A 56024-nucleotide genomic window follows, 5' to 3' on the forward strand; every position below is an offset into this window, starting at 1 on the left:
CCTATTCATTGCATTGCCACAGTGATCTCCCTCAGTCGCTATGATAGATTTAGAAAGAAAAATTAATACTCACTCAAAATCAAAATATTTTATTAGCTCACTATAGTAGAAGTCCTGTTGAATCAATCATAAAAAATGCTCAAAAAAGTAACGATACTTCCTGTGATGAACGATGATCCCCATGAGCCACTGGAGATACCAGAAACAAACGCAGATCAGGCATTGTGCTTTTGTTCGTCATCGCCATCTTCAGTATCTTTGCTGAGCTTACTAATCATTGAAAACATCCCCCAATCGGGTAAAATTTTGTATCCCCATCTCGCAAAGATTAATGACATTTACTACCAAGTTCACACCTGTTTATATTCTCACTTAACCCCTGGTGTGGTTGCTCAGGCCAAACCTCATCTGCTTGTTCTCATTGCTCAAGGGGATCACGTTCTTAAAAAAGTACAAACACTCCAGCAACGTTATCCACAATTGCCCCTAGTTGTGATTAATCTTGGCGATCGCCCCGATTTGGCCACGCAGATTCTCCACAGTGGTGCTCAGGACTATTTAACTATTGGGGAACTGACCCCCAATTTACTGGCGCGCAGTTTTCGCCATGCCATCGATCGCCACCAAGTGGAACAACAACTGCTGCGCCAAGCCCAATACGATCGCCTGCTTGTGCAGATTACCCAGCACATTCACCAATCCCTTGATCTGAGCACAATTCTCGAAACTGCCGTCAAGGATGTGCGCCAACTCCTAGGGTGCGATCGCGTCCTCATCTATCGCTTCCTTGATGACTGGCGGGGCATTATGGATGTCGAAGCTGTGGTTCCTCCTTGGTTGTCGGCTTTGGGGGATGTGGTGGGGGACTCCTGCTTTACAGAACAGTATCTTGAAGCCTATAGGCGGGGTCGTATCCACGTAGTGAATAACTTAGACACAGCGGCTGTTGTTCCCTGCTATCGTGACCTGCTAGTGCACTATCAAGTCAAGGCCAATTTAGTTGTCCCCATTGTAGTGGAAGAGCGGCTTTGGGGATTGCTGCTCTGTCACCAATGTGATCATCCTCGCGACTGGCAAGACAGCGAAATTGAATTGATTAAGCAAATTTCAACCCAGTTGGCGATCGCCATTTTGCAAGCAGAACTCTATCAAAAAGCGCAAACGGAAATTCAAGAACGCAAAGCAATCGAAGCCCAACTCCTCTACCAAACACGCCATGACTACCTCACCCATTTACCCAATCGTTGGTTTTTTGAGGAACACTTGCGCACAACCCTCAACTATGCTGCAGAGCACCCCAACTACCACTACGCTGTTCTTTGTTTAGATTTGGATCGCTTCAAGACCTTCAACGACAGTCTGGGACACACCATTGGCGATTTGTTCCTGCAAGCATTTGCCAAGCGGCTCAGTGGTTGTGTCAGTCCTCAAGATGTGGTAGCCCGTTTAGGGGGTGATGAATTTGCCGTGTTGCTCAACGACATTCAGGGCGTAGAACAGGCTCAAGTCATTGCCGAAAACCTGCGGGAGCGCCTCAGTCACCCCTTTGAAATTGATCACTACACCCTCTACAGCACTGTGAGTATTGGCCTAGTGATGGGAGAGGCCCATTACACCAGCAGTGAAGAACTCCTACGCGATGCCAACATGGCCATGTACCATGCCAAAACAAAGGGGCACAATTGCATCGGTACTTTTAACCCAGCCCTGCTACAACAGGTGCGCGATCGCCTGTATTTAGAAGTGGAACTGCGGCAAGCCATTGAACGGGGTGACCTGACCTTACACTATCAGCCCATTGTCAATCTCCGTAGCCAATCTCCAAGAAGCTTTGAAGCCCTAATCCGCTGGCAAAAGGGGGATACCCTCATTTCCCCTAAAGTCTTTATTCCTCTTGCCGAAGAAACGGGACTAATTTTTGAACTCTCCCGCTGGGTTTTGCACAATGCCTGTGAGCAGTTGCAGCAGTGGCAGCAAAAGTACCCCAAACTCCAGTCTATGGGCTTTACAATGAGTGTTAATCTTTCTGCCAATCAATTTTCTTTGCCTACCCTTGTGGCTGAAATTCAACAAACTCTTGAGCATCGTCACTTGAGCGGGCAGTTTCTCAAGATCGAAATCACTGAAAGTGTGCTGATGCAGCACCTGGACTCTGCTTGCGAAATTCTCACTAAGCTAAAGGAGATGGGCGTACGCATTAACATTGATGACTTTGGCATCGGGTATTCCTCCCTGAGCTATTTGCGCAATCTTCCTCTAGATGGCATTAAAATTGACCGCTCCTTCATTTCCCAAATGGATCGCAGTCAAGAAGACCTAGAGGTGGTACACACAATTTTGGTTCTGGCGCACAACCTGCACCTTGATTGCATTGCTGAGGGCATTGAAAACACGACTCAACTACAACTGTTGCGATCTCTGCGTTGTCCCTATGGCCAAGGCTATCTTTTTGCTCCGCCGCTGCCCCCCGACAAGGCCGAGCTTTACCTTCAAGAACACATCCTCTAAAGTGCTTCAAATCTAGAAGTGTTGGATTCTGTAACAAAACTTAACACTCTAAGCCTGCGTCGAGTGGATGCGAGAGGCCACAAGTCGCTCTGGCTGCCAATCAAAGTTCCAATGCCCTGAACATCGCCGACTGAGTTCTAATTGCAAATATCTCAACTTATCTAACAGTTTCCTCGCAAAGTATTCTGGTATGTCCACTAGCTCCAAAATTAAATACGCAATCAAGACCATGTATATTTGGTTGACGACCTCATTCAAATTCTTCGTCATCAACCGCTCTAACAATCTGTGATCCTAAACCCATTCAGAGTTTTACCGCAGGATATCCCTCTTGCCACAGCAGCTTACTGGTTAACGTTATCACTGTAGAATCTATGGGAAAAGTCACTCTCCCTGAGCTGCCATGCTTTCGTCTATTGTTCAACACTTCTGGCTCTCTAGCTCACTCCACTGAGAGTGATACCAAGTGAACGGAGAGGGGGGGATTCGAACCCCCGTTAGGTGTTACCCTAAACTTGATTTCGAGTCAAGCGCATTCAACCACTCTGCCACCTCTCCAAGGATCTTTGGATCTTTAATCATAGCAAAAGCGAATGCTAAAGGCACGCTTTGGAATCGCCCCCTCAAGGAAATTCTGGCGGCAAACCCCTTTACCATAAAAGTATTCAGTCAACTCCCAATAACGACGGCATGGATATCAAACAGGGTTTTGTGGGCACCATCGGTCAGACGCCGCTGATTCGCCTGAACTACTTTAGTGACCTCACAGGCTGTGAAATTCTCGGTAAGGCAGAGTTCCTCAACCCCGGTGGCTCTGTCAAGGATCGGGCAGCCCTTTACATCATTGAAGATGCTGAAAAAAAAGGCCTCCTCAAACCCGGCGGTACTGTGGTCGAAGGTACAGCGGGCAATACGGGCATTGGCCTAGCCCACATCTGCAATGCTAAGGGCTACAAGTGCCTAATTGTTATTCCTGAGACTCAATCCCAAGAGAAAATTGACTTACTGCGTACTCTGGGTGCCGAGGTGCGCCCGGTTCCTGCCGTACCCTATAAAGATCCCAATAACTATGTGAAGCTCTCCGGGCGTATTGCTGCTGAAATGGAGAATGCCATCTGGGCAAACCAATTCGATAACCTTGCCAATCGCCAAGCCCATTATGAAACCACAGGACCTGAAATTTGGCAGCAAACCGATGGCCGAATTGATGTCTGGGTAGCGGCAACCGGCACTGGGGGAACCTATGCAGGTGTAGCCATGTACCTGAAGGAAAAAAATCCGGCCATTCGCACCGTGATTGCCGATCCAATGGGCAGTGCCATCTATAGCTATGTAAAAACAGGTACCCTCAGCAGTAGTGGTAGTTCCATTACTGAAGGCATTGGCAATAGCCGCATTACGGCAAACTTAGCAGGCGCTCCCATTGATGATGCGATTCAAATTGAGGATCAAGAGTGCCTTGAAATCATTTATCAACTGCTGCACTACGATGGCCTTTTCCTGGGTGGCTCCGTGGGTATTAATGTGGGGGCAGCGGTGCGCCTTGCTAAGGAACTTGGTCCTGGCCACACGATTGTCACTGTGCTGTGCGATGGGGGTTCCCGCTATCAATCGCGGCTTTTTAACCCAGAGTGGCTGGCTAGCAAGGGGCTACGGGTGCCAGAGATTAAAAAAAACTGAAGCCCTAGGAACAGTGTCTAATATTAATTTTATGATTTGCATTTTTGTAACTGAGTCGCTTTTATTCCCTCGGAGTCAATAGAGTGAATTTTCTGGCTAGGCGATCGCCTTGCGGTGGAAAAGATCACCTATTGTTAGCGATCGCCCCACTGCTGTTGCAAACAATCTCCCCATCCAGACCCTATCCCCCGTCACAGCGCCAAAAAAGATGCTCTTTGGTACGGGGATAACCGCAACCACAGCAATGACTCCCACATTTGGGGATTTGTCACCCTTGAGAATGTTGTTGGTTGAGCGATCGCCCGTCCTTGGCCTCTGAGCCATGCAGGTGAAATTTTGTTGCCAACCGCTTATAGCGCTTAATAGGTAACCAACCGCATCATTGTTGGCTGAGCATTGTCCATCAATCCTCATTCCTTAGGTAACGGCACCACTTGTTCCACAGGGTTTGTTGAAGTTGGTTGGACGCAATCGGTCTGTAAGCTGTAGTTCCCATTTCGTAGGTTCGAAGGTTGGGCGGGTCGGCTGACTTGGCAGGTTTTAATGACCGTTGCCCCCACCTGTAGCGTGCTATGGGTTTGGCTATGAGCCAAAGGTGTCCAAGAAAACACCGCTAACAAACCCAAGGCGATCGTCGCCACAAGACTGAACATCATTCCCCCGCCTTCTCTTTATCGAGAAGTCATTGACGCATCACTTGTAACAATTCTTGGAATTCCTTCCCCCGCCTTTAAGTTAAGGTTTGAGTTCATACTTTAGGCTTGTGCCTCTGCGGTGTAGGGGTGTTGGTGACAACTCCTTGGAGTAGTTGTGTCATTGTGGCGGCCTATCGCGATATTATTGGCCTAATTCCCTCCATCAGAGACACCAATTAGTTCAAATTGGCTTTCTAGTTTTAGTGTAATGACGCTGCCTACCCTTGCAGAGATTAACCTCGACCCCTTTTGGATGCCCTTTACGGCCAATCGGCAGTTTAAGCAAAGCCCTCGCCTTCTGGTGTCAGCGGCGGGGATGTACTACACAAGTATTGATGGCCGATCTATTCTCGATGCCACAGCGGGGTTGTGGTGTGTCAATGCTGGACACTGCCGCCCTGAAATCTTGAGCGCGATCGCCCGACAGGCAGCTACCTTGGATTTTGCCCCCACCTTTCAGATGGGGCATCCGGGGCCGTTTCAAGTTGCCGATCGCCTGCGTGCCATTACCCCTGAGCCTCTCAACCATATCTTTTTTGCCAATTCTGGCTCTGAGGCGGTGGACACAGCCTTGAAAATTGCCCTAGCTTACCATCGCTTGCGGGGAGAAGGCAGTCGCCAACGGCTCATTGGGCGTGAGCGGGGCTATCACGGAGTCGGCTTTGGTGGAATTTCCGTAGGAGGCATTGCTCCCAATCGCAAGTTCTTTGGTTCTCTTTTGGCAGGGGTAGATCATCTGCCCCACACCCACAATCTTGAACAAAATGCCTTCAGCAAAGGTCAGCCAGCTTGGGGAGCGCATTTAGCCGATGAGCTAGAGCGGTTGGTGGCTCTGCATGATGCCTCAACAATTGCCGCTGTCATTGTCGAACCCTTGGCGGGTTCTACGGGTGTTTTGATTCCGCCCCAGGGGTACTTAGAACGCCTGCGTGCCATTTGCGATCGCTATGGCATCCTGCTGATTTTTGATGAGGTAATTACTGGCTTTGGCCGTCTTGGTGCTCCCTTTGCCAGCCAATACTTTGGCGTTACTCCAGATCTAATCACTGTGGCCAAGGGGTTGACCAATGCTGCTGTGCCCATGGGGGCAGTCATTGTCCGCGATGAAATCTATGAAACCTTTATGCAAGGGCCATTGGGGCAAATAGAGTTTTTCCATGGCTATACCTATTCGGGACATCCCCTTGCCTGTGCAGCTGCCTTAGCCACCCTAGAAATCTACGAAAAGGAGGCTCTATTTGAGCGGGCGGCTGCCCTTGCCCCCTATTGGCAGGAGGCTGTCCACAGCTTGCGGGGGCTGCCCCATGTGATTGACATTCGCAATTTGGGCTTGGTGGCCGGCATTGAATTAGCACCGCGGGAAGGTCAAGGGGGTGCCCGTGGCTATGATGCCCTCTGTCGCGCCTTTGAGGCGGGGCTGCTGATTCGAGTCACAGGGGATATTATTGCCCTCTCGCCTCCATTGATTGTGGAGCGATCGCACATTGATCAAATGGTGGAGATTTTAAGTCGCGTTCTGCGGGAACTTCCTTAGCTAGCTGAGCGTCACCAAAGGCACTCTCTCACTGGAGGCTTGTATGTTACGCTTCCTCTCGCTGGCCATCGGTAGTCTCATGACGCTGCTGGCGATCGCCCCCCCAATGCGTGCCGCCTATCCCCTCTTTCCCAATCAGCCGGGGGTAGATGTCTTTTTCCCCGGCCTAGAGTCTTTTGGGCGGCCACAGACCCCGCAATATACTCCCTACAATCCCATCTTTTACCGTCCGCCGGGGCAATCCCAGACTTACATTATTGTACCGGTGCCCTATCCACCTCGCCCGGTGATTTACTACTCGCCTTATGGAGTACCTTACTATCCCTATCCTTGCTCTCCATTTCGGTGTAAGTAAAGTGGGCGCTGAAGAAAAGAGAGCCTGCTAAAATAGTTGATAATTTCGCTGTTTTTTAAGAGGGTCCATGGCGCAGTTAGCGATCGCTCCTGTGTTGTTCCACTTGGCATTTCCTGTCAACAATCTGGCGGACACTAAAGCCTACTATATTGACGGGTTGGGCTGTGAACCAGGGCGGGAAAACCCCCACTGTCTAATCCTCAAGCTGTATGGCCATCAACTGGTAGCCCATGTCACCGATGAACCCCTAACCCCCCCTAAAAACATCTATCCGCGCCACTTTGGCCTGATTTTTTTGGCTCAGGCCGACTGGCAAAACCTGCGCGATCGCGTGGTCAAAAAAGGGCTTGAATTTTATCAGCCGCCGCGCACCCGCTTTCCCAACACTCCCCTAGAGCATCAAACCTTCTTCTTGGCAGACCCCTTCCACAATCTCATTGAAATCAAGCACTACCGCCATGTAGAAGCCATTTTTGGCCTACGGAATCACACTTTCATTGGCGATACCCCCTCTATATCTGTCTCCCAACCGTGAGTCATCTCATTCTCTATAGCAAGCCTGGCTGCCACTTGTGTGAAGGGCTACAAGAAAAGCTGGCCACTCTCAAGGAATTTACCCTTGAAGTACGCGACATTACGAGTCGCCCAGACTGGTGGCAAGCCTATCAGTACGAAATTCCGGTTGTCTATTTGGTAACGGCCAAACAGGTCATTCCTGTACCGCGCTTTTCTCCCCGTGCAGCCGTTGAACACATTCAGCAGCGTCTCCAGCAACTGGCCAATTCAGCAACTCCCTGACCTCCCCTTAACAGCGCGGAGCCGTTTTCCAAGAAGAAAACAGGTTCAAGAGAGCTGCTCTAGATTGCATCCCCTTGAGGTATCCCATATTTTAGAGAAAAGTCGTTAAAGCGGCACAGCAACGCCAACAGGAAACTCACGAATGGTGGATTTTGGAGCGATGTTCTTTCGCGGGCGCGGGGTCAAAATCTCGCAGCAGTTTGCCGTGATTGGTCTGGGGCGCTTTGGCCGAGGGGTGTGCGAAACCTTACACGGCATGGGTTACGAGGTACTAGGGAGTGACAATCAAGAGCGGTTGGTCAATCAAGTCCTACAGGATCACATTGTGGATCATGCAATTCAATTGGACTCCACAGATCCCCAAGCTCTGAAGGAGGCAGGTTTTCTTGAATTTGAAACAGTGATTGTAGCCATTGGCAATCATGTGGATGCCAGTATTATTACCACGCTAAACCTGAAGGAGGGAGGCGTGCCCAATGTCGTTGCCAAGGCTTCCTCAGAGATTCACAAAAAACTGCTAGAGCGTGTGGGGGCAGATCGCGTTGTCTTTCCAGAATATGAGGCGGGCTGTGACTTGGCGCGATCGCTCACCCGACCCGCAATTCTCGATTGGTTTGACCTCGACCCCGAAAAAAGTATTGTAGAGGTCAAAGTGCCTGAAGCCTTTCACAATCGTACGGTTGCGGAGGTGGAACTCCGCAGTCGCTATGGCCTCAATCTAATTGCCCTGCGCTTTGATGATAAGTTTGAGATCAATCCCAGTCCCAGCCAAAAGCTAAATAAGGGGGACATTATGGTGGTGATTGGTGCCAATGATGACATTGACCGCTTTTTGCGCAGTCAGCACCTTCATTAGGAGGAGCTGAGTAATCCCCCAAAGGCTAACGGCGGGGCAGTGTTATTGGTATGATGCCCTTGGCAAGGTCTAACTCCTTTTTGGGGGTTAGCAGACAGGAGAGTGGTACACTCATATTAACATTTGTAAACAATTGCCCCCTATCCTTTGAGATTGCCCCTATGAAGAACGCACTTTACACTGCCGAGCAGGTGTGCCTGATTGGTCACATCTTGGCAATGGCTTTTGGCTTGGCGGGGTTGCTCCTCGTTGTGCCCCATCCTGAGTTTATTCTGGCCTTGCCCACTTGGGGTCAGCAGCTTTTTCAGTGGAGCATGGGAAATGGAGGGGTGGTTTATATTCTCCTCGGTGCACTGGCGATCGCCCTTTATGTCTATCGCAACTTTGGCTTAGAAAAGCTGTTGGGATTTTTACTGCCAGCGGTGGGAATTTCCCTCACCAGTGAACTGTTGGGTACCAGTACCGGCTTTCCCTTTGGCCATTACGGTTACCTCAGTGGTTTGGGGTATAAAATTGCTGGCCTTGTTCCTTTTACTATTCCCCTCTCTTGGTTTTATATGGGGCTGGTCACGTTTCTATTGGCCTATAGCGGTTTCATTAGTCGTCCTCTGCAGGAGGGCAAACCAGTGGGTTTTGGGGCAGTCCTGATCACCGTTGGCCTAGGAGCAATCTTTTTAACGGCTTGGGATTTTGTTTTGGATCCAGCCATGAGTCAAACCACCATTCCCTTCTGGCAATTTCAGGATGTTGGTGAGTTCTTTGGCATGCCCTACCGCAACATTTTGGGGTGGACAGGTACAGGAGCAGTGTTTATGGGGCTGGCCATGATCACCTGGTGGCCAAAGCCGGTGGTGGTCAACCGCGGGCAACTGATTACCCCCTTGCTGGTCTATCTGGTCAATTTTGCCTTTGGCGCTGTGATTACGCTCACTTCTTTGGATCAGCGTTTTTGGATTCCAGCAACCCTAGGCTTTGTTTTAGGCGTAGTACCCGTCACCCTGCTGTGGTGGTTTGCTCAAGCTTCTCTGCGGAAGACTGCAGCGGATCTTCGGTAGAGATGATTCCTAAGGGAAGGAGGGACAATTTCCTCAATGAAGGGCGTAGTTCCGTCTCGTCATCGAATGCCTGTCTCCCCACTCCAAACTTGACAACGTAGTAGTTGTGGAGCCGTGTGCTCACCAATGATCTCAATACCAATGGCCTCGCCCGTTGTTTTTAGCTTAATCTCACAGTCCTCCAACACTGAGTTGCCAGAATCAAAGCGCACAGCCGTCGGCAAACCCTAGTAATCAAAGGTGAAGTTTGCAATCTTTACTCCGGCAGCTCTCTCCTTCACTGAGAGCAGTTGCTACTGGGGTTCAGTCTCCCATTTAGAGTGCACTTCTGGCTGTTCTAAAGCCTGTGGCTTAAGGTTTTCTGCTGCTTCCCTTACTTTTTCCCTGTGCTCGCTAAAAATCCTGAAGACTTCATAAACCATCATTCCTCCTCCAGCAGCCAGCAGCACTGGTGAGAGGACACTTAAAGCTGACGCAACGGGCGGGAAAACAGCAGCAAGGGCAGCTACAGTAAAGGCACTGGCACCCCCAATGCCACCTCCAAGGGCTGTTTCTTGGGTAGTTTTGACAACAGCTTCAGCTACGTTCATCTCGCTTCTTGCCAAGGCCAAACCATTTCTGAGCACAGAGAGAAAAAGAGTAGCCCCTGCTCCAATCATTGCACCTTTGGGGGCTGCTTCTAGTCCCGCATTGAGAGCACCCTTGAGATTCTCAACCCTAGCTTGGCTTGTTAGCTGCATCTGTTCTTGCTGACTCATTGCTTGCGCCCCACGGGCACGATTGAGTGCGCTGCTTTCCCACTCTAAGTTGTTGGAAGGTGCCGACCCCTTTTTGCTGTAGGGCACAATGTGGTTGGCCTTTTTTCCTTCTAAATAGGCACGGGGGGCATTAGCCGCTGCCGCCTCAAGAGTAGCCCCCGCACGCTGCGAGGGTGGAATTTTCTCCAGCATTTGTTGGGCTTCAAAAACTGTGCCACTGGAACTACTGCCGATTCTCCCTCTGTAGAGCTGCCCAACTTTATTTGGAGCATACTGCGTAATATCGCCCAGTTTTGCAGGGTGGATCTCAACTTCGGCAGCAGCTTTGAGTGCTGAGCCACTCACCGTTTCCCCAATTTTTTGGTTTTTGTTAGACTTTGACTTGGCCATAGGGATTTGCAACAGGGTAAGAGTTTTTCCTTGCTTTACTGCTCTCTTATATTCTATTATAGTTATATAATCAAATAGTTTGCCATGGACTAAAAGCTTGTCAGGCAATCTCAAAGGAAATTGAGGGGGTCAACATCAATACTGAGGCGCGTGGAGCGCGGACACTGGTCTTTGAGATCACACAGAGCTTTGCTCAGCTGATAGAAGTTTTTTGGGGAGCCTTTGAGTAGAATTTGCCAGCGGTAGCGGTCAGCAATTTTGGCAATGGCGGCGGGTGCTGGACCGAGAACTTCCCATGTCCCCTCTGCAATTGGTGGGAGTGTCTGCAACTGTTGGGCGATCGCCAGTGCTGTTGTTGACACTTGCTCTGGATCGGGACTATTGAGGCGCAGCAGGATGAGTTGGGCGTGGGGGGGATAGCCCAAGGGTTGGCGATCGCTCAGCTCTTGGGTTGCAAATGTTTTCCAGTCATACTCTTTGACTGCCTGAATGACTCTATGCTCAGGGACATAGGTTTGAAGGATAACTCGCCCTGGACTGCTGCCACGTCCTGAGCGTCCCGCCACTTGGGTAAGCACCTGAAACGCTCGTTCACCGGCTTGATAATCTGGTAAATGAAGTAGGCTATCGGCGGCCAAAATCCCCACCAGTGCCACTTGGGGTAAATCAATTCCCTTAGTCAGCATCTGTGTTCCCACCATAACATCTGCTTCGCCGGCGGCAAAGCGGCTCAAGAGTTGGCGATGGGAACCTTGACGTTGGGTTGTATCACTGTCAAACCGCAATACCCGCAACTGGGGAAATCGCTGATTGAGTTCCGTAACCACCCGCTGCGTGCCGCCACCAAAGGGCTTGAGATAGGGGGAATCACAGTTGGGACACCGCTGCGGAAATGCCTGCTGGTAGCCGCAGTAGTGACAGCGCAGAACCGTTATGTTGTCGCCAAAAAGGTGCGCGGTGAGGGAGACACTGCAGTGGGGACAGTATAGAGCTGTACCACAACTGCGGCAGGAAACAAACGTGCTATATCCGCGACGGGGAACAAAGAGAATGGCCTGCTGGCCATTCAAACGATCTAAGGCTTCTTGGAGGAGCAAGCTGAGCATAGAGTAGTTCTTGCGAAATAGTTCTTGGCGCATGTCCACTACGGTAATTGGTGGGAGGGAGCGACTGTGAATGCGTTCCGGTAGAGAGAGGTAGTGAATCTGTCCAAGTTGTGCCGCTTGCCATGTGCTGAGGGCAGGGGTCGCTGTTCCCAAAATAAGGGGAATAGACTGTTGGCGCGATCGCCACTCGGCCACCGTGCGGGCGTGGTAACAGGGTTGGGGGTGATCCTGTTTATAACTACCATCGTGCTCTTCATCGAGAATAATGAGCCCCAGTCCCACCAAGGGCAGGAGTACTGCCGATCGCGTCCCGATGACCACGCGCGGCTCCTGCAGTAGTGTCAAGCGCCAAGTGTCATAGCGCTCTCCCTCACTCAAGCCACTGTGATAGACCAAAAGCCGTTGACCAAACCGCGCCCGCACTCGATCTGTTAACTGCGGTGTTAAACCAATCTCCGGCACTAGCAGTAAGGCAGTTTTTCCCCGCTGCAGGCAGGCGGCAATTGCCTGCAGATAGACCTCTGTTTTGCCAGAGCCGGTGACCCCGTGCAGCAAAAAGGTTTTCCCGTCTTCTAAATGTTGCAGAATTTGCTCCAATGCAGTGGCTTGGGCAGGTGTTAACACCTTAGGCGCATCTGGTGCTACTGCTACTCCCTGTTCGAGGCGGCAACACTGCTGCTCCACAATGGCAATGTACCCCTTGTCCGCAAGGCGCCGTAGTGTTGCTGGGGTGGTGCCCATTGCCTTAAGGACCTCCTGCAGCGGACAGTCGCGACCCTGTTGCTGAAGGTAATGGAGAATACGCCGCTGCCGCTGCGTTAGCTCTTCCCCCGCCTTTCCCCTGAGGAGCACCACAACCTGTTGTCGTTTTGGCTGTTGAGTGCTGGGTGCTGCCAGATAGGTCTCCACTAAGCCCAAACGTTCAAGTTCACTAAGGGGTCGCTGGACTTTGGAAAATTGTTGTTGTAGGTAGCGCACACTGTAGTCACCACCGCTTTTGCTCTGGAGGAAACGCAGCAGATGTTGCCCTTGCTCAGACAGAGGAGGAATGCCCTGTTGGGGGCGCAAGCGCACTCGCCGTTGCGATCGCCCCAAAACCCCCGGCGGTAAAGCAGTGCGCACCACTTGGATTAAGGGCGTGCAGTAGTACTGGGCAATTTGTTCCAACACTGCCCAATAGTCTTTGGGGAAAAGGCGCTGATCAACAATTGCTAGGAGTGCTTTTACCCGCTGCGAATCCACCGCTGGTGGTAATGTTGTCAATACCTCTAGGACAATCCCCCGCACCACTTGGGCGCCAAAGGGCACCTCTACCACATCGCCCCCCTGCACCCTCCAACCCCTAGGAATTTGGTACGTGTAGGCCTCACTGACCCCCGGACAGTCCACTAGTACACTGGCGTAGGCAGGACATTCATCGGAACTGGCAATTAAGTAGACAGGGGTCATATCGAGGGGAAAGCCATGAATCACAAAACTGGGGGGACTTTACTTCTACTATCCATCCTTGCCCAAAATCCCGATTTACCCAACTCAACAACAATGACGATATATCGGCCGCAGCAGTCATTGTAAGCCAATCACCTACTGATTCTTTGTAGCAATGATTGTCCCTTCAACACCATGGGAAAGCAGGAGTTGTGCATTCGGCCTTTGGCTACAACGGCCAGAAGGGCTCCGCCTGTTGGCAGGTAATTGTCCTTGAGTCCATCTATCAACCCTTTGTGTAGCGGTTAGTGGCGGCTACCCCGTCTCTCAATATTGGGTCAGCCCATTTGCCCAGTACTCGAGTTGGACCAGTGATCACGGCAACCACCCGCAATCACATTCAGGAATATATTGCCAAGGGACAACAGGAGGCAAAACTGGCCCTGAGTGTGCCAGTAGCGGAAGTGGGATATTTTGTCTTCCCCACAATCTTTACCTGGAAGCCCCAGTGCTACGATCGCTGAAAAGGAAATTTTTGACCCTGTGCTGGCGGTACTGCGGGCAAAAACTTTTGTCCAAGCCCTTGAACTTGCCAATGTCACCGCCTATGCTCTGACAGAAGGGTATAGTCCCGCAGGCAAAAGCCCAGTTTGCCGTGGACAACCTTTACATCAATCGCGGCATTACCGGAGCGATCGTTGCTCGGCAACCCTTTGGTAGTTTTAAGCTTTCGGGGATTGGCTCCAAGGCCGGTGGACGCGATGACCTGCTGCAATTTCTTGAACCGCACGTCATTATCGAGAATGTGCAGCGCCAAGGCTTTGCCCCCATTGCAGGAGTGGATGATTGATGCCAAAAAACAATCAGGTATTGGCTGATCTTCAGGAGCGCATCAGGGCAACAGGCGCCATTTCTTTCTGTGAGTTTATGAGTTTGGCGCTGTACGCACCACAGGGGGGCTACTATAACCGGCCTCAAATGCAAATTGGCCGACGGGGTGACTTTATCACATCCAGTAGTCTGACTAGAGATTTTGCCGAACTCCTCAGCGAAGCCTTTGTTCAGATGTGGCACGCTTTGGATTGTCCCCAACGGTTTACGCTGCTGGAAATAGGCGCTGGCGAAGGGGAGTTTGCTGATGTTGTCTTAGGTTATAGTCAGGCGACCTATCCCGATTTCTTTGCCGCCCTAGAGTATCGGATTCAAGAACAATCCCCCAGCTTACGGGAGCGCCAACAGCAACGCTTGGCACGTTGGGGCGATCGCCTGTACTGGCAAGGTTCTGAGACCCCTGCTAAATCGCTCATTGGCTGCATCTTTAGCAATGAACTGATAGATGCTTTTCCAGTGCATCGGCTGCAATGGCAGGGGGGCAACTGGCAGGAAATTTATGTAACCCTTGATAACCAAGGAGCCTTGCAAGAGGTGTTGCGCCCCCTAAGGGATGATCGCATCCATGAGTACTTTGCCACCATTGGCATTGATCCACAGCAGCAGGGCTATGCTGATGGCTACCGTACTGAAGTCAATCTCAACCTTATCCCGTGGTTAAAAGACCTGAGCCAGCGCCTTGAGCAGGGCTTTGTTCTTACCATTGACTATGGGTATCCCGCACATCAGTACTACCATCCTGCCCGCTGTGAGGGCACCCTCCAGTGCTACTACCGCCATCGCCGCCACAACAATCCCTATAGTTTTGTTGGCGAGCAGGACATCACAGCTCATATGGATGTGACTGCCTTGACTCGCTATGGAGAGAAGTTTGGCCTTGAAACCCTGTATATCACCCGTCAGAGTTTATTTCTCATGGCCTTAGGCTTGGGCGATCGCCTCCTTGCCCAACAACAGAGTAATGGCCATCTCCTCCAAGCCTTGAACCGCCATCAATCGCTACACCAACTCATTGACCCCCTAGGCCTTGGTGGCTTCTACGTCGTTCTTCAAGGTAAGCAAGCCACCCTAAAACTGCCGCACTTACAGGAAGCAGATCAGGCATTTGGATGAACTTAGATGGGGAACTCCGCAAGGTTCGTTAACGACTGAGAGCCACATCCCGTTGTGGCGCTGGCAAAACAGACCGATAGTACTGCTCTAATTGCTGGGTGGCGGCAGCCCAACTCCAGCGTTCTGCTTCTTGGCGGGCATTTTGGCGTAGGGTCTCGCGCTCACCCGGCGAGTCAAAAAGACGCCGACAAGCCGTAATCGCTCCCGTAGGATCCGCCGGATCAAACAAAAAGCCATTCACTCCATCAGTGACAATATCGGGAATCCCCCCGCTATTGGCGGCCACCACCGGACAGCCTGCCGCCATCGCCTCTAGAAGAACCAAACCAAGGGTTTCCGTGCGCGAGGGAAAGACAAAGACATCAGCGGAGGCAAAGGCTGCTGCCAAGCGTTCACCCCGCAGATAGCCAACAAAATGGGTGGGTGTGCCGGCAAAGTGTTTTTCCAGGGCATCTCGATGGGGACCATTGCCCACAAGTGCCAGTCGTGCTTGAGGAATCTGCTCTAGGATGGGTTTAATTTGCTCAATTTCCTTTTCCGCCGAAAGGCGACCCACATAGAGCAGTAGGGGAGCATCTGGATGCCCTTGACTGAGAAAATGTCGCATTTCTTGACTTTGGCGTTGGGGATGGAACAACTCCACATCAACACCCCGCTGCCACAGCTCAAGATGGTGAATCCCGTGGGCCTTCAGTTCTGCCACCATTGCTGTCGAGGTACACAAATTCAGTTGAGCGCGGTTATGCCCCCACCGCAGCAGTGACCAGAGGACTTCCTCAAGAAACCCTAGGCCATAGTACTTCAGATATTGGGGCAAGTGGGTGTGGTAGGAGGCCACTAGGGGTAATTGCAATTTCTCCGCGTAGTACAAACCCGCCAACCCTAAAACAGCCGGATTGGCCACATGGATCAGATCGGGTTCAAAGGTGGCTAGGGCTTTACCAATGGCAGGTCGCGGGAGGGCTAATTTGAGTTCAGGATACAATGGGAGGGGAAAACCGGAGACACCATAGATCTGTGCGCCTTCATAATGATCCAACCCACCCTCGGGAGCCACCACCAATACCTGATGCCCATTGCGTTGCAGATGGCGTACGGTTTGACACAAACGGGTAACAATGCCATCAATTTTGGGCAAAAATGTCTCGGTAAATAGCGCGATCCGCATTTCGGTAACCTGAATGGGAGAGGATTTTTCCCATTCTCGAATCAGGGGGGTTTTGGCGCAACCCGTCGGCGCGAAAAAGTTTCTTTCATAAGGAGGGGTAAACTGTGGCAAAAACAGAATTGTTAATGGCGATCGCTGGTCTGAATCGAGGTATTTTAGCTACCCCTCGCGATCGCAAACAGGTGGCTGCCCTTGCCACCTCCCTTGAAGCCATCAATCCCACTCCAGAGCCCCTGAATGTCCCTGAAAAACTGGCCGGGGATTGGCGACTGATCTACACCAGCAGTCAGGCTCTTCTAGCGTTGGATCGCTCTCCTCTGGTGAAACTGGGGCAAATCTATCAGTGCATTCGTCCGCAACAGCAGCGCATCTACAATATTGCTGAATTGTATGGTTTGCCCTTCCTTGAGGGCATCATCAGTGTGTTGGCACGGTTTGAACCCTTGACATCACAACGGGTGCAGGTGTACTTTGAGCGCTCCATTGTTGGCCTGCGTCAGTGGCTGAATTACTACTCGCCTTCCCAATTCATTCCCCAACTGCACAGCCGTCAGCCGCTGCTGGCGCTAGATGTGCCTCTTAATAGCAATGATCAACAGGGTTGGTTGGACATTACCTACCTCGATGAGGATTTGCGAATTGCCCGAGGCAATGAAGGTAGCCTCTTTATCTTGACCCGAGTATAGCGGCAATTCCCTGTGCCGTTAAACTAAGGAAGAGTGGCACAATCCTCACCTCCCCTGCAATGGAAACACAGCCCCCCAAGCAACTTAGTTTTCCATGGAATCCGATTATCTCTGAGCCTCTGATGGAAAGCTCGCTGGTAACTAATTCAGAGGATGAGAATAGTCAACGGCGGATTCAGCACTTAGAGCAAGCCATTGATCAGTGCCAAGACTATATCAATGAACTAAAGCAACAACTGCGCAATCAGGCATTTCTTGAGGATTTACTGGCTCGCACTGAGGAAATGGCTCAGATTCAACAACAGGCCATCGTTGCCCTTCAAGAACAATTGCGCTCCCAAGCCACCTGTGCCCACGAGTTGGCCGAAATGAGCCACCATCGTCAATCCTTGGAAACTGTTCTTCAGCAATCACAAACGGAGATTGAGCATTTACATCGCGAGGTGGAGCGGCTCCTAAAGGCTCAAGATGGCCTCGAAGCCAAATTGGTGAATAGTCACCGCCTTCTACGACAGCGGGAACAGGAATGCCAACTCCTTGAATCCCAACTGCGCCAAGTCCAAGAAGAAAAAAGTCTGCTGCAAACCCGCCTTGAGCAGGCACGTTTAGAGTTAAGCGATCGCCAAACCCAAATTGATGATCTAAACCGTCGCCTTACCCAAGCCAACCATTTGATTGAAACCCAAGAACGGGTCATCAGCGCCCTGCAACAGGCTCAAGGATCACAGGAGAATAAAAACAACATCATTCAGGGACTCAGTAAAACTCTGCTAAAAACTCAAACTAAGTTACAGGAACTGGAGCGGGAGTATCAGCAACAGCGCCTGCAATATATGACTGCCCAACACTACAACCAAGAACTGGAGGCGCGCACCAGTCAGCAACAGGAACGCCTGCAACACCTAGAAGCGCAAATTGCTGAACTTCAAGAGCAAATTCTCCATCAGGCGCAGCAGGCACGAGAGCAGGAAACTGCGATCCAACACTGGAAAGATCGCTACACCGAGGCCGAGCGATCGCTGGCGCAGTTGCAGCGAGTCATTGCTCAAATAGCCACTGGCGGCTGCATTTCCCTTAGTGAGGTGCCTTCTTAGGGCAGATGTTTGCACAAAGTCTAAATTTTGTATAATAATCCATAGTCATTACGAGTTTGTTTATGCTTAAATTCATTGGTTGGGCAGGAAGTCTGCGGGATGGCTCCTACTCCCAAAGCGCTCTAGATGCTGCCATTGCCAAAGCAGCCGTCCAAGGAGTCACCGTGGAGCGCTTGGATTTACGCCAAATGAGTCTCCCGTTTTGCAGCGGTGCCGAGAGCTATCCTGATTACCCAGATGTGGACACCTTTCGCGCCAAGGTCAAGGAAGCAGATGGGATTTTGTTAGTAACACCGGAGTACCACGGCAGTGTCAGCGGTGTCCTGAAAAACTCCCTAGATCTCCTCAGTTTTGAACATCTCAGCGGCAAAGTGGTCGCAATGATCAGTGTCCTCGGCGGCCAAACCAATAGCAATGCCCTCAACGATCTGCGGGTAATTCTGCGCTGGGTGCATGCTTGGGTAATTCCCGAACAAGTGGCCATTGGTCAAGCATGGCAAGCCTTTACAGCAGAGGGGCAATTGAGGGATGTCAAGCTCGATGAGCGACTAGACAAAATGATTGCCAGTTGGATTCAAACCACTCGCAAGCTGCGAGAAGCAAATAGCTAATCCACCCCTGCTTGCAGCCACTGCGCCACTTGCTTGGCATGGTAGGTAAGAATCACATCGGCACCCGCCCGCTTGAAGCCAAGCAGGGTTTCCAGCACAACTTTTTTCTCATCAATCCAACCATTGCGGGCGGCGGCTTTCACCATTGCGTACTCCCCAGAAACGTTGTAGGCGGCAACGGGAACATCGCTCACCTGCTTCAGATGGGCAATCACATCCATGTAGGCAAGGGCAGGTTTCACCATTACCAAATCTGCCCCCTCCTCAATATCGAGGCTGACTTCCCGCACTGCTTCGCGGACATTGGCAGGATCCATTTGGTAGGTTTTTTTATCACCAAACTTGGGTGCTGAGTCCAAGGCATCTCGAAAAGGGCCGTAGTAGGCGGAGGCGTATTTAGCTGAGTAGGCAAGAATGCCCACATGGGTATAGCCCGCGGCATCCAAACCCGCCCGAATGGCACCAACACGGCCATCCATCATATCCGACGGGGCAACAAAATCAGCACCAGCAGCAGCTTGACTTACGGCCTGTTTGACCAAGACCTCCACTGTTTCGTCATTGAGAATTTCGCCATCTTTGACAATGCCATCGTGGCCTTCACTGCTGTAGGGATCCAGAGCCACATCGGTAAAGATCAGCAGATCAGGTAAGACAGCCTTAATGGCTCGTACTGATCTCTGGACAAGGCCATCGGGATTGTAGCTTTCGCTACCGGCGTTGTCTTTGAGGTGCTCAGGAATGAGAGGAAAAAGGGCGATCGCCCCAATGCCTAAGGCATAGACCTCCTTCAGTTCTAAAATCAGGCGATCCAGCGTGTAGCGATAGCAGTCGGGCATCGAGGGCACTTCCTGCACCTGATCTTCCCCCTCCATGACAAAGACCGGATAGATCAAGTCCCCCGTGGTTAGGGTATGCTCGCGCACCAAGCGACGAATTTGAGCCGTGCGGCGTAAACGGCGAGGCCGGTGAGTTAGCTCCATAATTCAACGATCAAACACTCATTCCATGTTCTAATTGAGACAGCTGCCAATCAGCATGTCCAACCCTTGGATTACTTCAGAATTATCTCATCTTCAGGGGGCAAGACCGCGGCAGGGGCAGGGGACTTACAAAGATTTACGAACAATTTGATTGCTTAAGCGGATTGAAGATAGGGCAACGCCAAATAAAAGCTGGTAACCGTTTTGGCATCTTTCACTTGACCACTGTGGATTGCTGCGGTCAGCTCAGGTAGAGAAAATTCCACAATTTCAATGTGCTCATCGGCATCCTGAGGTGGGGGTGCCTCTAGTTTCTCCAGTTGGGTAGCCAAATAGGCATAGATTACTTCATCGGAATAGCCGGGGGCAATGTAAAATTCCCCTAGTTTTTGCCAGTGGTGAGCACGGTAGCCCGTCTCTTCCTTAATTTCCCGCTCAATCGTAACAAGGGGCTTTTCATGATCCTCAACGGTGCCCGCTGGAAACTCCAGCAGATACTCCTGCGTGGCAAAGCGGTATTGTTTGACCAGAATGAGATTTCCCTCTGGGGTGACAGGCACAGCCAACGCACCCCCTGGATGCCGCACCGTTCCCAAAATGGAGATAGAGCCATGGGGCAGGCGATATTGATTGACCTCAAAGGTAAATTTACGACTGCGGCAAAAGCAGTGGCGCTCAAGGACTTCGCAGGGAATTTTAGTCATAGGGCTTTAGACAAGGGTGCGATCCGTGAGGATTTCATAGCCCGTTTTCGTCACCAAGACCGTGTGCTCAAATTGGGCAGAGAGAGAATTGTCCACTGTGACGGCGGTCCAGCGATCGCGCAAAATGCGCACCTGTTTTGACCCTGCGTTGATAATGGGTTCAATGGCCAAGGTCATGCCTGCCCGCAGCCGCACGTTTTTAAGTTCATGGGTGCGGAAGTTAAACACCGAGGGTTCCTCGTGGAGATTGCGCCCTACCCCATGGCCAGTAAAGTCTTCCACCACAACAAAGCCATTGGCTTCCACATAATCTTGAATGGCACCGGCTAAATCCATGAGATAGTTGCCTTCCTTGACTTGCTCAATACCTCGGTAGAGCGCTTCTTCGGCCACTTTCACCAGCTTGGCAGCCTCCTCGGAGATTTCCCCCACCGGAATTGTAATGCAGGAGTCACCATGGAAGCCGTTGTAGTAGGCACCGGTGTCAATCTTAACAATGTCGCCATTGCGAATCACTTTGCGGGGACTGGGGATGCCGTGCACCACCTCGTTATTGATACAAGCACAAATTGAAGCGGGAAAACCGTGGTAACCTTTGAAGCTTGGCGTGGCTCCCATTTCCCGAATCCGCTTTTCGGCATAGGCATCGAGATCTGCTGTTGTCATTCCCGGTTCAATCATCTGGGAAATTTCCTTGAGCACCGTCGCCACAATGCGCGAGGCTTGGCGCATGATCTCAATTTCGCGCTTGGACTTAATCTCAATACCACGGCGGGGACGGGTTTGAACGGGGGGAGCGGGGGGAGTGAGCAGACTACCAAGGATATTCATGGGCGCGATGCAACCGCAAAAATTGTTCTTTTTCAGGATAACGCTGTTGCGCTGATCAAGGGAACATCAATTTCATCCTTAAACAAGGGGTGAACGAAAATGCTCTTGATAGAGTTGCTTAAATCGCCGCTGCTGCTGGGCATGATCCACAATTGGCAAGGGATAGCCGCAGCGCTGCCGCTCTAGGGGAGAAATGTTGCCTGTGACTAGAGCTGCGGTGTCTAGGGATTTCAGTTCCGGCAGCCAACGGCGAATGTACTCCGCTTCAGGATCAAACTTTTGCGCTTGACTGGCTGGGTTAAAAATCCGCAGCGGCTTTGGATCCATACCACTGGAGGCACTCCATTGCCACCCCCCATTGTTGGCTGCCAAGTCACCATCAATCAGGTTTTGCATAAAGTACTGCTCACCCCACTGGGGATTAATCATCAAGTCCTTGGTGAGGAAACTGGCTACAATCATACGGCAGCGATTGTGCATCCAACCCGTTTCATTGAGTTGACGCATGGCAGCATCCACAATCGGGTAACCGGTGCGACCTTCAGACCAAGCTGCAAAGTGTTCTGTGTTATTCACCCAAGGGAAAGTGGCAAATCCTTGGCGATGGGGACGCTCCGCTAAGTGGGGAAACCAGTAAAGAGCATGTTGATAAAACTCTCGCCAAGCCAATTCCTGTTGCCAGGTGCGGATACTGATCTGTGCCTCTTCAGTGCGGGCTGCGGCCATGGCGGCTTGGCTGGCTGCCCAGACTTGGCGAATACCAATGACACCAAACTTGAGGGCAGGGCTCAGCAGAGAAGTTCCTGGCTGGGCGGGATAGTTGCGCTGCTCGCTATAGTCTTGAATGTGCTGGTTAATAAATGTCTCCAGTTGCGCTTGGGCAGCGGCTTCACCGGGAGCAAGGATGAGTTCTCCTGACCAATGAAATCCCAGGTCCTTGGCTGTGGGCAGGGGAATAGCCCCCAAGGCGGTTGCCGTTGCTTGCTCTGTTTCGGTGAGGGGTTCGAGATGGCCGAGGGGGGAGACAGGCGCTGGTTTAGTTAGGCTTGACCAGTTGCGCCAAAAGGGGGAATAGACGGTGTAGGGCTGTCCCTGTTTCGTTTGTACGGCCTCTGGGGGATGCAGGAGCTGATCCCAAGCAGTTTCCACTGCGATTCCCTTTTCTTTGAGGGCGGCAGCCACCGCGCGATCGCGATTGCGACCATAGGGTTCTACATCCTCATGCCAATGCACCGCCACTGCCCCTAGGCCACTGGCCACTTGGGGCAAGATTTGACGTGGGTCGCCATGGAAAATCAAAAAGCTCCCCCCTGCTTGCTGATAGGCCTCCTGCAAGGCCTGTAGGCACCCTACAAGGTAGGTAACTCGCACCGCCGCAATATCCCCAGCACTGAGAATCGCTGGGTCAAAACAGAAAACACCAACCACTTTTGAGGTTTGGGCGTAGGCAGCGGCCAATCCCACACTGTCACTCAGGCGCAGATCGCGACGATGCCAAAAGAGGCGGAGGCTCATTGCCCTTCCATCCTAGGCACACTAAAAAATGACACCAATACATTCGTTAGTTGCAGTCTTGACTGGCGGCGGTTCATTGTCGGGACTAGTTTTCTAAGATTCCTCATAGCTCATTTTTTCTTGGAGGCAGTCAATCAGGCAAGTGCAATAGCGATCGCGGCATCGCCAAAGCCAGAAGGAGCTTGGGCGGCAAACTTAGTTTGACACTGCTGCATAAAGACCGCAATCGCCGCTGGCGTTTCTTGGAGCCAAATGGGCAAGCTCAGCCCTCCCAGACTGCTACTGTTAATCAGACTCATCAACAGTTTGGATAACTTGTTTCATTGGGGCGGTACCTGATCTGATTCTGGCAAACTGCTTGCTGCGCTGCCAAACTCTCATGAGGTCATAGACAAGCATGCCACGTTTATTTATACTTATCTTCTATCGTTTTGTGTGTCCAGTTATCGGCAAAGGAGGTACTCATTTCTGAACCACTTGCCCTAACCCAAAGCCTAAGAGGTACCCGTGAGATTCGCGATAACTATCAAGTGTTTCGCCTGACGGGTCTCATTGATGCGTTTTCTGAGTCGGCGTTTCGCAAAGTCATTAGTAAGTGTTTTGACGATGGGCCTGCCAATGTCATCTTGGATCTTTCAAAAATTGAATTTATTGACAGCTCTGGCCTCGGCATTTTGGTACAACTAGCCAAAAAAGCCCAAGAGCATCAGGGTCAACTGCAAATTGTCACCAACCCCCGTGTTACTCAAACTGTCAAACTGGTTCGTTTAGAAAACTTTTTGTCCCTTCAGCCGGATCTGGCAACGGCGATCGCCCAAATTACAGGGGAAGCCCATTCTTAAGCACTTCAGTTCTGCAGATGGTACAACCAAGGGGGGTGCTTTTGTTAAAAAAACGTCATGTTTGACTCTACGGAACTATTGCCCCTTGTACCCCCCAAAATTCCCGCCCATCAACTGCCGCCGGCAGCCTTGGCCTACTTTGGTGACGCCGTTTATGAACTCTTTATTCGTTGGCTTTTTTTAACCCCGCCCCAACGCATCAATACCTACCACCGCCAAGTGGTGGCGCATGTGCGCGCCGAAAGTCAAGCCCGCTATATGGACTTCCTTTGGGAGCATTGCACCGAAACGGAACGCTCGATTTTTCGTCAGGGTCGCAATGCGGCTGCCGATGGCCCGAAGCGAGTTGCCGCAAAAATTTACCGCCAAGCCACTGGCTTTGAAGCCCTACTGGGATATCTTTACCTCACCAATCCTCGGCGTTTACAGGAGATTTTTCAACTCCTTGAGGGCTACATTCGTAGCGAAATCAACAGCAGTAGCCTAGATGATTAGGAGCATCACTTGATACTCCCTCGTTTTACAAAAGGGAGAATTTTCCCTTCGAAGTTACAAGGATTGCCAAATATCCCCTCCCCAGAGCCGACCTTGCCTATTATGGGCAGGGCTTCTTTTAGACTCAAGGGACGTGAAAATCCGTCATGACCCCCATCACGGCTGAATAAATTCAGCCTGCGCTTAAACCAGGGGCTTTACGCTATTTTTCGTAACCACTGCGTGATAGGATGCTTAGTGGCCAGTTCAAGGCATCCTTGGATGCTCCCTATTCTGCTGTGACCGTTCCCGATTCTGCTTCTTCAGCACCCTCTGCTCCATCAACCGTTGCCAACTCCCCCCACAAGGGCGGCTCGATGGCGGAGTTTTATCAGCTCTGTCGCGAATTATTCACGACAAGCTTAGTGCTGATGGCGATCGCCTTTGGAGCGGTTTGGCTCATTTACGGCCTTAACACAGCATTGAATTACCTTTTGGGGGCGGGTGCAAGCCTAATTTATCTGCAGCTCCTAGCCCGGAGTGTGGAGCGCCTAGGAAATGACCAGAAGAAGCTGGTAAAAACGCAGCTCCTTGTCGTTGTGGTTGTGATTATTTTGGCAGCCCGTTGGCAAGAGCTGCATGTTATTCCAGTGTTCTTGGGATTCTTAACCTACAAAGCGGCCATTCTGGTCTATATGTTTCGTACGGTTTTGCCGTCCCCTTAACACTGGCTCACTGTAGTGCTTAGACAACCGAGCGCGGAGGCATGATGCCTTTGATACACCTTTGGACAGCTCTTCCCTTTGCCAAGTTAGAGGTAGGGCACCATTTTTACTGGCACATTGGCAACTTGAGAGTTCACGGTCAAGTGTTCATCACCACTTGGTTCGTCATGGCCATTTTAATTGCGGCGGCCTTTGTCGCCTCGCGGAAGATTCAGCAGGTGCCCAGTGGTATTCAGAACCTAATGGAATACGCGCTGGAATTCATCCGCGACTTGACCAAAAGCCAAATGGGTGAGCACGAATACCGAGCTTGGGTTCCCTTTGTGGGAACACTGTTCCTGTTCATTTTTGTTTGTAACTGGTCAGGGGCACTGGTACCGTGGAAACTCATTGAACTGCCAGAAGGGGAGCTGGCAGCACCCACCAATGACATCAATACCACTGTAGCCTTGGCTTTGCTGGTCTCTTTGGCCTATTTTTATGCCGGGTTACGCAAGCGGGGGCTGAAGTATTTCACCAAGTACATTGAGCCAACGCCTGTATTGCTTCCCATTGCCATCTTGGAAGATTTTACAAAACCTCTTTCCCTGAGCTTCCGTCTTTTTGGCAACATCTTGGCGGATGAATTGGTGGTGGGGGTCTTGGTGTTGCTGGTGCCCTTGTTTGTGCCCTTGCCCGTGATGGCCTTGGGACTCTTTACCAGCGCCATTCAGGCTCTTGTGTTTGCCACCCTCGCAGCCACCTATATTGGGGAGGCCATGGAGGGGCATGGCGGCGAGCACGAAGGGGCTCACTCCTAAAAGGGGTACATACCCTGCTATTGTTATCTTTTGAAATTTTGTTTCGTCCTACTACGTCTTGAGGAAATCAACTATGGATCCGTTAGTCGCTTCTGCTTCTGTTTTGGCTGCTGCTCTAGCTGTTGGCTTGGCTTCTCTAGGACCCGGCCTAGCCCAAGGGAATGCTTCTGGTCAAGCTCTAGAAGGGATTGCGCGGCAACCGGAAGCAGAAGGTAAAATTCGCGGTACTTTGCTGCTGACCCTTGCGTTCATGGAGTCCTTGACCATCTATGGTCTGGTGATTGCGCTAGTGCTCCTGTTTGCCAACCCCTTTGCATCCTAATTAACCCCAGTGGGGGAGGCTTGGATGAGCTTTCCCCCGATTCCCCATTCTGGAGAGGCTGATGTTTGATTTTGATGCCACCCTACCCCTGATGGCTGTGCAATTCCTAATCTTGACTGTCATTCTCAATGCGCTGCTGTACAAGCCCTTGGGTCAGGCATTGGACAATCGGGATGAGTATATCCGAACCAATTTGCAGCAAGCTAAGGAGCGGTTGCAACAGGCCACTGAACTGGCTCAGCAGTATGAGCAGGAATTGGCCAGTACCCGTCGCCAAGCCCAAGCTCTGATTGAAGAGGCCAGAGCCGAGGCACAAAAAATTGCCACCGCCGAAATTGCCGAAGCACAGCAGGCCGTGCAGGCAGAATTACTCAAGATTCAAGCAGAGATTGATCAGCAAAAACAGGCGACACTGCAAGCGCTTGAGGGTCAAGTTGCCAGCTTGAGTGAACAGTTATTAGCAAAATTACTGGCCTAGGAGTGTGGGTCATGGACGCAGTATTTCTATTGGCAATGGAAGAGACGGGGCACTTTGGTCTTAACACCAACTTGCTTGAAACCAATGTGATCAACCTTGCCATCATGATTGGGGTATTGGTGTACTTTGGCCGAGGTGTCCTCGGTAAAACCTTGGGCGATCGCCAGCAACAGATTGCCGCTGCCCTTGCAGAGGCAGAAGAACGCCAGAAAGTGGCGGCTGCCCGCCTTGCTGAAGAGCAGCAAAAACTGGCTCAGGCCAAACAGGAAGCACAACGCATTCGCGAAGATGCCCTTGCCCGTGCCAAGGCGGTAAAGGAAGAACTCATTGCTCAAGCCAAGCGGGAAATTGAGCGCTTGAAGGAAACTGCTTCCCAAGATACCAGTGCTGCCACTGAGCGGGCGATCGCTGAAATTCGCGAGCGGATTGCTGCTATGGCACTTGCAGAGGCCGAAAACCAGCTCAAAACACGTTTGAGCCAAAATCCAGACCTTCAGCGCACCCTTGTTGATCGCAGTATTGCCCTACTAGGAGGCAAATGATGCAGACCACTTTCCGTGGTGAACTTGTTGAACCCTATGCCGAGGCGTTGCTGTCGTTGGCGCAAGCCCACAACCTTATTGACCAGTTTCAGCAGGATACGCAGTTAATTCTGGAACTTTTGGCTAACTCCAGTGAACTGCAACAGTTTCTGGCAAGTCCACTGATTAAGGCCGAGGCTAAAAAGAATGTGCTGCGGCAGTTAACCGTGGATAAGGTACACGGTTACTTCCTCAACTTTTTGATGTTGCTTGTAGATCGGCGGCGAATTAACTTTCTTGGCCCTATTTGTGAGCAGTATCGTGCCCTTGTACGCAAGCTTCGCAATGTGGTCTTGGCGGAAGTTACCAGTGCCGTCGAACTCAACGATGACCAACGCCGTGCAGTGGTGGAAAAGGTCAAAACTATGACCGGTGCTGCCGATGTGGAGCTTGTTACTGGCTGCGATCCCGAACTGATTGGTGGCGTGGTGATTAAAGTGGGTTCTCAAATCTTTGATGCCAGCCTGCGGGGTCAACTCCGCCGCCTCAGTTTCACCTTGGCGCAATCCGCCTAACATCTCCTTTGTAAACTGTTCAACCCTTGAGAGCGACTTCTATGGTAAGTATCCGACCCGACGAAATCAGTAGCATTATTCGCCAACAAATCGAGCAGTACGAACAGTCGATCAAAGTCGATAATGTCGGTACTGTCTTGCAGGTGGGCGATGGTATTGCCCGTGTCTATGGCCTCGACAAAGTGATGGCCTCAGAATTGGTGGAATTTGAAGACGGCACCGTGGGGATTGCCCTCAACCTCGAAGAAGATAACGTAGGTGTGGTGCTGATGGGCGATGGCCTAGGGATTGAAGAAGGCAGTACGGTGCGCGCCACTGGGAAAATTGCTTCAATTCCCGTGGGTGAAGCGGCCATTGGTCGGGTAGTGGATGCGCTGATGCGCCCCATTGATGGCAAAGGGGAGATCCACACGACGGCGACTCGCCTAATTGAATCCCCTGCCCCCGGCATTGTTCAGCGCAAATCAGTGTGTGAGCCATTGCAAACGGGGATTACGGCTATTGATGCCATGATTCCCATTGGTCGCGGTCAGCGGGAACTGATCATTGGCGATCGCCAGACGGGGAAAACGGCTGTTGCCATTGACACAATTCTGAACCAAAAAGGTCAAGATGTGATTTGCGTCTATGTGGCCATTGGTCAAAAAGCTTCCAGTGTGGCTCAAGTGGTGAACGTACTGCGGGAGCGGGGTGCACTAGACTACACAATTGTGATTGCCGCCAACGCCAGTGATCCAGCCGCCTTGCAGTATCTTGCCCCCTACACCGGTGCCACCATTGCCGAGTACTTCATGTACCAAGGCAAGCACACCCTTGTTATCTATGACGACCTCTCCAAACAGGCTCAAGCCTATCGACAAATGTCGCTACTCCTGCGTCGTCCCCCCGGCCGTGAAGCCTACCCAGGGGATGTGTTTTATCTCCACTCCCGCCTACTGGAGCGTGCCGCTAAACTCAACGACGCCCTTGGCGGTGGCAGCATGACGGCTCTTCCTGTGGTTGAAACCCAAGCTGGCGACGTGTCTGCCTATATTCCCACCAACGTAATTTCCATTACCGACGGCCAAATCTTTCTCTCCTCTGACCTCTTCAACGCTGGCTTGCGTCCTGCCATTAACGCGGGAATTTCTGTGTCACGGGTGGGGTCTGCTGCTCAAATCAAAGCCATGAAGCAAGTGGCGGGGAAACTAAAGCTGGAATTGGCCCAATTTGATGAACTGCAAGCCTTTGCCCAGTTTGCCTCCGACTTGGATAAAGCTACCCAGAATCAACTGGCGCGGGGTCAGCGGCTGCGGGAGATTCTCAAACAGCCCCAGTACTCGCCAATTCCCGTGGAATACCAAGTGGCCACCATTTACGCGGGTACTAATGGCTACCTTGACGACATTCCCGTGGAGGCAGTGGCCAAGTTTGTTGCCGGTTTGCGGGACTACCTGCACACGAACAAGCCAGAATACGGCGAAATTATCCGCACTACCCAAAAACTAGATGAAAAAGCAGAAGCGCTCTTGAAAGAAGCGATCGCCGAGTACAAAGCCAGCTTTACTGCCTAGGCGCGATCGCCGCATAGCGTCAATCTAAACCTGCCCTTCACCAAGGGTAGGTTTTTTTATAGGCAGTAGGGTCTGGAATGTCAAAAATCATTGCAGTTTCCTCAGCCATTACCCTGCGCCTTCCGTCTTCTCCTACACTGGAATCCTAGGGCGGGGTTTGACAAAGGAGAAAACAGTGCGTGTTGTCCTCATGGCAGGGGGAAGTGGTACTCGGTTGCGTCCCCTCACCTGCGATCTACCTAAACCAATGGTGCCGGTGGTCAATCGTCCCATTGCCGAGCATATTCTCAATCTCCTGCGCCGCCATAGCCTCGATGATGTGGTAATGACATTACACTATCTCCCCGATGTGGTGCGGGACTATTTTGGCGATGGGAATGAGTTTGGCGTGCACTTGAGCTATGTCGTTGAGGAAGAACAGCCCCTTGGCACAGCAGGTTCGGTGAAAAACATTGCCACGCTGTTAACAGATCCCTTTTTAGTCATCAGTGGCGATAGCATTACCGATGTGGATTTAACTGATGCCCTGCGTTTTCATCAGCAGCACGGTGCTCCAGTGACCCTCATTCTTGCCCGTGTGCCTCAGCCTAAGGAATTTGGCATTGTCTTTACCGATAGTGATGGCCGAGTACGGCGGTTTCTGGAAAAGCCCTCAGCAGGGGAAGTGTTTACAGATACAGTAAATACGGGCATCTACATCCTCAGCCCCACGGTCATGGACTATTTGAGTGGCGGCATAGAGCGAGATTTTTCCCGGGATTTGTTTCCGTTGCTGTTGCAGGCGGACGTGCCGATGTATGGCTACATTACGGATGCCTACTGGTGCGATGTTGGCAGTTTGCAAACCTATCAACAGGTGCAACAGGACGCCCTCTATGGCCGTGTCCACTTGGAGATTCAGGGACACGAAATTCAGCCGCAAATATGGGTAGGGCACAACACCACCTTACCCCAGACGGTGCAGCTACAAGGACCACTGGTTTTGGGAAATAACTGTCGCTTTGGTAGGGGAGCCATCCTTGGGGCAGGGACGGTCTTGGGGGATAACGTGATTATTGGCAATGGCAGTCGCTTGCGCTCAGTGGTGGCATGGAGTGGCTGTTTTATTGGAGATGACAGTGAACTAGAGCATTGTGTTTTGGCGCGCCATGTCCATGTCGATCGCCGTGTAAGGCTGCATGAAGGGGTCATTATTGGCAGTCGCTGTATGGTAGGTGAGGAAGCCACTCTAAGTCAGGGGGTGCGACTCTGGCCGGGAAAACGCATTGAAGCAGGCGCCATTGTGAATGAAAGCCTGATCTGGGGCACAACGGGTCAGCGCTATCTCTTTGGTCAGCGGGGAGTGGCCGGTGCGGCCAATGTAGAGATCACACCGGAATTTGCCGTGCGACTGGCGGCAGCCTATGCCTCAACCCTAGAACCGGGAACCAGTGTCCTTGTCTCGCGGGATCAACGCAATGTATCGCGGATGGTGGCCCATGCCCTGATGTCGGGGCTGATGTCGGTAGGGATTCATGTCCTCAACTTGGAGGCGATCGCCCTACCGATTGCCCGCTTTGCGGCGCAAACCCTTTCGGCAAGTGGGGGCATTCATGTGCGTGCCCATCCTGATCGCGCCGATCAACTTTTGATTGAGTTTTTTGACCACAAGGGCATCAACTTGAGCAAAGCTAAAGAGCGGCAAATTGAGACCGCCTTCTTCCGTGAAGATATTCGCCGTGCCCTGCTTGCAGATATTGGTGTCATGACCCATCCCAACACCTGTGTAGCTGCCTATGCCCAAGGCTTTGAAAAGTGGCTAAATACCCAGCTTTTCTGTGCAAATTCAACCAAAATTGTCATTGACTACGCCTATGCCGTCTCTGGTGTGGTCTTGCCCCAGATTCTCAGCAAATTCGGCTGTGATCCTGTTGTACTCAATGCAACCCTGCATCCAACTCCCTTAAATATTCTTGAACGACAGCGGCTGCTGCGGGAACTGGGACAGGTAGTGACCGCCCTTTCCGCCAGTTTAGGTGTCCAAGTCTCAGCCAATGGTGAACGCTTGACATTGGTGGACAATGCCGGTCAAGTGTTTAGCGATCAGGAACTCACGGCTTTGATGACCTACTTGATACTTTTGACCCATCCAGGGGGGACAGTGGTGGTGCCCGTCACCGCCTCTAGTGCCGTGGAGGCGATCGCCCGCCAGCAAGGCGGACACATTATCCGCAGTCGCACTAACCCCACTGATCTAATGGAAGCCTGTCAACACCACAGTGGCGTTGTTCTTGGGGGTGCCGCAGAAACCGGTTTTATCTTTCCACAACTGCATCCGGGGTTCGATGCCATGTTTACAATTGCCACCCTAGTCGAACTGCTCGCACTGATTGGCAAACCCCTTACCGTAATGCGCCAAGAATTGCCCCATGTCCACTACTATCACCGGTCGATTCGCTGTCCTTGGATTGCCAAAGGGTCACTGATGCGTCACTTAGTAGAAACCCACCCCCGTAACCATTTGAGTCTCATTGACGGCGTCAAAATTGGTGAACCCAATACGGATCACTGGGTACTGATTCTGCCCGATGCCAGTGAGCCGTTGGTACACCTATATGTCAACACTCCTGATGCCATGTGGGCTGAGCAGATGCTACAGCACTACAGTCGTCGCATTGAAGAGTTTGCCCGTTTGGAACCCCTCTCAGATGCCACAATAAAGAAAGATGTAAGCAAAATCCCGTAGAATCAGAGAAAATTTTTCGTACATTAGGCACGATGGTGGTTTTGAAAACGGAGAAAACCCAAAGGGACTTAAGCGATAAATTGCGGGGAATCGCCCGTTGGTGGTCAGAATTCAAGATTCAAACCCGTCTTATGGCCACAGCAACTTTGGTGGTCTCCATCATCATGAGTGGCCTCACCTTTTGGGCAGTGAACACCATTCAAACCAATGCCCACCTCAATGACACCCGCTATGGCCGCGATTTAGGGTTACTCCTAGCCGCTGATGTAGCGCCCCTTGTGGCCAAAGGGGATATCGCTGCCGTTGCTGAATTTTCCCGTAAATTTTATGAACGCAGTGCCAGTATTCGCTACATCCTTTTCGCCGATCCCGAAGGGGAAATTTACTATGGCCTGCCCTACTCTGCGCCCCCAGTGGAAAGTGCTCTGACATTGCGCCGCCGCATTCAACTGCCAGAGACCTACCGTGCCAGCCAAGAACCCCTAGTGCGACAGCACCGAACCCCCAATGGCTTGGTTGCCGATGTCTTTGTCCCTCTGACTTTCAATGGCGAAAACCTAGGTGTCGTTGCCCTTGGGATTAACCCGAACCAAACATTTATTGCCTCTGCCAATCTCACTCGGGATTTAACGATCGCCGTTTTTGTTTCCCTTTGGATCATGGTGATTTTGGGGGGCGTCTTCAATGCTCTCACCATTACCCAACCGATTAAAGAATTGGTGCAGGGGGTAAAAAACATTGCCGCAGGGAATTTCAAGCAACGCATTAACCTGCCCTTTGGCGGTGAACTGGGGGAGTTGATCACCAGCTTTAATGACATGGCTGAACGTCTTGCCTCCTACGAAGCGCAAAACATTGAAGAACTCCAAGCTGAGAAAGCTAAACTGGACACTTTGGTGTCCACGATTGCTGATGGGGCGATTTTGCTGGATACCGACATGCGGATTATTCTGGTCAATCCCACGGCTCAGCGTCTCTTTAATTGGGAGGGGATGAATGTCATTGGTCAAAATGCCCTCAACTGCTTTCCGGCACCTGTGTGCGAAAAACTCACCTGCCCACTTTACAAGGCTTCTCGTGGCGAGTCAGAAGGGGGAGAATTTCGGGTGACGCTGCAAGAACCCAGCTCGCGATCGGTGCGGATTCTGCTGACAACTGTTATGGATGCGCAGCGGGAAAAACCCAAAGGTATTGCGATTACAATTCAGGACATTACCCGTGAAGTGGAACTCAACGAAGCCAAAGCGCAACTGATTAGCAATGTCTCCCACGAGTTGCGCACGCCGCTATTCAACATCAAGTCCATCATTGAAACCATTCAAGAGTATGGCAGCAGTTTGAGTGAGAAACAACAACAGGAATTTTTAGAAACTGCGAACCATGAAACCGATCGTCTAACTCGTCTTGTCAATGATTTCCTCGATATTTCCCGCCTTGAATCGGGTCGCCCCTATCAATTTGGCGCCGTGCAGATGGCGCAGGTGATTGATCAGATTATGCGCACCTACCAGCTCAATGCTGCCAACAAGTCCATTACCCTAACTGCTGAAGTGGAAAACCCACTGCCACCGGTTTGGGGTAACTACGATCTGCTAGTTGGTGCGCTCACTAACTTGGTGGGCAATGCCTTGAAGTTTACACCCGAAAACGGGCGGGTGACGATTCGTGCCTATGTCTGGCATCCCCCCAGCGATCCAGAGCAGGAACGGGTGCGCATTGAAGTGGCCGACACGGGTATGGGCATTGCCCCAGAGGATCAACCCCGCGTTTTTGAGCGATTTTTCCGCGTCGAGAATCGCGTACATACCCTAGAGGGGACAGGGCTAGGGCTAGCTATCGTTCAAGATATTATCCACAAGCACAACACACAAATTCATTTAATTAGTGAATTGGGGGTCGGTAGTACCTTTTGGTTTGATCTAGCGATTGATGAATCCGCCCTCGTTGATAGCCCTGATGGCGCTACCCCCCCCTTGAAGCACGTGTAGAGTTAGCATTGATGGGGCATCGTCCCGTCTTGCCAACAACCATAAATAATCCGCTAGAATTTGAAGACACGGACACGAATGACTAGCTCCTCACGCCAATGATCCCTTAGGCTTAGCCCTGAGGAAGGAAAATAGAGGTTTTGACATTTATTTTGCGGCTCTATCTAAAACCAAATAATTAAACATCAGGGTTGAGGACGTGAAAGCAAATTTATTGACACCCGTTGCTATTCTCTCTATTCTCAGCGGCAGGTGACACTTGCGGAGCTACAGGGAGCCGCCGACGCGATTACAAAACTCTATTTAGAAAGAGGCTATTTAACCTCTCGCGCCGTTTTAGGTGAGCAGGTGGTACGGGATGGGGTGATCACGATTCAAGTGCTTGAAGGCCGCCTAGAGGACATTCGTATTGAAGGTAATAAAGGGATTATTCAGCGCTATATTCGCAGTCGTATTGCCCGCGGCGCGGGGGTCCCCCTCAACTCCAGTCATTTAGAAGAACAGCTGCGGCTGTTGCGAACAGATCCCCTCTTTGCCAATCTTTCTGCAAGTCTGCGACCCGGCAGTACACCCCAAGACAGTATTTTGGTGGTACGGGTGGTACCTGCCCGCTGGTTGAATGCTGCCTTTGGTCTGGATAATACTACACCACCGGCGATCGCCCCGAATCGAGCTACGGCCTTTTTGGGATACAACAACCTTAGTGGTCGCGGCGATAGTGTCTATGGCTCCTACGCCATCGGTAATAACCTAGGCACGTTTGATTGGGGAGCATCCAACACAGTGGAGTTTGGCTACAGCCTGCCCCTCAATGCTATGAATGGCACACTCACCATTCGTACTGTGCAAGCAGACAGCGAAATTACCCGCCCTTGCCGCCTTCAATACTCGCAGTGAGTCTTCTATTTATCAAGCAGTTTTCGCCAACCGGTGATGCGCAATCTCCGTGAGGAGCTGGCCTTTGGCATTGGCTTACTGATGCAGTCAGCGCAGACCTTTGTTTTGGGAGTGCCAGCCCCCATTTCCATTGGTTCTGACCCATCGGGCTATAGTGCCACCCGTGTCCTTGAACTGAGCCAAGAATATATCCGCCGTGATCCCCAGGGGGCATGGGTCTTTCGTTCGCAGTTTAACTTTGGCCTGCCCATCTTTGGAGCCACAGAGAACCCTCGTCCCATACCCGATGGGACTTTTTTTAGCTGGCTGGGACAGGGGCAGCGGTTGCAACGCCTTTGGGCAGATAACTTCTTGATTTTGCGCACCGATGTCCAACTCAGTCCCAATAGCCTGCTCCCTTTCCACCAATTTGTGATCGGGGGGCCTCTGTCGGTGCGGGGTTACTCGACCAATGCCCTTTCTGGGGATAATGGCCTGCGGTTCTCTGGAGAAGCCCGTTTTCCCGTGCTGCGCACCGCTAATCGTCGCCCCCTGATTTCCATAGAGCCGCTGTTTGATCTGGGGGTCGTCTGGAACAATAGCCGTAATCCTGCAGGTGCGGTGCCCAATAATGTGATTGCCGGTCTAGGGATGGGATTGTTAGTGCAACCCATCCCGAACCTTGACATTCAGTTCCAGTACGCGGTGCCGTTGATTGATCTGCCTGGTCAAACCCGTAGTTTACAGTCCGATGGCATTTACTTTACGTTGACCGTGCGTCCCTAGGGGGTATCTAAGGCTGTGCGGAGTGACTGACAAAACTCGGCGACGGCGGTGACCCCCTGATCTGGTTCTGCTAGACGTTTGACAAAGGCACTGCCGACAATGGCAGCATCGGCGCCCCAATCGCGCACTTGGCGGGCATGCTCGGGACTGGCAATGCCAAAGCCCACACCAATGGGCTTGGGGGTGATCTGCCGTAGGGTGTGTAGCAGTTCCTGAACGCGACTGGCCATTTCTTGGCGCATACCCGTGACACCGGTGGTGCTGACAAGGTAAATAAATCCTTGGGAAGCGGTGGCGATCGCCCGCATTCGCTCCGGTGACGTTGTCGGAGCAATCAGCAGTGTCAGTTCCAAGCCCAAGTTTACTGTTTCTGCCAGAACCGGTTCGGCTTCCTCGAAGGGCAAATCGGGAATCACTAAGCCCTTGATCCCTGCTTGGGCAGCTGCTTTGAGAAAGGCAGAGACTCCTCGGTGATAAATGGGATTGTAATAGGTAAAGAGGATTAGCGGTGCCCTTAGTTGCCGGTGTAAGTCCGTTGTTATTTCTAAGACCGACTCGAGACGAGTTCCCCGTTGCAGGGCACGAGTGGCAGCTGCCTGAATTACCGGACCATCGGCTAAAGGATCCGAATAGGGCATTCCTAGTTCAATGACATCTGCTCCATGGGCATCTAGGGCTTTGAGGGCAGCAACTGTGGTCTCTAAATCAGGGTCTCCAGCAGTCAAAAAGGGAATCAAGGCGCAGCGTTGGCGGGCACGACATTGCTCAAAGCGTTCAGAAATGGCAGGCACAGTCACAGGCAGTCGCTCTAAAAGATGCATAATAATTGTGCCAGATTAGATACAGCCTTTTTCTAAAATAGGGGATACACAGCGGGGAGACACGCTCTCTCAGGGCGATGGCTGTTGCAATTGTGAGCTTTTGCCATCCTGCTGGGCTGTACTCTTCCTGTAGTGGTAGGTGCCAGTGAGGGTCATCTAAGCGTGAGTTGGTGGCGTTTTCTTCCCCTTGGCAATCGCGAGCTGCAGCAATGGTCACTGGAGGCGCGATTGCTCCACTGGCTAACCCTTCTCTGGATTGCCTTGGGGTTAGTGGTGCTTTTTTCCGCCAGTTTTCCCGTGGGTTTGGCCGAAACAGGGGATGGACTTTACTACTTTACACGTCAATTGCTGTGGCTCGCCCTGGGCTGGGTGGGGTTTCAACTATTTCTGCACCTACCTCTGGGGCGATCGCTCCAGTTGGCTATTCCAAGTTTCTTTTTGTTTCTGCTGCTGATCTGGGCAACGCGACTGCCGGGGGTCGGGACAACTGTGATGGGCGCTACCCGCTGGATCAGTATTGGCTCTTTTCAACTCCAGCCCTCGGAGATGATGAAGCCTTTTTTAGTCCTACAAGCGGCTTGGGTGTTTAGTTCTTGGCGGCGGCTCCATTTGAAGGCACGCTGTTTTTGGCTCACTGCCTTTGCCTTGACACTGCTGGGGATTTTAATTCAACCAAACCTCAGTACCACAGCTCTCTGCGGCATTACGTTATGGCTGATGGCTCTTGGGGCGGGCTTACCCTTGGCGCCACTGCTGTTGACCGCCACGGGTGGCTTGGGCTTGGCAGTCCTCAGCATTAGCCTTAACGAGTATCAACGACGGCGGGTCATGTCCTTCCTCAACCCCTGGGCCGATGCGATGGGGGATGGCTACCAACTAGTGCAGAGTCTCTTGGCTGTTGCCTCGGGGGGCGTTTTCGGTACTGGCTACGGCTTTTCCCAGCAAAAGCTTTCCTACTTGCCCATCCAGCACACCGATTTTATTTTTGCGGTCTATGCCGAGGAAATGGGGCTGTTGGGGTGTCTGTTGCTCCTAGCATTGCTGGCGGCCTACGGTTGGCTGGGAATGCGGGTGGTGAATCAGGCGCGGCATCCCCTTATCCAACTCATTGCCCTAGGAACGACGGTGATGATGCTCCTGCAAGCCCTCATTAATATAGGCGTCGCCATTGGTATCCTACCAACCACAGGATTGCCTTTTCCCCTCTTTAGCTATGGCGGTAGTTCAATGATGGCCAGTATGGCGATCGCTGGCCTATTAATTCGCTGTGCCCGTGAAGCTCAGCAGGCAGAGATTATTTACCTTGCGGCAGTCACGGGCACAACTCAACTGTCCCACTTTCAGGGGAAGCGTCTCCCCGGTGCTTCTGTGGTTTCTTTGCGGACTGAACGCCTCAAGCGCTCTTCCTCACGTCAACCCTAGACATACACTTGACGACCGTCTTGGCGCCAGACCGCAATCACCGTAGGCCGTGGTATCACCACATTGTCGCCATAGGGCCAGCGGGTGGGGAGTTCTGCTGTGGATTTAGCTCCTTCGCCGGGGTGCTGAATGGCACAGAAGAAGGTGCGGTTGTCGGTGGTAAACTCTGGCCCGCAGATCTCAGAGCCAGGAACCCCCGAAAGAAACATCTTGAATTCACGGCGGAAGGGATTGAGGACATAGACGCCGTCGTTCTTTTGGAGGCGACTTGAGCCGGGGTTGCCGTCGGTTGCAATCCAGACATTGCCCCGCATATCAAAGGCAAAGTTATCGGGCGCTGAGATGGCCGGCACGGTTTTATCCACTGCTTGACCGTAGAGTAGGAGTTGCCGATTGGAAGCAGTTGCTCCCGGTTCGCCGCAAAGCAGCGGAATCTGCCACTGGAAGCGCAGCGCGGTGGGGTTGCCACCGGCTTCTGCCATCTCCAGCACATGACCCATGACATTCTCGGTGCGGGGGTTGGCGCGATCGCTGGTTGTGCGGCGCTCATTATAGGTTAGGGCTACCCAGATAGTTTTGGTGACTGGGTTCCACTCCACATCTTCAGGGCGATCCATTTTGGTTGCCCCTAGGGCATCGGCAGCACCGCGGCTATTAATCAAGCACAGACCGGGATCGGCTTGGAAGACATCGGGCAATGCCGGGTTAGGGATGATTTGCGTTCCTTTAATAGAGGCAATTTGCAGCCACTCACCGCCTAGGTTCTCATTAAAGCGGGCAACATAGAGAGTGCCCTCATCTAGCAGTCCCCAGTTGGCTTCCCGTTGACGGGGGTTGTATTTGCCTTTGGTGATGAATTTATAGATGTACTCAAAGCGGGCGTCATCCCCCATGTAGACGACAACGCGGCCGTCGGGAGCAACCACCGTTGTTGCCGCTTCATGGCGGAATCGACCCAAGGCAGTGCGTTTCACCGCTGGACGATTGGGATTGAGGGGATCGACCTCTACGACCCAACCAAAGCGAAAGGCTTCATTGGGTTCTTTTTCAATATTGAATCGACTTTCGTAGAGATAGAATCCATAGCGGTCAGCGCGATCGCTAGGAACGCCATAGCGCTTGTGAAGTTCGCGCACTTGGCCACTCAGTTGTGCCTCGCTGCCACCAAAATAGCTGTGAAAGTTTTCCTCGCAGGTGAGAACTGTTCCCCAAGGCGTTTTACCGGCAGCGCAGTTGTTGAGAGTGCCGTAAACCAGTCTTCCCCGTGGATCGTATTGGGTGCACATCAAGGGATGTCCCTGAAGGGGGCCGCCGATTTCGCAGGGCGTGGAGCCAGTAATGCGGCGATTGTAGGAAGAACCCTTAACATAGCGCCATCCTCCCCGACCTTGGGGCTGAATTTCCACCACCGATACACCATGGGCTTCCCGCTGCAGAGCCGCTTGCCACTGATTGGGGCGTTTCTCAAAGCCACGGAACATGATTTCTGGATTGGTGTATTCATGGTTGACGACCAAAAGCCGGCGGCCTTGGGGAGCCTCAAGATAACCCACAAAATCGCAATTGTAACCAAAGCAGCGTTTTTGCCGCTCCACTTCTACTGCCGTAACACTCTCGTGCAGACGGTTCCAGTCGAGGTTGGGGCCATTGTCTAGGGCATCGCCCCAGCGAATCACTATTCCCTGGTTAAATCCCGCGGGCAAAGTGACTTTGTCATCTTTGTTGGGATAGATTGTGGCAAAACTCAAGCTAGAGGAAGAAAAAGAAGCAGCAACACCGGCCTCCACTTGGCTTAGTGCCAAGCCCGCCGCTCCCCAAAGGGCAGTTTTAAGAAAATCCCGTCGCCGCAGTGTGGCCTGTAAAATGTCACCAAAATACTCTGTCATTGCTACCTTACCACCATGAGTGCGTAATTTTGCAGTTATTAAGATAGTCAAGCAACGTTAACTTAAGTTAAAGAAGACCAAAAGCAGCAGTCAACAGTCGTTGGGTGTAGGGATGGCGGGGGTGGGCAAAGAGTTCAGCAGTGGGAGCAAGTTCCACAATCTTGCCTGCAAACATTACGGCAATGCGATCGCAAAAACTGCGGGCAACCGCCAGATCATGGGTAATAAAAAGATATGTGAGTTGCAACTGTTCTTTTAACTGCTGCATCAGTGCCAATATCTGCCGTTGGATATGGGCATCGAGCATACTCACTGGTTCGTCACAGATGACCACCTGAGGATGGGTGATTAGGGCGCGGGCAATCGCCACCCGTTGGCGCTGTCCCCCCGAGAGGGCATGGGGATAGCGATGAACGTAGGCTTCGACGGGGGTTAATTCCACCTGTGCTAGCATTTCGCGTACCCGTTCTTGGGCAGCTTCTTTTTCCAGCAGGCGATGAATCAGCAGGGGCTCCAGTAAATTTTGCCCCACAGTCATTTTAGGATTGAGGCAGGCATGGGGATCTTGGAAAATCATTTGTAAGTCACGGCGGACAGTCCGCAATTGTGCCGCTGGCAATTGGCCTAGATTGCGACCTAAAAAGACCACTTCACCGGCACTGGCGGGAATAAGTTGCAAAATCAAGCGGGAAAGAGTACTTTTGCCACAGCCGGATTCACCCACAAGGCCAAGGGTTTCTCCCCGGCGCAATGTCAAATTAACCCCATCTACCGCTCGAATCGTAATTTGCGGTTGTAGCCATGCTCCAAAGCGATAGTGCCGCTGTAAATTGTGAACTTGCAGCAGTTCTGGGGCAGTGTCCAAGGGTGGGGGCTCTCGAGAGGTGAGTTGGCTAGCCGCGAGTAGGAATTGGGTATAGGGGTGTTGGGGCTGTTGCAGTACTTGGCGAGCCGCACCCATTTCGACAATTTTGCCTTGGTGCATCACTGCAAGGCGATCGCAATATTTGGCCATTAGTGCCAGATCGTGGGAAATGAGTAACAGTCCCCGTTGCTCCTCTTGACACAGGCGCGTGAGTTCATCAAGAATTTCTGCCGCGACGGTCACATCCAGGGCTGTGGTCGGTTCATCGGCAATGATCAGGGGAGGATTCAATAGCAACGCTAGGGCGATCGCCACCCGTTGCCGCATACCGCCACTCAACTCATGGGGGTACTGATGGAGGCGATTGGCAGGAATTTTCACCCGATCCAGCACCTCAACAATGCGCTGTCGCCGTTGACAGCGACTCAAAGCAGACCCATGACTGCGCAATAGTTCATCGCAGTGGTCATAGATACTCATGAGGGGATTGAAGCGGGTCATCGGATCCTGAAAGACTAAGCCAATTTGCTCGCCCCGCAGCCGCTGCAATTGAGAAGTGGTCAGCCCCAAAAGGGATTGCCCCTGAATCGTGATCTCCCCAGTGACCTGTGACCCCGGCGGTAACAACTGCAAAACAGCCTTACCAATCGTGGATTTGCCACAACCTGACTCCCCCACTAAGCCAAAGCGCTCCCCTGCGGCCAAGCAAAAAGAAACACCATCCACCACGAATGTTGCAGCAGATGATGTTGTAGGGTAGGCGACCCGCAGTTCCCTGAGTTCTAAAAGAGTCGCCATGGGTCTGTTGATCCTAGGCAGGTTCGATACGGGCGTAAAAGACCCCTTGAATTTTCACTTCATGGGCTTCGTGCGCTCCCATATCATCATCGGAGAGTTGCTCACTTGCAAAGGTGCCGGCAATTTCCCCCGTGCGACCATCCACCTTCGCTACATTCAGAGCAATTTCACCCTTGGTCAGTGAGAAGCGTTTCACATTGGCGCGCGCCAGTTCTTCCTCTTTGCCTTGGGGAATGGCGATCGCTGAATCATAACCAGAGGCCAAGCCCCGACCCTTAGGATCCAAGAAGTTGGCAGTACGGTAGGAGGGAACGTTGAATTCCCCTTTGAAGTCGGTTGACGTAGTGATGCTCGTCATGTTAGGCGGAGTGTTTGCCACTAGGTTTTTCACTGTAAACAGCAGTGGGATGCGCTCACCACCGGGCATTTGTACAGTTACGGGCTGGAAATCAATGCCATCCTCTTCCACAAACGTGAGGCTGCCATCGCTGTTGACCTTGAGTTCCCCTTGAATTTGATCCAGGCTTGTGGTTTCGCGGGTCACCAACTTTGTTGGAACAAATTCGGCCTCTTGGCGTTTGTTCTTCGGCTCTTCCTTGACTAAAAATGTCGTGGGTTGCAAGCAGAGTCGAGTAATGCGATAGGTTTGGGAGCTATCAATCGGGTAGGCACCACGCGCCGTATCATCAAGAGTGGGACACTTATTGGCCAGACCTGTACCGACAATATCGTCATAGGTTAAAGTCTGTTTTGCGGCAAAGGCGGGGGTGCTCAAGGAAAACATCCCTAAACATACCGCCAGCAGAGTCGCCATTAAAATGCGATATTTCATGGTTAACCTCAGAAGTCAAAGCATCTCAAAGCAGTCAGAGTGTGGGAAATACCCCTGTATCAAAGTCCAGTGAAGGCAGCTATACAACTACCTTATCAATCCATGATTATACGGAGGTTTGCGATCGCCTCAGAAAGCAAATTTTCGCAGATATTTTAATTTCGCAATAGAAAAAGCAAAGACCAATCTCTGTTCAGGTTGTGCAGCAAAGTAAACTAGTAAAAGAGCAGGATCAGGAGTGGATTCATGGATGACAGCGAGTTATTTGCTGTTTTTGTTGCCGATGTTGTCAATGGAACTGAGAGCCTTGCCTCGAATCCCGGCTACCGCATTGAATCCGTCTTAGGAACGATTCAACTGGTGGACAAAAAAGCTGGCGTCATTGCCTCAAGCAAGAGTGAAAATGGTCAACTGCAGATCATCGTCAAGCGTTACTGCGATGCGTGGGAAGCTTTGCGACAAGCATTGACCCATGGTTCATTTTTTCCTGATCTTGCTCAAAATAAAGCCCAATTGGTGCCCTTTACCCGTGCCGCCATTCCCGAAGGCTATGAATTCTATGATTGTGCAGCCAGCGAAATGTGGCGCAGTTGGCGCCGCAGGGTAGTTGATCATGTGCATATCTATACCGCTAACCGCTGGCGAGCGGTGGGGGAGATTTCCTGTAGTGGCGGTGTCGTTTTTCTTCCCGTTCCCGACCTCAACAAAGAGATTCAGATCACCGGCTCCTCCCTGATGTCTTGGTTAGGAGTTCCCAATGCTTAAAACCCAAAAAATGTTTAGGAAACTACAGTTTAGGGAGAGCGATCGCCCCAACCAATAAAACAGAACCTAAAGATTTTCAGGATAATAGACATAATAACTATAGAGATTGAACAACGCAATGCTTGCCTGTTTGCGACCTCGCCAGCCGATTTTCCCTTGAGGCAACTATGTCAGATCCGTCCCGCGATACCAATATTGGCCAAGTTCTCATGAATCGGTATCAGCTCACAGAGCTGATTGGCAAAGGCTCGATGGGACGGGTTTATCGAGCGGAAGATATTCTTTTAGGGGGGGTTCCTGTTGCCGTTAAATTTCTCTCACAAACCCTGCTCAATGACCGCATGAAAACCCGCTTTGCCCAAGAAGCGCGGGCGGGTGCTCTTCTTGGCCAGAAGAGCATGCACGTGGTACGGGTGCTGGACTACGGCATGAACAATGAGGAAATTCCCTTCTATGTCATGGAATTTTTGCAAGGGGAAAACCTCAGCGATTTGCTTTTAGAAGAACCCCTCCCTCTGAGCCGATTTCTGCGAATTGCACGGCATATCTGTCTTGGTCTTCAGGTTGCCCATGAGGGGATTGTCATCGAAGGTCAAAAATGTCCCATTATTCACCGTGACATTAAGCCTAGCAATGTCCTTGTGATTCAGGACAATACCCTAGGGGAACTCGCCAAGGTATTGGATTTTGGAATTGCCAAATTTTTGGGGGATGTCTCTGAAAAGGGTCAAACCTCTTCATTTATGGGCACTTTAGCCTACTGTTCGCCAGAGCAAATTGAAGGGCGGGAATTGGATCACCGCTCGGATATCTACAGTCTTGGCATCACAATGTATGAGCTACTCACAGGCAAGATGCCCATCCAGGCGGAAACCCACTCCATTGGCAGTTGGTTTAAGGCGCACCACTTTCAACAGCCCATACCCTTTAGTGTTGCAAGCCCAGGGTTACGTCTTCCCCCTGCCCTTGAAGAACTGATTATGGCCTGTATGGCCAAATCACCCGCCGATCGTCCCCAAAACGTGGGCGACATTATTAAAGTCCTCGTTGCCCTTGAAGAGCAGTTTGGCAGTGGTCGAGTAACTCAGCCGGGGATTGACCCAATTGGCATAAGGACTTCCCAACTCCCTGAACAGCCATCGCAACCCCCTGTTGCCCTGGCTACGGTTGAAGAAGTCTGCTGGCAGAGTGTCTGGCCTGCGGATAAACCAGTGGCCGAAATTGTCTTTCCAATGCCTCTGTATGCACAACGGGAATCGGCAGCATCGCTGTGGGTGATGTTGCCGCGGGCAGAAATTGATCGGCGGATGCTGAATATTCGCTACAACCAGTTTCTCTTTACCACCAGTCCTCACCCAATGATCCTCTGGATTACGGCGATCTATGACCCCAAGCAAGGCCCGCGTTGGTTACCCTGCTATCTCGATATGAAACTACCGCGCCATCAAGAACTTTGTACTTTGTTGGCAGACACTGGCTACTACCCACTGCTCTTTTTTCCGCTGGAGGATCCCCAACACTGCATCAATGTCCGCACGTTTGCGATCGCCGCTTTCCAACGGCAACTTCTACGGGATTGGTTGCAAACCAGCAAAAGCTTGCCCAGTTCCGCCCCAGCGGTCGTCAGCCGTAATCTGCTCAAGGCAGAGTTTGAGAACTACAAGCCGCAAATCCTTGCCAAGCTAGAGAATGTCAAGATGGCCACAGTGATTGATTGAGGATACCGCGATCGCCCTCTAGGGCAGGGATAGAGAAAAATATATTAAGAGTTGTTGCGCAATTGGTAAAGAATTGTTACAGTGAGGATACAGGGTTCGATCAGGAGTCAAAACCATGGAAGATACAAAAACCATCAAAGCTGAAGATCGCAATGCATGGGTGTTTGGATTCACCCCCCAAGCTGAAATTTGGAACGGTCGCCTTGCCATGATTGGCTTTGTGGCAGCGCTCCTCACAGAACTGATCACCAAACAAGGCGTGCTTCACTTCTGGGGTCTCCTTTAGACCTTAACTCTCTCCCAACTTTCAGCGGTCAAAGTGTCATTTGAGGTCAGCGATGGCCTCTTTTTTTTGCCAATTGACGGCTAGTAGAGAACAAGCACAGCTCTTTTTGCAAAGAGAGAAGAGGCTTAACAATCGTGAAAGCCACTATAGGAGAGGATTGCACTCCCTTTGTGTAAGAAAAGGACTGTGTTGAATTATTTGCAATTGAGGATGATTGCATCTAAGAGTGATTGACCCGGGGAATTCCGAGACTATAGTTGCGCACGCGGCTGTTGAGGTTGTAGCCAATTTCCCCTTGCATCAGTAACGAACGAATAAAGTGTTCCAAATCCGAACCAATTCGCCGCAGATTGTATTCCGTTAAGTCTTCGCCTGCGGCATTGGCCACTAATTCCTGAAACTTTGCTTCCACCTTGGCAAGAGCAGCTTCATTCCACTCCAACTCGTTATCGGGATCCACATTCAGCGTCAGCGTTTCTGTATCAGGATGAACTTCACCATCAACCACATGGCCGGCATAAATGTGAACATGGCGTGTTGTGGACTTCAGTAACATAGCTAACCCAATGATGAGTGGACAATAGTTCGTCAACGCTTCTACTATACCAAGAATCTTTTGCCGGAAAGTTTAGAAAAACTCATGGCTTAGCCTAAGAGTCAATAATACAACTGAGCTGACTTCTAGACTGCTTCTGGCTAGTGATGACTGGAAATAAAAATTGATTTATAAAACCAAGGCGGCTTTGCATCCCCCCTCACTGAGCCAGTTCCATCATCAAGACTCAACGCATTAGCAACGACACTTCTAACTGTAGTGCAAATTGTCTTCGATCAAGAGAATGGGAATTCCCAAGGCGGGGGCGATCGCCCTATAAGAAACTATGATAACCCTGTTGAAATGCCATTACAGTTAGACAACAAAGAACAGGATTAGGTTCAGTGTAAATTCAAGGTTGAGCAGAAGGGGAAGGCGTGGTTAACTTAGTTAAAGAGTTTGTAAAATTTGCCCCTATGCCTTTGATAACGTCACTTTTTCAACCTTTTCTTGCCGATGTTGCAGCAGAATCAGTGAACTTGGCGGAAGCGGGTCCATTGATCTTGGCGGCTGTTTTGCTGAGTCTGGTGGTCATTTACTTTGCCAGCAAAGTGGGCGGTGAAATTTGTGCCCGCATTAACTTTCCACCGGTGCTAGGCGAACTGGTAGGGGGTGTAGTTGTTGGTATTTCTGTGTTGCACTTGTTGGTCTTTTCTGAAGGGGGGGCAACTGAAACCTCGGCACTGACAACATTTATCCAACAGACCGCCAGCATGGATGACACGCTGGCTACAGTGGTTGCGAATACCGCCAGTGAAGTGATTTCCGTCCTCTCGGAAATCGGTGTGATGATCCTGCTGTTTGAGATTGGCTTAGAGTCGGATTTAGAGGGCTTACTCAAGGTGGGTCCCCAAGCTGCTCTGGTGGCGGTAGTGGGGGTGGTTGCTCCTTTTTTGGCGGGAACCCTTGGTCTAGTGATGCTGTTCCATGTGGACTTGGTGCCGGCAATTTTTGCTGGGGCAGCGCTCACGGCAACCAGTATCGGAATCACTGCTAAAGTCCTTGCCGAGATTCAGCGCCTGACTTCACCGGAGGGTCAAATCATCATCGGCGCCGCAGTTCTCGATGATATTCTCGGCATTATTGTGCTGGCAGTGGTGGCGAGTCTGGCTAAAACCGGTACTGTCGAGATCAGTAATGTCATTTACTTAATCATTAGCTCTGTGGTCTTTTTGGTCGGATCCGTCGTGGTGGGGCGGCTGTTGAGTCCCTTCTTTTTGGGGATGGTCGATCGCCTGACGACGCGCGGTAACTTGCTGATTCCCTCCTTGATTTTTGCTTTTGTTCTTGGATACGTGGCAGTGATTCTGCAACTGGAAGCGATTCTCGGTGCTTTTACCGCTGGCTTAGTTTTGGGAGAAACAGAGAAGCGGCGTGAGCTAGAGGAGCAAATTTTGCCCATTGCCGATATGTTGGTGCCGGTGTTCTTTGTCTGTGTTGGCGCACGTACTGATATTAGCGTTCTCAATCCTTTGGAACCGGCTAATCATGCGGGTCTGATTATTGCTTCGTTCCTTGTAGTCGTGGCCATTGTTGGTAAGGTGGTAACAGGGGCAACGGTCTTTGGTCAACCGGGCATTAACCGTTGGGCAATTGGCATTGGTATGGTACCTCGGGGGGAAGTAGGGTTGATTTTTGCGGCTGTGGGGTCTGCTAGCGGCGTGCTCTCGAAAGCTCTCGATGCCGGCATTATCGTAATGGTGATTGTGACCACGTTCGTTGCCCCACCCCTGTTGCGTTTAGTCTTTAAGTCAGAGGTAGAGACCGCAGAGGGGTTACCAACTTCAGATGTTGCAGTGGAGTCTCCTCCAGAAGGATAGGGATGGAACCGATTACGATCATTGGTGGTGGTTTAGCGGGTACGGAGGCGGCATGGCAAATTGCCCGTGCGGGTCTGCCAGTGATTTTGTATGAAATGCGTCCTCATCGACCCAGTCCAGCTCACCATACGGCGGAGTTGGCGGAATTGGTATGCAGTAATTCCTTTGGAGCCAAGGCGAGCGATCGCGCCACGGGGTTATTGCACCATGAACTGCGTGCCCTTGGGTCGTTAATCATCAGCACGGCCGATCGCCATCAAGTGCCAGCCGGCGGTGCCTTGGCTGTAGATCGCGCTCGGTTTAGCCGCGACTTAACTCAAACCCTCGAAGCGCATCCGCTCATCACCATCCGCCGCGAGGAACTGCTGCACCTTCCCGAAACAGGGATTGTGGTGTTGGCCACCGGCCCCCTGACTAGTGAAGCCCTAAGTACCGATCTCCAACGCTTTACAGGGCTGGACTATCTGAGCTTTTTCGATGCCGCCAGTCCAATTGTGGTCGGGGAGTCCATTAACCGTGAGGTGGCTTTTCTGGCCTCCCGCTACGACCGGGGGGAAGCCGCTTATCTCAACTGTCCCTTCACTGCTGAGGAATATCAGCGGTTTTGGCAGACCCTCTGCGAAGCTGAACAGGTGCCTCTAAAAGACTTTGAGCGCGAGCGGGCTCAATTTTTTGAGGCTTGTTTACCTGTGGAAGAGTTGGCACGGCGAGGTGTGGATACATTGCGCTTCGGCCCTTTGAAACCCGTGGGTCTGCGCGATCCGCGCACGGGAGAGCGTCCCTATGCGGTGGCACAACTGCGCCAAGAGGATCGCCATGGCCAACTGTGGAACTTGGTGGGTTTTCAAACCAATCTGCGCTGGGGAGAGCAGCAGCGGGTCTTTCGGATGATTCCGGGGCTAGAGCAGGCAGAGTTTGTGCGCATGGGGGTAATGCACCGCAATACGTTCTTAAACGCACCAAAGTTATTGAATGCCACTCTCCAGTTTCGCGATCGCCCCACCCTTTTGGCCGCGGGTCAAATTACGGGTACTGAAGGCTATACCGCTGCGGTAGCCGGCGGCTGGTTAGCGGGCACCAATGCGGCTCGCTTGGCCCAGGGGCTTACACCCTTGGTACTGCCAGCAACGACGATGGCCGGTGCCCTCTTCCACTACATCAGTACGGCTGAGAGCAAAACCTTCCAGCCCATGCCCCCCAACTTTGGAATTTTACCCCCCCTAGAGCAAAAGGTTCGCCAAAAGGCCTTGCGCTATGCTGCCTATCGCGATCGCGCCCTTAGGGATTTAAGCACTTGGGCAACAGCGATGTCGCTGCCCCTACAGCCTCTAAAGTTAGATGGGTGCGCTCCTGCTCTCGTTGAAGCTGGAGCTTAAGATAGTCGCGGGGGAAGCTGGGCAGGCGATCGGGCCACTCAATTGCAACAATCCCTAGATCAACTTCTTCCCCCAGCCAATAGCGTTCTGGTGCCAACTCCACCACCTCAACAGGGGTAAGGCGATAGAGGTCGAGGTGATAGAGGGGAATGCGCCCTTCGGGGTATTCCTGAATAAGCGTGAAGGTGGGGCTTGGGATGAGCTCCTCAATACCCAGCCCTGCCGCTAAGGCCTGCACAAACGTTGTTTTTCCTGCCCCTAGTTCCCCCCAGAGCAACAGGACTGTGCCCGCAGGTAACCATGTTCCCCACTGGCGCCCCAAGGCTTGCAGTTCTGCCAAGCTCAGATTGAGGTTCATCATTTAGGCTCGCACTGCTTCTAGGAGTCGCGAAAAGTAAAAGCGGGTTTTTGTCATTGCCTTCCGCTCAATCCGCCAACCCAAGTCCCGCAAAATCCCGACAATAAACTCCTCACTGTGGAGATAGGCACGGGTTGTCTTGCTCGAGCCGGGGAAGAATTCACCAATTTTCTTCAGGAGCGTATATTTTGGTGTTTTGGGGGCAAAGCTAAGAATGAGCCGATCTATCGCCAAGGAACTCAAGTGGGCTAACATGCCGGCCATTTGGCTGTCGGGATAGTGAATGAGCACATCGAGGCAGATGACGATGTGGTATTGTCCGCGCAGGGCTTCGAGATCGCTGACGCTCAAGATGAGTTCATGGTGGCCATTCAATTGAGCAGCGGCGCGATCGCGAGCTTCGGCCACCATTTTCTCGGAAATGTCACTGGCATAGACCCGTGCCCCCAACTCGGCAAGGGGAATGCTCAGGCTGCCAACCCCACAGCCGGCATCACAGATGAGTTTGCCCTTAAGGGAGCCATCGGCTTTCAGCCATGCCAACACCGTATCAATGGTCTGTTGGTGTCCCCTGCGGATATCCGCTTGCACCTTGCTGACTTCCTCTGTGCCATAGATGCGCCGCCAGCGATCAAACCCCGTAGTGTTGAAGTAGTTTTGAACAATTGCCTTTTCGTTAGGTGTCGATTGTGTCATAAGTTCTCGATGAATCGTCATTGCCCCAATTATTTTGGCATAGGGGCTGTGGTTTGCAGTGCCAAGCGAGTACTCACTAGCCCCAAAATAACACCAACAACAATTAGGAATATCCCCAAGCCTGCTGACCATTCAAGGGAGGCATTGCTGGCAAAGGCACGAAAGCTGGTCTGTTGGGCTAACCACTGCTGAAGTTGTTGACTGCTGCCCCAACCAACTATCCACGCCAGCAAACCGCCGCCTCCCCCTAGGCTAGCAGCTTGAATGAATAGGGGAGTATAGATCCAAGTTTGGGTGGCCCCCACTAGGGTCATAATCTCAATTTCCGCTTGGCGCACAAGGATAATCAAGCGCAAAATAGCGCTTACCAGAGCAACCACCGTTAAACTTAGTAGCAGCACCAGAATCAACGTGACTCCCCGCACCACTCGCTGCACACTTTGCAGGCCTGCGAGGGCGCGCTCAAGGTACTGTACGGACTCAATGCCTTCTTTTTGGGCAATTTGGTGAGCCAAAGAAGCCACCTGTTCGAGGCTTTGGGCACGAATTTTCACTTCGTCGCTCAGGGGATTGGTGTCAAAGAGCTGTAACCCACTCTGTTCGCTTTTGAGACCCAAATCCGCTTGCAATTCTGCCCAAGCGCGATCGCGATCAATCCAAGTGAAGTCTGCCACTCCTGGTAATGCCGCCAACTGTTCCTTTAGGGCTGCCACTTGAGTTGCCGACAGATTCGAGGATACGTAGGCAGTAATTTCCAGCCGATTGCCGAGGGACTCGACACCGGTACCAAGGAGTTGCGACACTTGCCAGCCCCAGCCAAAAATAAAGAGGGTTACGGCCACAGCAATAACAGCTGCACCATTGAGCCAGCCACCGCGCCAGAGACTGCGGCGCACTTCTGGAATCAGAAAATCAAGGGTAGGGAAGGGACTCAAGTTTGCCATGGTGCAAATGGAGAATCCGATGTGAAACTAGGCGGGTTAAAGCCAAATCATGGGTGGTAAAGAGAACTGTTAACCCACGTTGGTGCAGGCGGTGGAGCAAGGCGAGAATTTGTTGACTCGTTTGGGGGTCTAGGTTACCAGTGGGTTCATCCGCCAGCAATAGCTCAGGGCCACCAACAATAGCACGGGCAATGCTTACCCGCTGTTGCTCTCCCCCCGATAGGGATTGGGGATAGGCACTGGCTTTGTGACTTAGACTCACCAGTTTGAGGGCAGTTTGCACCCGCTGCTGAATTTCTGCTTTTGGTGTACCACGCACAAGCAGTGCAAAGGCAACATTTTCAGCAACTGAGCGATCGCCCAAGAGCTTAAAGTCCTGAAAAATCACTCCCATGCGCTGCCGCAACTGTGCCATGCGCCAATCTTGCTGGGGATTGACTTCCTCACCAAACAGGCGAACCGTGCCTTGATCTGGCTGCAGTTGACCACAGAGCAGTTTTAAGAGGGTGGATTTACCCGATCCCGAAGCCCCAGTGAGAAAGTAAAACTCTCCCCGTCGCAGTTGCAAACTAACGCGATGTAAGCAGGGCAACGAGCCACCAAAGGACTTTGTGACTTGACACAGCTCCGCAATGATTGCCCCCCCAGAGGTCGGCTCACAGGGGGTTCCCACTGGAGTCACTGCTGTCATCGGCATGAGAAACGCTGTCGTCCATACAAACGACTCAGGAGCGCCTTCCATGCAAATTGGGGTAAAGCCAGCATGCGTCGCCACCGCCAAGGTTCCTGATACAGGCGATAGAGCCACTCCAGATAAAGTTTTTGGAATAGCTTGGGTGCCCGTTTCTTCACCCCTGCCCAAACATCAAAACTCCCGCCAACGCCCACCCAAATAGCCTGCGGGCAAATGTAACGATGGCGATCAATCCAGTACTCCTGCCGAGGCACCCCCAAAGCAACGAAGATAATGTGGGGTTGCTCTTCCTTTAGCTTTTCAATGAGAGCCGTTTCGGTATCCGCATCGTGGTAGCCGGACTGTACGCCAACAATTTTTAAGTTTGGCAACTCTCGATGCCAGCGCTCAGCCACTTTTTCTGCCACCCCCGGTGCTGCCCCATAGAAAAAGACCCGCTTAGGCTGGGGAGCTTCATTGGCCAGCCGCAGAAGGGCTTCGGCAAATTCAATCCCCGGCAGACGGCGTACGGACAGGCCATGCAACTTGAGGTAGAGAATCACCCCCGATCCATCGGGAATGACCAAATCAGCGCGGTGTATAACATCAGCAAATTCTGGTGTTCGCTCCGCCAGCATCACCATCTCTGAATTGAGCGTGACCACGTGCTGACCATGACCATCCCGCTGTTGCATCAGTAGCCACTCGGGAGCATTGTCCACCAAATGGAGGGGAAGTCCAAAAACTGAGACTTTTACAGGTATGGTGGGCATCAGGAGGGGGTGACCCATAGGCAAGTTGAGCACAAGAAACACCGAGTATCTTACAGTCCTTTTTACAGCAAGTGAACACTCCGTGCAGAAGTGTTGAGTCCTGTAACAAAGCTTAACACTCTCAGCCTGCGTCGAGCGGATGCGAGAGGCCATAAGTAGCTCTGGCTGTCAATCAAAGCTCCAATGCGCTACTGAACATCGCCGACAGAGGTGTTGAACGATAGCTTGAGAGACTAGAAAAAAGGAAACTTGCGACTCTCCTGTTTTGAACTCACAACTGGTGTTGAAAATCTGGCTGAGGTGTGTTCTAGACCCCAGCTTGAACAGCATGAGCGCCTTGTTTTATTGGCTGATTGGCTGAATTGGTTAGGAGGGGAGCGATCGCCACTTTTTTGCTAGTTTATTGGGGAAGCCTGCATACCGAGATCAATGAAAGGGCTGTATCTCGTTGTTGATCTAGATCAAACACTGCTGAAAACCGACATTCTGCTTGAATGTGTTTGGTTCTCTTTGCAACGCGCTCCCCAAATGTGGCTCAATGTTAATTGCTGGAAGCTGGCGCCAATCAAGCGCCTCTTGGCAATCAATTGCCAAATAGACGTAGCCACATTGCCCTACAATCTTGAAGTCATTCAATACATTCAGGCTTGGAAAGCAGAAGGGGGCCGGGCTGCACTGGCCACGGCCACAGATCAAATTTTGGCTGAAAAAGTTGCTGCCCATTTGGGTCTTTTTGATACCGTCTATGGTTCCGACGGGCAAGTTAATCTCAAGGGCAAGACCAAAGCTCAGTTTTTGCTTAAGCAATTTGGACAACAGCAGTTTATCTACATGGGGGATGATGCCGCCGATTTGCCAGTGTGGGCAGTTGCAGCTAAAGCAATTACGGTTAATGCTTCGCCAGAGCTACGCAAAAAAGTTGAGCATATAAATCTTAATGTAGAACATTTAGGCATTGCAAAACGCAGTGTTAAACCCTACTTGCAAGCAATCCGTCCCCACCAGTGGGTAAAAAATGTTTTGGTCTTTGTGCCCATGCTTGCAGGACATCAGTTTCATTGGCTAACCTTTTGGGGTTCGCTGGTGGCAGCGGTTGCTTTTAGTCTTGTAGCCTCCAGTGTCTATGTCTTAAACGATCTTTTAGATTTGCAAGTTGATCGCGCCCATCCGCGGAAGCGTCACCGTCCTTTTGCCGCAGGTGATCTTCCCCTGATTCATGGAATATGGATGATGTTGGTGCTTTTGGGCGCCGGGCTAGCGATCGCCACCACTATTAGTTGGCCATTTCTCGGCATTTTGTTGCTCTATTATGGTCTTACGACAGCCTACTCTTTTTACCTAAAGCGGCGGATTATTATTGACATCTGTACCCTTGCTGGTCTTTACACCATTCGTATCTTTGCGGGTGCAGTTGCCACTGGGATTTCCCTCAGTGTCTGGCTTTTGGCCTTCTCCATCTTTTTCTTCTTTAGCCTAGCAACCGTCAAGCGGCAAGCTGAACTGGTGGATTATCGTCAGCGCAAACAGCTCAAGGCCGGTGGCCGAGGCTACTATATTGACGATTTACCCATTATTAGCATGATGGCCATTGGGGCAGGCTATGTTTCAATTCTAGTACTGGCGCTTTATATCAATTCTTCCCAAGTGCAGCTTCTTTACACAAAGCCACAGGTGCTTTGGGGCATTTGCTGTGTGCTACTGTACTGGATTACCCGAACGATTATGCTCACTCACCGAGGTTTGATGCACTATGATCCAATTGTTTATGCAATTAAAGATCGCCCCAGTCAACTGTGCTTTCTCATCTGCCTACTTTTCTTTATCTTAGGTAGAATTTTATGACTTTACAAACTTTGATTATTCGCTATACGGCTTTTGCCATTATTGCTACCTTTCTAAATCTCTCTTCTCAGAGAGTGATACTACTGATTGATAATCGCTTGCCCTATTTTATGACCGCAGTGGCAGTGGGTACACTTGTGGGCTTAGGCGTGAAATATTATCTGGACAAGCGTTGGATCTTCTTCGATCATAAAAAGGGTGTGCATCACTACAGCCGTCAATTTAGTCTTTATGCTTTGATGGGGATTTTTACAACGACAATCTTTTGGGGATTTGAAACAGTCTTTTGGCTGATTTGGCAGAACCATTTCATGCGAGAAATTGGCGCAATCATTGGTTTAGCCATTGGCTATGTAGTCAAGTATCACTTGGATAAACGATATGTCTTCTGTCATGACTCTTAGGAGTTCTCGCAAAACGCTCTGTGGCTGGGGACGGTATCCTGTACAAACCTGTTATGTTTATTGCCCACGCTCAGAATCCGAGATTATCCATCTGCTCAAGAGTGGCTTGCCACTTATTGCTCGAGGAAATGGCCGTGCCTATGGGGATAGTGCCTTTAATAGGGAAGCCACCCTACAAATGAGCCATTTCAATCGTCTCTTGGAGTTTAACCCGCAAACCGGTCAGTTGATTGCTGAAGCTGGGGTTTTGTTGGCGGAGATTCTAGAGATTTTTGTGCCCCGCGGTTGGTTTCCCTTGATTACCCCCGGCACGAAGTTTGTTACTGTAGGTGGCATGATTGCTGCCGATGTGCATGGGAAGAATCACCACAAAGACGGCAGTTTTGTACATAGTTTGGACTGGCTGGATCTGCTCACCACTGAGGGTAAAATTTATCGCTGCTCCCCTTTAGAAAATCGAGATTTGTTTTACTGGACAGTGGGGGGAATGGGTTTGACGGGAGTGATTTTGCGAGCCGCCTTTCGCTTGCGCCCCATTGAAACGGCTTGGATTCGCCAGACTACCCATATCGCCAAGAATTTAGACGAGGCCATTGATCTGTTTGAGGCTGCTCAGGCGGCAACGTACTCTGTTGCTTGGATTGATTGTCTGGCCAGCGGTGCCCATTTAGGCCGGTCTGTTGTCATGCTCGGGGAACATGCTACACGGGAGGAGCTGCCAGCTAAATATCAGCAAAGGCCACTGCGGACTCCGCGACGACGCAGACTCTCCATTGTAATGGATTTTCCCAATGGTGCTTTGAATTCATTGACGGTGCGCGCTTTTAATCAGTTGTATTTTCTCAATAGCCAACGTCAGGCAGGTCAGTCTTTTGTGGATTGGGAGACGTTTTTCTATCCCCTTGATAGTCTGCTGGGGTGGAATCGCATCTATGGGCGGCGTGGTTTTGTCCAGTTTCAATGCGTTCTCCCCCTCAGTGCGGCACGGGAAGGCCTGTCGGCGTTACTCCATTGCACGTCAGCCGCAGCAACGGGATCATTTCTAGCGGTTTTGAAGAAGTTGGGGCATTCCCAGGGCTATCTTTCCTTTCCCATGGCGGGTTATACATTGGCCTTGGACTTTCCGATGTCTCAACGCACCCTTAAAGTTTTGGATCAACTGGAGGAGATTGCCCTAGGGTATGGGGGGCGCTTTTACCTTGCCAAGGATAGCCATTTGACTCCAATGCGCCTGCGCCAGTCTGATTCTCGGGTAGAAACGTTTGTACAGGTCAGGAATGCCCATCAGTGGAGGGTGCACTTTGCTTCGGAACAGTCGAAGAGGTTAAAGCTATGACAGCTCCTGTGTTAATTTTGGGAGCGACTTCCGATATAGGGCGGGCGATCGCCCGGCGGTTTGCGGCTCAGGGCTATCCGATTCAATTGGCCGCACGGCAGAGGAGTCGTCTAGAGCTAGATAAAGCCGACTTAGAAATACGCTACGGTGTGTCTGTGAGTGTCCATGAGTTTGATGTCTTGGCGGTGGAAACCCATGCCGACTTTGTCCAGCAGTTGCCGCAGCAACCCGCAATCGTTATTTGTGTTGTCGGCTTAATGCCGGATCAGAAAGACTGTGAGCAAAATCTGCCCCTTGCCCTTCAAGTAATGCGCACCAATTATGAAGGGCCCGCTATAATTTTGAGTCTGTTTGCCCAGCGGTTTGAACAGCAGGGATTTGGAACTCTAG

General features: G+C 51.5%; 55 protein-coding genes, 1 tRNA gene and 2 pseudogenes (1 of these 58 running past the window's edge). 37 read left to right on the forward strand and 21 right to left on the reverse strand.

The features are described 5' to 3' along the window. Nucleotides 1-258 precede the first annotated feature (258 nt). Nucleotides 259-2508 carry an EAL domain-containing protein gene (locus P3X23_RS11495; RefSeq protein ID WP_300876895.1) on the forward strand — a complete coding sequence of 750 codons (2250 nt, stop codon included), beginning with the start codon at nt 259-261 and terminating at the stop codon, nt 2506-2508. A gap of 48 nt (nt 2509-2556) precedes the next feature. Here P3X23_RS11495 and P3X23_RS11500 read toward each other — a convergent pair. Together P3X23_RS11500 and P3X23_RS11505 are read right to left on the reverse strand one after the other, a co-directional pair. Continuing rightward, nucleotides 2557-2790, reverse strand: a pseudogene (locus tag P3X23_RS11500) (hypothetical protein); the annotation flags it as partial. A gap of 189 nt (nt 2791-2979) precedes the next feature. Continuing rightward, nucleotides 2980-3066: transfer RNA gene (locus tag P3X23_RS11505), tRNA-Ser, on the reverse strand. Nucleotides 3067-3198: 132 nt separating this feature from the next. On the opposite strand from P3X23_RS11505, the gene P3X23_RS11510 reads away from it, so the two are divergent. Together P3X23_RS11510 and P3X23_RS11515 are read left to right on the forward strand one after the other, a co-directional pair. Next, nucleotides 3199-4188, forward strand: a complete 990-nt coding sequence (locus tag P3X23_RS11510; protein WP_300877050.1) for a cysteine synthase A — start codon at nt 3199-3201, stop codon at nt 4186-4188. Between the two features lie 183 nt (nt 4189-4371). After that, complete coding sequence (locus P3X23_RS11515; protein ID WP_300877053.1) at nt 4372-4482, forward strand: S26 family signal peptidase; 111 nt, start codon at nt 4372-4374, stop codon at nt 4480-4482. Nucleotides 4483-4598: 116 nt separating this feature from the next. Here the strand turns inward: P3X23_RS11515 and P3X23_RS11520 are convergent, their stop codons facing one another. Then, nucleotides 4599-4844 (reverse strand): hypothetical protein, encoded by a 246-nt coding sequence (locus P3X23_RS11520; RefSeq protein WP_300876898.1) that lies wholly within the window; start codon nt 4842-4844, stop codon nt 4599-4601. Between the two features lie 247 nt (nt 4845-5091). On the opposite strand from P3X23_RS11520, the gene P3X23_RS11525 reads away from it, so the two are divergent. The 6 genes from P3X23_RS11525 (at nt 5092) to cruF (ending at nt 9481) form a co-directional block, all read left to right on the forward strand. After that, a complete protein-coding gene (locus tag P3X23_RS11525; protein ID WP_300876901.1) occupies nt 5092-6417 on the forward strand; it encodes an aspartate aminotransferase family protein in 1326 nt (441 codons plus the stop codon). 43 nt (nt 6418-6460) lie between these two features. Continuing rightward, the gene (locus tag P3X23_RS11530) at nt 6461-6772 is read left to right on the forward strand and encodes a hypothetical protein (RefSeq protein WP_300876904.1); all 312 of its coding nucleotides are present in this window, start codon (nt 6461-6463) and stop codon (nt 6770-6772) included. Nucleotides 6773-6839: 67 nt separating this feature from the next. Continuing rightward, nucleotides 6840-7307, forward strand: a complete 468-nt coding sequence (locus P3X23_RS11535; RefSeq protein ID WP_300876907.1) for a VOC family protein — start codon at nt 6840-6842, stop codon at nt 7305-7307. Next, entirely contained in the window at nt 7304-7570 is a 267-nt protein-coding gene (locus tag P3X23_RS11540; protein ID WP_300876909.1) for a glutaredoxin family protein, read from the forward strand. The genes P3X23_RS11535 and P3X23_RS11540 overlap by 4 nt, the downstream gene beginning before the upstream one ends. A 142-nt stretch (nt 7571-7712) precedes the next feature. Continuing rightward, nucleotides 7713-8426, forward strand: coding sequence for a TrkA family potassium uptake protein (locus tag P3X23_RS11545; protein WP_300876911.1), 714 nt, complete (start codon nt 7713-7715; stop codon nt 8424-8426). A 161-nt stretch (nt 8427-8587) separates the two neighbouring features. Continuing rightward, complete coding sequence (cruF, locus tag P3X23_RS11550) at nt 8588-9481, forward strand: gamma-carotene 1'-hydroxylase CruF (RefSeq protein ID WP_300876914.1); 894 nt, start codon at nt 8588-8590, stop codon at nt 9479-9481. Between the two features lie 293 nt (nt 9482-9774). Here the strand turns inward: cruF and P3X23_RS11555 are convergent, their stop codons facing one another. Then, entirely contained in the window at nt 9775-10629 is an 855-nt protein-coding gene (locus P3X23_RS11555; RefSeq protein ID WP_300876917.1) for a hypothetical protein, read from the reverse strand. A 110-nt stretch (nt 10630-10739) separates the two neighbouring features. Beyond that, complete coding sequence (gene priA, locus P3X23_RS11560; RefSeq protein ID WP_300876920.1) at nt 10740-13184, reverse strand: primosomal protein N'; 2445 nt, start codon at nt 13182-13184, stop codon at nt 10740-10742. Between the two features lie 182 nt (nt 13185-13366). On the opposite strand from priA, the pseudogene P3X23_RS12065 reads away from it, so the two are divergent. Continuing rightward, nucleotides 13367-14013, forward strand: a pseudogene (locus P3X23_RS12065) (aldehyde dehydrogenase family protein); the annotation flags it as partial. Beyond that, the gene (locus tag P3X23_RS11580; protein ID WP_300876926.1) at nt 14013-15167 is read left to right on the forward strand and encodes an SAM-dependent methyltransferase; all 1155 of its coding nucleotides are present in this window, start codon (nt 14013-14015) and stop codon (nt 15165-15167) included. The pseudogene P3X23_RS12065 and the gene P3X23_RS11580, both read left to right, overlap by 1 nt. Before the next feature lie 28 nt (nt 15168-15195). Here the strand turns inward: P3X23_RS11580 and P3X23_RS11585 are convergent, their stop codons facing one another. Beyond that, the gene (locus P3X23_RS11585; RefSeq protein ID WP_300876929.1) at nt 15196-16335 is read right to left on the reverse strand and encodes a glycosyltransferase family 1 protein; all 1140 of its coding nucleotides are present in this window, start codon (nt 16333-16335) and stop codon (nt 15196-15198) included. 104 nt (nt 16336-16439) lie between these two features. Here P3X23_RS11585 and P3X23_RS11590 point away from each other — a divergent pair, with 104 nt between their 5' ends. From P3X23_RS11590 to P3X23_RS11600, 3 genes are all read left to right on the forward strand, one after another. Then, entirely contained in the window at nt 16440-17021 is a 582-nt protein-coding gene (locus tag P3X23_RS11590) for a PAP/fibrillin family protein (protein WP_300876931.1), read from the forward strand. Between the two features lie 122 nt (nt 17022-17143). Beyond that, the gene (locus P3X23_RS11595; RefSeq protein ID WP_300876933.1) at nt 17144-18115 is read left to right on the forward strand and encodes a hypothetical protein; all 972 of its coding nucleotides are present in this window, start codon (nt 17144-17146) and stop codon (nt 18113-18115) included. 62 nt (nt 18116-18177) lie between these two features. Beyond that, a complete protein-coding gene (locus P3X23_RS11600; RefSeq protein ID WP_300876935.1) occupies nt 18178-18726 on the forward strand; it encodes an NADPH-dependent FMN reductase in 549 nt (182 codons plus the stop codon). Here P3X23_RS11600 and hemB read toward each other — a convergent pair. The 5 genes from hemB to P3X23_RS11625 all read right to left on the reverse strand — a co-directional run bounded on the left by hemB (nt 18723) and on the right by P3X23_RS11625 (nt 23019). After that, nucleotides 18723-19709: a porphobilinogen synthase gene (gene hemB / locus P3X23_RS11605; RefSeq protein WP_300876938.1), complete on the reverse strand. Its 987-nt coding sequence runs from the start codon at nt 19707-19709 to the stop codon at nt 18723-18725. The genes P3X23_RS11600 and hemB overlap by 4 nt on opposite strands. Nucleotides 19710-19864: 155 nt before the next feature. Continuing rightward, the gene (locus tag P3X23_RS11610; protein ID WP_300876941.1) at nt 19865-20413 is read right to left on the reverse strand and encodes an NUDIX hydrolase; all 549 of its coding nucleotides are present in this window, start codon (nt 20411-20413) and stop codon (nt 19865-19867) included. Nucleotides 20414-20419: 6 nt separating this feature from the next. Further along, on the reverse strand, nt 20420-21244 hold the full coding sequence (gene map, locus P3X23_RS11615) for a type I methionyl aminopeptidase (RefSeq protein ID WP_300876943.1): 825 nt from the start codon (nt 21242-21244) through the stop codon (nt 20420-20422). A 78-nt stretch (nt 21245-21322) separates the two neighbouring features. Continuing rightward, entirely contained in the window at nt 21323-22759 is a 1437-nt protein-coding gene (locus P3X23_RS11620; protein ID WP_300876945.1) for an FAD-binding domain-containing protein, read from the reverse strand. 134 nt (nt 22760-22893) lie between these two features. Beyond that, nucleotides 22894-23019: a hypothetical protein gene (locus P3X23_RS11625; protein ID WP_300876947.1), complete on the reverse strand. Its 126-nt coding sequence runs from the start codon at nt 23017-23019 to the stop codon at nt 22894-22896. A 171-nt stretch (nt 23020-23190) separates the two neighbouring features. Between P3X23_RS11625 and P3X23_RS11630 the strand changes: the two genes are divergently transcribed. From P3X23_RS11630 to P3X23_RS11690, 13 genes are all read left to right on the forward strand, one after another. Then, nucleotides 23191-23601: an STAS domain-containing protein gene (locus P3X23_RS11630; protein ID WP_300876950.1), complete on the forward strand. Its 411-nt coding sequence runs from the start codon at nt 23191-23193 to the stop codon at nt 23599-23601. 57 nt (nt 23602-23658) lie between these two features. Next, nucleotides 23659-24096, forward strand: a complete 438-nt coding sequence (locus P3X23_RS11635; RefSeq protein ID WP_300876952.1) for a ribonuclease III domain-containing protein — start codon at nt 23659-23661, stop codon at nt 24094-24096. A gap of 230 nt (nt 24097-24326) precedes the next feature. After that, nucleotides 24327-24800, forward strand: a complete 474-nt coding sequence (locus P3X23_RS11640) for an ATP synthase subunit I (protein WP_300876955.1) — start codon at nt 24327-24329, stop codon at nt 24798-24800. 41 nt (nt 24801-24841) lie between these two features. Continuing rightward, on the forward strand, nt 24842-25600 hold the full coding sequence (atpB, locus tag P3X23_RS11645) for a F0F1 ATP synthase subunit A (RefSeq protein WP_300876958.1): 759 nt from the start codon (nt 24842-24844) through the stop codon (nt 25598-25600). Nucleotides 25601-25673: 73 nt separating this feature from the next. Beyond that, nucleotides 25674-25922, forward strand: a complete 249-nt coding sequence (gene atpE, locus P3X23_RS11650) for an ATP synthase F0 subunit C (RefSeq protein WP_297050668.1) — start codon at nt 25674-25676, stop codon at nt 25920-25922. A gap of 61 nt (nt 25923-25983) precedes the next feature. Beyond that, nucleotides 25984-26400 carry a F0F1 ATP synthase subunit B' gene (locus tag P3X23_RS11655; protein ID WP_206199672.1) on the forward strand — a complete coding sequence of 139 codons (417 nt, stop codon included), beginning with the start codon at nt 25984-25986 and terminating at the stop codon, nt 26398-26400. 11 nt (nt 26401-26411) lie between these two features. After that, nucleotides 26412-26942, forward strand: coding sequence for a F0F1 ATP synthase subunit B (locus P3X23_RS11660; RefSeq protein WP_300876965.1), 531 nt, complete (start codon nt 26412-26414; stop codon nt 26940-26942). Continuing rightward, the gene (atpH, locus tag P3X23_RS11665; RefSeq protein WP_300876968.1) at nt 26939-27496 is read left to right on the forward strand and encodes an ATP synthase F1 subunit delta; all 558 of its coding nucleotides are present in this window, start codon (nt 26939-26941) and stop codon (nt 27494-27496) included. Before P3X23_RS11660 ends, atpH begins: the two co-directional genes overlap by 4 nt. A gap of 41 nt (nt 27497-27537) precedes the next feature. Beyond that, on the forward strand, nt 27538-29049 hold the full coding sequence (gene atpA, locus P3X23_RS11670) for a F0F1 ATP synthase subunit alpha (RefSeq protein WP_300876971.1): 1512 nt from the start codon (nt 27538-27540) through the stop codon (nt 29047-29049). Nucleotides 29050-29224: 175 nt separating this feature from the next. Next, nucleotides 29225-31774 (forward strand): mannose-1-phosphate guanyltransferase, encoded by a 2550-nt coding sequence (locus tag P3X23_RS11675; RefSeq protein ID WP_300876973.1) that lies wholly within the window; start codon nt 29225-29227, stop codon nt 31772-31774. A 32-nt stretch (nt 31775-31806) separates the two neighbouring features. Beyond that, a complete protein-coding gene (nblS, locus tag P3X23_RS11680) occupies nt 31807-33762 on the forward strand; it encodes a two-component system sensor histidine kinase NblS (RefSeq protein WP_300876976.1) in 1956 nt (651 codons plus the stop codon). 213 nt (nt 33763-33975) lie between these two features. Beyond that, nucleotides 33976-34659, forward strand: coding sequence for a POTRA domain-containing protein (locus P3X23_RS11685; RefSeq protein ID WP_300877058.1), 684 nt, complete (start codon nt 33976-33978; stop codon nt 34657-34659). A 36-nt stretch (nt 34660-34695) separates the two neighbouring features. Further along, entirely contained in the window at nt 34696-35424 is a 729-nt protein-coding gene (locus tag P3X23_RS11690; protein WP_300877061.1) for a ShlB/FhaC/HecB family hemolysin secretion/activation protein, read from the forward strand. On the opposite strand, the gene trpA is transcribed toward P3X23_RS11690, so the two are convergent. Continuing rightward, a complete protein-coding gene (gene trpA, locus P3X23_RS11695; protein ID WP_367186632.1) occupies nt 35421-36215 on the reverse strand; it encodes a tryptophan synthase subunit alpha in 795 nt (264 codons plus the stop codon). The genes P3X23_RS11690 and trpA overlap by 4 nt on opposite strands. A 192-nt stretch (nt 36216-36407) precedes the next feature. Between trpA and P3X23_RS11700 the strand changes: the two genes are divergently transcribed. Next, complete coding sequence (locus tag P3X23_RS11700; protein WP_300876982.1) at nt 36408-37667, forward strand: FtsW/RodA/SpoVE family cell cycle protein; 1260 nt, start codon at nt 36408-36410, stop codon at nt 37665-37667. Here the strand turns inward: P3X23_RS11700 and P3X23_RS11705 are convergent. From P3X23_RS11705 to P3X23_RS11715, 3 genes are all read right to left on the reverse strand, one after another. Further along, nucleotides 37664-39553 (reverse strand): PhoX family phosphatase, encoded by a 1890-nt coding sequence (locus tag P3X23_RS11705; RefSeq protein ID WP_300876985.1) that lies wholly within the window; start codon nt 39551-39553, stop codon nt 37664-37666. The two genes, P3X23_RS11700 and P3X23_RS11705, sit on opposite strands and share 4 nt — an antisense overlap. A gap of 67 nt (nt 39554-39620) precedes the next feature. Next, the gene (locus P3X23_RS11710; protein WP_300876988.1) at nt 39621-41216 is read right to left on the reverse strand and encodes an ABC transporter ATP-binding protein; all 1596 of its coding nucleotides are present in this window, start codon (nt 41214-41216) and stop codon (nt 39621-39623) included. Nucleotides 41217-41229: 13 nt separating this feature from the next. Continuing rightward, a complete protein-coding gene (locus P3X23_RS11715; protein ID WP_300876991.1) occupies nt 41230-42048 on the reverse strand; it encodes a photosystem II manganese-stabilizing polypeptide in 819 nt (272 codons plus the stop codon). A gap of 246 nt (nt 42049-42294) precedes the next feature. On the opposite strand from P3X23_RS11715, the gene P3X23_RS11720 reads away from it, so the two are divergent. The 3 genes from P3X23_RS11720 (at nt 42295) to P3X23_RS11730 (ending at nt 44817) form a co-directional block, all read left to right on the forward strand. Continuing rightward, nucleotides 42295-42813, forward strand: a complete 519-nt coding sequence (locus P3X23_RS11720; RefSeq protein ID WP_300876994.1) for a hypothetical protein — start codon at nt 42295-42297, stop codon at nt 42811-42813. A gap of 167 nt (nt 42814-42980) precedes the next feature. Beyond that, complete coding sequence (locus P3X23_RS11725) at nt 42981-44531, forward strand: serine/threonine-protein kinase (RefSeq protein WP_300876997.1); 1551 nt, start codon at nt 42981-42983, stop codon at nt 44529-44531. Nucleotides 44532-44646: 115 nt separating this feature from the next. Beyond that, on the forward strand, nt 44647-44817 hold the full coding sequence (locus P3X23_RS11730) for a chlorophyll a/b-binding protein (protein ID WP_011056299.1): 171 nt from the start codon (nt 44647-44649) through the stop codon (nt 44815-44817). Between the two features lie 220 nt (nt 44818-45037). On the opposite strand, the gene ndhM is transcribed toward P3X23_RS11730, so the two are convergent. After that, nucleotides 45038-45373: a photosynthetic/respiratory NAD(P)H-quinone oxidoreductase subunit M gene (gene ndhM / locus P3X23_RS11735; RefSeq protein WP_300877000.1), complete on the reverse strand. Its 336-nt coding sequence runs from the start codon at nt 45371-45373 to the stop codon at nt 45038-45040. Nucleotides 45374-45828: 455 nt separating this feature from the next. Between ndhM and P3X23_RS11740 the strand changes: the two genes are divergently transcribed. Both P3X23_RS11740 and trmFO read left to right on the forward strand, forming a co-directional pair. Next, complete coding sequence (locus P3X23_RS11740; RefSeq protein ID WP_300877064.1) at nt 45829-47232, forward strand: cation:proton antiporter; 1404 nt, start codon at nt 45829-45831, stop codon at nt 47230-47232. Between the two features lie 2 nt (nt 47233-47234). Continuing rightward, a complete protein-coding gene (gene trmFO, locus P3X23_RS11745; RefSeq protein WP_300877003.1) occupies nt 47235-48608 on the forward strand; it encodes an FADH(2)-oxidizing methylenetetrahydrofolate--tRNA-(uracil(54)-C(5))-methyltransferase TrmFO in 1374 nt (457 codons plus the stop codon). Here trmFO and tsaE read toward each other — a convergent pair. Genes tsaE through P3X23_RS11770 form a run of 5 tightly spaced genes read right to left on the reverse strand, consistent with a single transcriptional unit; the run spans nt 48511 to nt 52085 of the window. After that, complete coding sequence (tsaE, locus tag P3X23_RS11750) at nt 48511-48966, reverse strand: tRNA (adenosine(37)-N6)-threonylcarbamoyltransferase complex ATPase subunit type 1 TsaE (RefSeq protein ID WP_367186633.1); 456 nt, start codon at nt 48964-48966, stop codon at nt 48511-48513. The two genes, trmFO and tsaE, sit on opposite strands and share 98 nt — an antisense overlap. Nucleotides 48967-48969: 3 nt before the next feature. Continuing rightward, the gene (gene bchM / locus P3X23_RS11755) at nt 48970-49662 is read right to left on the reverse strand and encodes a magnesium protoporphyrin IX methyltransferase (protein WP_300877007.1); all 693 of its coding nucleotides are present in this window, start codon (nt 49660-49662) and stop codon (nt 48970-48972) included. Nucleotides 49663-49691: 29 nt separating this feature from the next. Continuing rightward, nucleotides 49692-50606, reverse strand: a complete 915-nt coding sequence (locus P3X23_RS11760) for a permease-like cell division protein FtsX (RefSeq protein ID WP_300877009.1) — start codon at nt 50604-50606, stop codon at nt 49692-49694. Next, nucleotides 50575-51297, reverse strand: coding sequence for a cell division ATP-binding protein FtsE (ftsE, locus tag P3X23_RS11765; protein WP_300877012.1), 723 nt, complete (start codon nt 51295-51297; stop codon nt 50575-50577). Before ftsE ends, P3X23_RS11760 begins: the two co-directional genes overlap by 32 nt. Beyond that, nucleotides 51294-52085, reverse strand: coding sequence for a WecB/TagA/CpsF family glycosyltransferase (locus tag P3X23_RS11770; protein ID WP_300877015.1), 792 nt, complete (start codon nt 52083-52085; stop codon nt 51294-51296). The genes ftsE and P3X23_RS11770 overlap by 4 nt, the downstream gene beginning before the upstream one ends. A 396-nt stretch (nt 52086-52481) precedes the next feature. Between P3X23_RS11770 and P3X23_RS11775 the strand changes: the two genes are divergently transcribed. The 4 genes in view from P3X23_RS11775 to P3X23_RS11790 are tightly spaced (each overlapping or abutting the next) and all read left to right on the forward strand, a layout consistent with a single transcriptional unit that may run on beyond the window. Further along, nucleotides 52482-53894: a UbiA family prenyltransferase gene (locus tag P3X23_RS11775; protein WP_300877018.1), complete on the forward strand. Its 1413-nt coding sequence runs from the start codon at nt 52482-52484 to the stop codon at nt 53892-53894. Further along, complete coding sequence (locus tag P3X23_RS11780) at nt 53891-54298, forward strand: GtrA family protein (RefSeq protein WP_300877020.1); 408 nt, start codon at nt 53891-53893, stop codon at nt 54296-54298. Before P3X23_RS11775 ends, P3X23_RS11780 begins: the two co-directional genes overlap by 4 nt. Next, nucleotides 54288-55634: an FAD-binding oxidoreductase gene (locus P3X23_RS11785; protein WP_300877067.1), complete on the forward strand. Its 1347-nt coding sequence runs from the start codon at nt 54288-54290 to the stop codon at nt 55632-55634. Before P3X23_RS11780 ends, P3X23_RS11785 begins: the two co-directional genes overlap by 11 nt. Further along, nucleotides 55631-56024 carry the 5' portion of an SDR family oxidoreductase gene (locus tag P3X23_RS11790; RefSeq protein WP_300877023.1) on the forward strand. The gene runs 341 nt beyond the window's last position, so the window shows 394 of its 735 coding nt (coding positions 1-394); the start codon lies at nt 55631-55633; its stop codon lies off the right edge, out of view. The genes P3X23_RS11785 and P3X23_RS11790 overlap by 4 nt, the downstream gene beginning before the upstream one ends.

The sequence above is a fragment of the Thermosynechococcus sp. Uc genome, assembly GCF_029335995.1.
Lineage (GTDB): Bacteria > Cyanobacteriota > Cyanobacteriia > Thermosynechococcales > Thermosynechococcaceae > Thermosynechococcus.

Excerpts from the sequence above, each read along its gene's own strand:
- P3X23_RS11510 (WP_300877050.1), top strand. The coding sequence starts at position 3,199 with ATGGATATCAAACAGGGTTTTGTGGGCACCATCGGTCAGACGCCGCTG.
- P3X23_RS11520 (WP_300876898.1), bottom strand. The coding sequence starts at position 4,844 with ATGATGTTCAGTCTTGTGGCGACGATCGCCTTGGGTTTGTTAGCGGTG.
- P3X23_RS11525 (WP_300876901.1), top strand. The coding sequence starts at position 5,092 with ATGACGCTGCCTACCCTTGCAGAGATTAACCTCGACCCCTTTTGGATG.
- P3X23_RS11530 (WP_300876904.1), top strand. The coding sequence starts at position 6,461 with ATGTTACGCTTCCTCTCGCTGGCCATCGGTAGTCTCATGACGCTGCTG.
- P3X23_RS11535 (WP_300876907.1), top strand. The coding sequence starts at position 6,840 with ATGGCGCAGTTAGCGATCGCTCCTGTGTTGTTCCACTTGGCATTTCCT.
- P3X23_RS11545 (WP_300876911.1), top strand. The coding sequence starts at position 7,713 with ATGGTGGATTTTGGAGCGATGTTCTTTCGCGGGCGCGGGGTCAAAATC.
- cruF (WP_300876914.1), top strand. The coding sequence starts at position 8,588 with ATGAAGAACGCACTTTACACTGCCGAGCAGGTGTGCCTGATTGGTCAC.
- P3X23_RS11555 (WP_300876917.1), bottom strand. The coding sequence starts at position 10,629 with ATGGCCAAGTCAAAGTCTAACAAAAACCAAAAAATTGGGGAAACGGTG.
- priA (WP_300876920.1), bottom strand. The coding sequence starts at position 13,184 with ATGACCCCTGTCTACTTAATTGCCAGTTCCGATGAATGTCCTGCCTAC.
- P3X23_RS11580 (WP_300876926.1), top strand. The coding sequence starts at position 14,013 with ATGCCAAAAAACAATCAGGTATTGGCTGATCTTCAGGAGCGCATCAGG.
- P3X23_RS11585 (WP_300876929.1), bottom strand. The coding sequence starts at position 16,335 with ATGCGGATCGCGCTATTTACCGAGACATTTTTGCCCAAAATTGATGGC.
- P3X23_RS11595 (WP_300876933.1), top strand. The coding sequence starts at position 17,144 with ATGGAAAGCTCGCTGGTAACTAATTCAGAGGATGAGAATAGTCAACGG.
- P3X23_RS11600 (WP_300876935.1), top strand. The coding sequence starts at position 18,178 with ATGCTTAAATTCATTGGTTGGGCAGGAAGTCTGCGGGATGGCTCCTAC.
- hemB (WP_300876938.1), bottom strand. The coding sequence starts at position 19,709 with ATGGAGCTAACTCACCGGCCTCGCCGTTTACGCCGCACGGCTCAAATT.
- P3X23_RS11610 (WP_300876941.1), bottom strand. The coding sequence starts at position 20,413 with ATGACTAAAATTCCCTGCGAAGTCCTTGAGCGCCACTGCTTTTGCCGC.
- map (WP_300876943.1), bottom strand. The coding sequence starts at position 21,244 with ATGAATATCCTTGGTAGTCTGCTCACTCCCCCCGCTCCCCCCGTTCAA.
- P3X23_RS11620 (WP_300876945.1), bottom strand. The coding sequence starts at position 22,759 with ATGAGCCTCCGCCTCTTTTGGCATCGTCGCGATCTGCGCCTGAGTGAC.
- P3X23_RS11635 (WP_300876952.1), top strand. The coding sequence starts at position 23,659 with ATGTTTGACTCTACGGAACTATTGCCCCTTGTACCCCCCAAAATTCCC.
- P3X23_RS11640 (WP_300876955.1), top strand. The coding sequence starts at position 24,327 with ATGCTTAGTGGCCAGTTCAAGGCATCCTTGGATGCTCCCTATTCTGCT.
- atpB (WP_300876958.1), top strand. The coding sequence starts at position 24,842 with ATGATGCCTTTGATACACCTTTGGACAGCTCTTCCCTTTGCCAAGTTA.
- atpE (WP_297050668.1), top strand. The coding sequence starts at position 25,674 with ATGGATCCGTTAGTCGCTTCTGCTTCTGTTTTGGCTGCTGCTCTAGCT.
- P3X23_RS11655 (WP_206199672.1), top strand. The coding sequence starts at position 25,984 with ATGTTTGATTTTGATGCCACCCTACCCCTGATGGCTGTGCAATTCCTA.
- P3X23_RS11660 (WP_300876965.1), top strand. The coding sequence starts at position 26,412 with ATGGACGCAGTATTTCTATTGGCAATGGAAGAGACGGGGCACTTTGGT.
- atpH (WP_300876968.1), top strand. The coding sequence starts at position 26,939 with ATGATGCAGACCACTTTCCGTGGTGAACTTGTTGAACCCTATGCCGAG.
- atpA (WP_300876971.1), top strand. The coding sequence starts at position 27,538 with ATGGTAAGTATCCGACCCGACGAAATCAGTAGCATTATTCGCCAACAA.
- nblS (WP_300876976.1), top strand. The coding sequence starts at position 31,807 with ATGGTGGTTTTGAAAACGGAGAAAACCCAAAGGGACTTAAGCGATAAA.
- P3X23_RS11690 (WP_300877061.1), top strand. The coding sequence starts at position 34,696 with ATGCGCAATCTCCGTGAGGAGCTGGCCTTTGGCATTGGCTTACTGATG.
- P3X23_RS11705 (WP_300876985.1), bottom strand. The coding sequence starts at position 39,553 with ATGACAGAGTATTTTGGTGACATTTTACAGGCCACACTGCGGCGACGG.
- P3X23_RS11710 (WP_300876988.1), bottom strand. The coding sequence starts at position 41,216 with ATGGCGACTCTTTTAGAACTCAGGGAACTGCGGGTCGCCTACCCTACA.
- P3X23_RS11715 (WP_300876991.1), bottom strand. The coding sequence starts at position 42,048 with ATGAAATATCGCATTTTAATGGCGACTCTGCTGGCGGTATGTTTAGGG.
- P3X23_RS11720 (WP_300876994.1), top strand. The coding sequence starts at position 42,295 with ATGGATGACAGCGAGTTATTTGCTGTTTTTGTTGCCGATGTTGTCAAT.
- P3X23_RS11725 (WP_300876997.1), top strand. The coding sequence starts at position 42,981 with ATGTCAGATCCGTCCCGCGATACCAATATTGGCCAAGTTCTCATGAAT.
- P3X23_RS11730 (WP_011056299.1), top strand. The coding sequence starts at position 44,647 with ATGGAAGATACAAAAACCATCAAAGCTGAAGATCGCAATGCATGGGTG.
- ndhM (WP_300877000.1), bottom strand. The coding sequence starts at position 45,373 with ATGTTACTGAAGTCCACAACACGCCATGTTCACATTTATGCCGGCCAT.
- P3X23_RS11740 (WP_300877064.1), top strand. The coding sequence starts at position 45,829 with ATGCCTTTGATAACGTCACTTTTTCAACCTTTTCTTGCCGATGTTGCA.
- trmFO (WP_300877003.1), top strand. The coding sequence starts at position 47,235 with ATGGAACCGATTACGATCATTGGTGGTGGTTTAGCGGGTACGGAGGCG.
- tsaE (WP_367186633.1), bottom strand. The coding sequence starts at position 48,966 with ATGAACCTCAATCTGAGCTTGGCAGAACTGCAAGCCTTGGGGCGCCAG.
- bchM (WP_300877007.1), bottom strand. The coding sequence starts at position 49,662 with ATGACACAATCGACACCTAACGAAAAGGCAATTGTTCAAAACTACTTC.
- P3X23_RS11760 (WP_300877009.1), bottom strand. The coding sequence starts at position 50,606 with ATGGCAAACTTGAGTCCCTTCCCTACCCTTGATTTTCTGATTCCAGAA.
- ftsE (WP_300877012.1), bottom strand. The coding sequence starts at position 51,297 with ATGACAGCAGTGACTCCAGTGGGAACCCCCTGTGAGCCGACCTCTGGG.
- P3X23_RS11775 (WP_300877018.1), top strand. The coding sequence starts at position 52,482 with ATGAAAGGGCTGTATCTCGTTGTTGATCTAGATCAAACACTGCTGAAA.
- P3X23_RS11780 (WP_300877020.1), top strand. The coding sequence starts at position 53,891 with ATGACTTTACAAACTTTGATTATTCGCTATACGGCTTTTGCCATTATT.
- P3X23_RS11785 (WP_300877067.1), top strand. The coding sequence starts at position 54,288 with ATGACTCTTAGGAGTTCTCGCAAAACGCTCTGTGGCTGGGGACGGTAT.